Annotated in this window: 52 protein-coding genes and 2 pseudogenes; 33 read left to right on the forward strand and 21 right to left on the reverse strand. The window is 69.6% G+C overall.

Annotated elements, in window-relative coordinates; translation table 11 throughout:
- Positions 1–45: 45 nt before the first annotated feature.
- The 6 genes from STRTUCAR8_RS15425 to STRTUCAR8_RS15450 all read right to left on the reverse strand — a co-directional run bounded on the left by STRTUCAR8_RS15425 (position 46) and on the right by STRTUCAR8_RS15450 (position 5,763).
- The gene (locus STRTUCAR8_RS15425) at positions 46–1,491 is read right to left on the reverse strand and encodes a HAMP domain-containing sensor histidine kinase (protein ID WP_044472261.1); all 1,446 of its coding nucleotides are present in this window, start codon (positions 1,489–1,491) and stop codon (positions 46–48) included.
- Positions 1,488–2,225, reverse strand: coding sequence for a response regulator transcription factor (locus STRTUCAR8_RS15430; protein ID WP_006376754.1), 738 nt, complete (start codon positions 2,223–2,225; stop codon positions 1,488–1,490). Before STRTUCAR8_RS15430 ends, STRTUCAR8_RS15425 begins: the two co-directional genes overlap by 4 nt.
- Positions 2,226–2,336: 111 nt before the next feature.
- Positions 2,337–2,534: a hypothetical protein gene (locus tag STRTUCAR8_RS15435; RefSeq protein ID WP_006376726.1), complete on the reverse strand. Its 198-nt coding sequence runs from the start codon at positions 2,532–2,534 to the stop codon at positions 2,337–2,339.
- 36 nt (positions 2,535–2,570) lie between these two features.
- Complete coding sequence (locus tag STRTUCAR8_RS15440) at positions 2,571–3,710, reverse strand: S1C family serine protease (protein ID WP_006376756.1); 1,140 nt, start codon at positions 3,708–3,710, stop codon at positions 2,571–2,573.
- 107 nt (positions 3,711–3,817) lie between these two features.
- Positions 3,818–4,843, reverse strand: a complete 1,026-nt coding sequence (locus STRTUCAR8_RS15445; protein WP_006376719.1) for a LacI family DNA-binding transcriptional regulator — start codon at positions 4,841–4,843, stop codon at positions 3,818–3,820.
- 116 nt (positions 4,844–4,959) lie between these two features.
- Positions 4,960–5,763: a response regulator transcription factor gene (locus STRTUCAR8_RS15450; RefSeq protein ID WP_006376728.1), complete on the reverse strand. Its 804-nt coding sequence runs from the start codon at positions 5,761–5,763 to the stop codon at positions 4,960–4,962.
- Positions 5,764–6,025: 262 nt separating this feature from the next.
- On the opposite strand from STRTUCAR8_RS15450, the gene STRTUCAR8_RS15455 reads away from it, so the two are divergent.
- The 9 genes from STRTUCAR8_RS15455 (at position 6,026) to STRTUCAR8_RS15490 (ending at position 11,742) form a co-directional block, all read left to right on the forward strand.
- The gene (locus STRTUCAR8_RS15455; protein ID WP_086025759.1) at positions 6,026–6,901 is read left to right on the forward strand and encodes an alpha/beta hydrolase; all 876 of its coding nucleotides are present in this window, start codon (positions 6,026–6,028) and stop codon (positions 6,899–6,901) included.
- Positions 6,902–6,955: 54 nt separating this feature from the next.
- Positions 6,956–7,210 carry a MoaD/ThiS family protein gene (locus STRTUCAR8_RS15460; RefSeq protein WP_044472262.1) on the forward strand — a complete coding sequence of 85 codons (255 nt, stop codon included), beginning with the start codon at positions 6,956–6,958 and terminating at the stop codon, positions 7,208–7,210.
- Between the two features lie 10 nt (positions 7,211–7,220).
- Positions 7,221–8,348 carry a hypothetical protein gene (locus STRTUCAR8_RS15465; RefSeq protein WP_006376741.1) on the forward strand — a complete coding sequence of 376 codons (1,128 nt, stop codon included), beginning with the start codon at positions 7,221–7,223 and terminating at the stop codon, positions 8,346–8,348.
- A gap of 147 nt (positions 8,349–8,495) precedes the next feature.
- Entirely contained in the window at positions 8,496–9,242 is a 747-nt protein-coding gene (locus STRTUCAR8_RS15470) for an LmeA family phospholipid-binding protein (RefSeq protein ID WP_006376725.1), read from the forward strand.
- Positions 9,243–9,497: 255 nt separating this feature from the next.
- A complete protein-coding gene (locus STRTUCAR8_RS55640) occupies positions 9,498–9,578 on the forward strand; it encodes an Ms5788A family Cys-rich leader peptide (RefSeq protein ID WP_351335063.1) in 81 nt (26 codons plus the stop codon).
- Between the two features lie 186 nt (positions 9,579–9,764).
- The gene (locus tag STRTUCAR8_RS15475; RefSeq protein WP_006376757.1) at positions 9,765–10,604 is read left to right on the forward strand and encodes a sulfurtransferase; all 840 of its coding nucleotides are present in this window, start codon (positions 9,765–9,767) and stop codon (positions 10,602–10,604) included.
- Between the two features lie 94 nt (positions 10,605–10,698).
- Positions 10,699–10,986, forward strand: coding sequence for a DUF1416 domain-containing protein (locus STRTUCAR8_RS15480; protein ID WP_006376727.1), 288 nt, complete (start codon positions 10,699–10,701; stop codon positions 10,984–10,986).
- A gap of 88 nt (positions 10,987–11,074) precedes the next feature.
- Positions 11,075–11,338 (forward strand): DUF3099 domain-containing protein, encoded by a 264-nt coding sequence (locus tag STRTUCAR8_RS15485; RefSeq protein WP_006376724.1) that lies wholly within the window; start codon positions 11,075–11,077, stop codon positions 11,336–11,338.
- Between the two features lie 14 nt (positions 11,339–11,352).
- The gene (locus tag STRTUCAR8_RS15490) at positions 11,353–11,742 is read left to right on the forward strand and encodes a VOC family protein (RefSeq protein WP_006376708.1); all 390 of its coding nucleotides are present in this window, start codon (positions 11,353–11,355) and stop codon (positions 11,740–11,742) included.
- A 50-nt stretch (positions 11,743–11,792) separates the two neighbouring features.
- Here the strand turns inward: STRTUCAR8_RS15490 and STRTUCAR8_RS15495 are convergent, their stop codons facing one another.
- A complete protein-coding gene (locus STRTUCAR8_RS15495) occupies positions 11,793–12,032 on the reverse strand; it encodes a hypothetical protein (protein WP_006376736.1) in 240 nt (79 codons plus the stop codon).
- 95 nt (positions 12,033–12,127) lie between these two features.
- A complete protein-coding gene (locus STRTUCAR8_RS15500; RefSeq protein ID WP_006376734.1) occupies positions 12,128–12,523 on the reverse strand; it encodes a hypothetical protein in 396 nt (131 codons plus the stop codon).
- Positions 12,524–12,696: 173 nt separating this feature from the next.
- Between STRTUCAR8_RS15500 and STRTUCAR8_RS15505 the strand changes: the two genes are divergently transcribed.
- On the forward strand, positions 12,697–13,539 hold the full coding sequence (locus STRTUCAR8_RS15505; RefSeq protein WP_006376751.1) for a helix-turn-helix domain-containing protein: 843 nt from the start codon (positions 12,697–12,699) through the stop codon (positions 13,537–13,539).
- On the forward strand, positions 13,521–13,724 hold the full coding sequence (locus tag STRTUCAR8_RS15510; protein WP_006376747.1) for a DUF397 domain-containing protein: 204 nt from the start codon (positions 13,521–13,523) through the stop codon (positions 13,722–13,724). The genes STRTUCAR8_RS15505 and STRTUCAR8_RS15510 overlap by 19 nt, the downstream gene beginning before the upstream one ends.
- On the opposite strand, the gene STRTUCAR8_RS15515 is transcribed toward STRTUCAR8_RS15510, so the two are convergent.
- Positions 13,721–14,083 carry a DsrE family protein gene (locus STRTUCAR8_RS15515; protein ID WP_006376742.1) on the reverse strand — a complete coding sequence of 121 codons (363 nt, stop codon included), beginning with the start codon at positions 14,081–14,083 and terminating at the stop codon, positions 13,721–13,723. The two genes, STRTUCAR8_RS15510 and STRTUCAR8_RS15515, sit on opposite strands and share 4 nt — an antisense overlap.
- 266 nt (positions 14,084–14,349) lie before the next feature.
- Here STRTUCAR8_RS15515 and STRTUCAR8_RS15525 point away from each other — a divergent pair, with 266 nt between their 5' ends.
- The 3 genes from STRTUCAR8_RS15525 to ygfZ are packed head-to-tail and all read left to right on the forward strand — an operon-like array spanning position 14,350 to position 16,385.
- Positions 14,350–14,925 carry a heme-binding beta-barrel domain-containing protein gene (locus STRTUCAR8_RS15525; protein ID WP_006376709.1) on the forward strand — a complete coding sequence of 192 codons (576 nt, stop codon included), beginning with the start codon at positions 14,350–14,352 and terminating at the stop codon, positions 14,923–14,925.
- 16 nt (positions 14,926–14,941) lie between these two features.
- On the forward strand, positions 14,942–15,397 hold the full coding sequence (locus STRTUCAR8_RS15530; RefSeq protein ID WP_044472264.1) for a Fur family transcriptional regulator: 456 nt from the start codon (positions 14,942–14,944) through the stop codon (positions 15,395–15,397).
- Positions 15,398–15,419: 22 nt separating this feature from the next.
- The gene (gene ygfZ, locus STRTUCAR8_RS15535) at positions 15,420–16,385 is read left to right on the forward strand and encodes a CAF17-like 4Fe-4S cluster assembly/insertion protein YgfZ (protein WP_006376760.1); all 966 of its coding nucleotides are present in this window, start codon (positions 15,420–15,422) and stop codon (positions 16,383–16,385) included.
- Positions 16,386–16,402: 17 nt separating this feature from the next.
- Here the strand turns inward: ygfZ and dtd are convergent, their stop codons facing one another.
- Positions 16,403–16,828 (reverse strand): D-aminoacyl-tRNA deacylase, encoded by a 426-nt coding sequence (dtd, locus tag STRTUCAR8_RS15540; RefSeq protein ID WP_006376737.1) that lies wholly within the window; start codon positions 16,826–16,828, stop codon positions 16,403–16,405.
- Positions 16,829–16,972: 144 nt separating this feature from the next.
- On the opposite strand from dtd, the gene STRTUCAR8_RS15545 reads away from it, so the two are divergent.
- Entirely contained in the window at positions 16,973–17,602 is a 630-nt protein-coding gene (locus STRTUCAR8_RS15545; protein ID WP_006376752.1) for an RsiG family protein, read from the forward strand.
- A 161-nt stretch (positions 17,603–17,763) separates the two neighbouring features.
- On the opposite strand, the gene STRTUCAR8_RS15550 is transcribed toward STRTUCAR8_RS15545, so the two are convergent.
- The gene (locus tag STRTUCAR8_RS15550) at positions 17,764–20,826 is read right to left on the reverse strand and encodes an FG-GAP-like repeat-containing protein (protein ID WP_158697405.1); all 3,063 of its coding nucleotides are present in this window, start codon (positions 20,824–20,826) and stop codon (positions 17,764–17,766) included.
- A gap of 224 nt (positions 20,827–21,050) precedes the next feature.
- Between STRTUCAR8_RS15550 and STRTUCAR8_RS15555 the strand changes: the two genes are divergently transcribed.
- Together STRTUCAR8_RS15555 and STRTUCAR8_RS15560 are read left to right on the forward strand one after the other, a co-directional pair.
- Entirely contained in the window at positions 21,051–22,325 is a 1,275-nt protein-coding gene (locus STRTUCAR8_RS15555) for a GNAT family N-acetyltransferase (RefSeq protein WP_006376753.1), read from the forward strand.
- 231 nt (positions 22,326–22,556) lie between these two features.
- On the forward strand, positions 22,557–23,441 hold the full coding sequence (locus STRTUCAR8_RS15560; protein WP_006376730.1) for a winged helix-turn-helix domain-containing protein: 885 nt from the start codon (positions 22,557–22,559) through the stop codon (positions 23,439–23,441).
- A gap of 42 nt (positions 23,442–23,483) precedes the next feature.
- Here the strand turns inward: STRTUCAR8_RS15560 and STRTUCAR8_RS15565 are convergent, their stop codons facing one another.
- On the reverse strand, positions 23,484–23,672 hold the full coding sequence (locus STRTUCAR8_RS15565; RefSeq protein WP_006376758.1) for a hypothetical protein: 189 nt from the start codon (positions 23,670–23,672) through the stop codon (positions 23,484–23,486).
- A gap of 177 nt (positions 23,673–23,849) precedes the next feature.
- Here STRTUCAR8_RS15565 and STRTUCAR8_RS15570 point away from each other — a divergent pair, with 177 nt between their 5' ends.
- Positions 23,850–24,728 (forward strand): GntR family transcriptional regulator, encoded by an 879-nt coding sequence (locus STRTUCAR8_RS15570; protein ID WP_078507209.1) that lies wholly within the window; start codon positions 23,850–23,852, stop codon positions 24,726–24,728.
- The gene (locus STRTUCAR8_RS15575; RefSeq protein WP_078507210.1) at positions 24,677–25,492 is read left to right on the forward strand and encodes an HAD family hydrolase; all 816 of its coding nucleotides are present in this window, start codon (positions 24,677–24,679) and stop codon (positions 25,490–25,492) included. Before STRTUCAR8_RS15570 ends, STRTUCAR8_RS15575 begins: the two co-directional genes overlap by 52 nt.
- Here STRTUCAR8_RS15575 and STRTUCAR8_RS15580 read toward each other — a convergent pair.
- The gene (locus STRTUCAR8_RS15580; protein ID WP_006376707.1) at positions 25,483–25,665 is read right to left on the reverse strand and encodes a hypothetical protein; all 183 of its coding nucleotides are present in this window, start codon (positions 25,663–25,665) and stop codon (positions 25,483–25,485) included. The two genes, STRTUCAR8_RS15575 and STRTUCAR8_RS15580, sit on opposite strands and share 10 nt — an antisense overlap.
- A 175-nt stretch (positions 25,666–25,840) precedes the next feature.
- Here STRTUCAR8_RS15580 and STRTUCAR8_RS15585 point away from each other — a divergent pair, with 175 nt between their 5' ends.
- A complete protein-coding gene (locus STRTUCAR8_RS15585) occupies positions 25,841–26,860 on the forward strand; it encodes a GntR family transcriptional regulator (protein WP_006376755.1) in 1,020 nt (339 codons plus the stop codon).
- Between the two features lie 116 nt (positions 26,861–26,976).
- Here the strand turns inward: STRTUCAR8_RS15585 and STRTUCAR8_RS55360 are convergent.
- Positions 26,977–27,612: pseudogene (locus STRTUCAR8_RS55360) on the reverse strand (HAD family hydrolase); the annotation flags it as partial.
- A 269-nt stretch (positions 27,613–27,881) separates the two neighbouring features.
- On the opposite strand from STRTUCAR8_RS55360, the gene STRTUCAR8_RS15595 reads away from it, so the two are divergent.
- The 5 genes from STRTUCAR8_RS15595 (at position 27,882) to STRTUCAR8_RS15615 (ending at position 34,804) form a co-directional block, all read left to right on the forward strand.
- Positions 27,882–29,015, forward strand: coding sequence for a phosphotransferase (locus tag STRTUCAR8_RS15595; protein WP_006376740.1), 1,134 nt, complete (start codon positions 27,882–27,884; stop codon positions 29,013–29,015).
- A gap of 89 nt (positions 29,016–29,104) precedes the next feature.
- A complete protein-coding gene (locus STRTUCAR8_RS15600) occupies positions 29,105–31,294 on the forward strand; it encodes an aminoglycoside phosphotransferase family protein (protein WP_234372654.1) in 2,190 nt (729 codons plus the stop codon).
- Positions 31,295–31,374: 80 nt separating this feature from the next.
- Entirely contained in the window at positions 31,375–32,025 is a 651-nt protein-coding gene (locus tag STRTUCAR8_RS15605; RefSeq protein ID WP_044472271.1) for a TetR family transcriptional regulator, read from the forward strand.
- Between the two features lie 41 nt (positions 32,026–32,066).
- On the forward strand, positions 32,067–34,157 hold the full coding sequence (locus STRTUCAR8_RS15610; RefSeq protein ID WP_006376712.1) for a HelD family protein: 2,091 nt from the start codon (positions 32,067–32,069) through the stop codon (positions 34,155–34,157).
- Positions 34,158–34,204: 47 nt separating this feature from the next.
- Complete coding sequence (locus STRTUCAR8_RS15615; protein ID WP_006376759.1) at positions 34,205–34,804, forward strand: HAD domain-containing protein; 600 nt, start codon at positions 34,205–34,207, stop codon at positions 34,802–34,804.
- Positions 34,805–34,822: 18 nt separating this feature from the next.
- Here the strand turns inward: STRTUCAR8_RS15615 and STRTUCAR8_RS15620 are convergent, their stop codons facing one another.
- From STRTUCAR8_RS15620 to STRTUCAR8_RS15630, 3 genes are all read right to left on the reverse strand, one after another.
- Positions 34,823–37,243 carry an ATP-binding cassette domain-containing protein gene (locus STRTUCAR8_RS15620; RefSeq protein WP_006376738.1) on the reverse strand — a complete coding sequence of 807 codons (2,421 nt, stop codon included), beginning with the start codon at positions 37,241–37,243 and terminating at the stop codon, positions 34,823–34,825.
- 117 nt (positions 37,244–37,360) lie between these two features.
- Entirely contained in the window at positions 37,361–37,771 is a 411-nt protein-coding gene (locus STRTUCAR8_RS15625; RefSeq protein ID WP_006376710.1) for a VOC family protein, read from the reverse strand.
- Positions 37,772–37,781: 10 nt separating this feature from the next.
- A complete protein-coding gene (locus tag STRTUCAR8_RS15630; protein WP_006376706.1) occupies positions 37,782–38,291 on the reverse strand; it encodes a helix-turn-helix transcriptional regulator in 510 nt (169 codons plus the stop codon).
- Between the two features lie 230 nt (positions 38,292–38,521).
- Here STRTUCAR8_RS15630 and rox point away from each other — a divergent pair, with 230 nt between their 5' ends.
- Positions 38,522–40,012, forward strand: coding sequence for a rifampin monooxygenase (rox, locus tag STRTUCAR8_RS15635; protein ID WP_006376748.1), 1,491 nt, complete (start codon positions 38,522–38,524; stop codon positions 40,010–40,012).
- 171 nt (positions 40,013–40,183) lie between these two features.
- Positions 40,184–40,852 carry an enoyl-CoA hydratase-related protein gene (locus STRTUCAR8_RS15640; protein WP_006376715.1) on the forward strand — a complete coding sequence of 223 codons (669 nt, stop codon included), beginning with the start codon at positions 40,184–40,186 and terminating at the stop codon, positions 40,850–40,852.
- Between the two features lie 17 nt (positions 40,853–40,869).
- Here STRTUCAR8_RS15640 and STRTUCAR8_RS15645 read toward each other — a convergent pair whose 3' ends face one another.
- A complete protein-coding gene (locus STRTUCAR8_RS15645) occupies positions 40,870–41,469 on the reverse strand; it encodes a TetR/AcrR family transcriptional regulator (RefSeq protein ID WP_006376735.1) in 600 nt (199 codons plus the stop codon).
- Positions 41,466–41,918, reverse strand: a complete 453-nt coding sequence (locus STRTUCAR8_RS15650; RefSeq protein WP_086025760.1) for a nuclear transport factor 2 family protein — start codon at positions 41,916–41,918, stop codon at positions 41,466–41,468. Before STRTUCAR8_RS15650 ends, STRTUCAR8_RS15645 begins: the two co-directional genes overlap by 4 nt.
- Positions 41,919–42,107: 189 nt before the next feature.
- Here STRTUCAR8_RS15650 and STRTUCAR8_RS15655 point away from each other — a divergent pair, with 189 nt between their 5' ends.
- Positions 42,108–42,479: a VOC family protein gene (locus tag STRTUCAR8_RS15655; protein WP_006376714.1), complete on the forward strand. Its 372-nt coding sequence runs from the start codon at positions 42,108–42,110 to the stop codon at positions 42,477–42,479.
- 262 nt (positions 42,480–42,741) lie between these two features.
- Here the strand turns inward: STRTUCAR8_RS15655 and STRTUCAR8_RS15660 are convergent, their stop codons facing one another.
- Positions 42,742–43,242, reverse strand: coding sequence for an NUDIX domain-containing protein (locus tag STRTUCAR8_RS15660; RefSeq protein ID WP_006376749.1), 501 nt, complete (start codon positions 43,240–43,242; stop codon positions 42,742–42,744).
- Positions 43,235–43,963: a hypothetical protein gene (locus STRTUCAR8_RS15665; protein ID WP_006376705.1), complete on the reverse strand. Its 729-nt coding sequence runs from the start codon at positions 43,961–43,963 to the stop codon at positions 43,235–43,237. The genes STRTUCAR8_RS15660 and STRTUCAR8_RS15665 overlap by 8 nt, the downstream gene beginning before the upstream one ends.
- A gap of 331 nt (positions 43,964–44,294) precedes the next feature.
- Between STRTUCAR8_RS15665 and STRTUCAR8_RS15670 the strand changes: the two genes are divergently transcribed.
- The 5 genes and pseudogenes from STRTUCAR8_RS15670 to STRTUCAR8_RS15690 all read left to right on the forward strand — a co-directional run.
- Positions 44,295–45,083 (forward strand): VOC family protein, encoded by a 789-nt coding sequence (locus tag STRTUCAR8_RS15670; RefSeq protein WP_006376723.1) that lies wholly within the window; start codon positions 44,295–44,297, stop codon positions 45,081–45,083.
- Positions 45,084–45,373: 290 nt separating this feature from the next.
- Positions 45,374–45,541, forward strand: coding sequence for a hypothetical protein (locus STRTUCAR8_RS15675; RefSeq protein WP_158697406.1), 168 nt, complete (start codon positions 45,374–45,376; stop codon positions 45,539–45,541).
- Positions 45,542–45,766: 225 nt separating this feature from the next.
- Positions 45,767–46,150: a glycine cleavage system protein H gene (locus tag STRTUCAR8_RS15680; RefSeq protein WP_044472270.1), complete on the forward strand. Its 384-nt coding sequence runs from the start codon at positions 45,767–45,769 to the stop codon at positions 46,148–46,150.
- A complete protein-coding gene (locus STRTUCAR8_RS15685; RefSeq protein WP_241784689.1) occupies positions 46,063–46,722 on the forward strand; it encodes a hypothetical protein in 660 nt (219 codons plus the stop codon). The genes STRTUCAR8_RS15680 and STRTUCAR8_RS15685 overlap by 88 nt, the downstream gene beginning before the upstream one ends.
- A 39-nt stretch (positions 46,723–46,761) precedes the next feature.
- Positions 46,762–47,256, forward strand: a pseudogene (locus STRTUCAR8_RS15690) (serine/threonine protein kinase); the annotation flags it as partial.

The following is a 47,256-nucleotide window of genomic DNA, read 5'->3' on the forward strand; positions in this document are numbered from 1 at the left end:
GACCGAGGAAACCCGGTATCACGACCTGGCAAGAGGTCGAGCCTCCTACACCGCCTCCGGCGGCGGAACAGCCGCCCCCGGCAGTCGTACGGTGGCCACCGTGCCGCCGCCCTCCGCGCGGGCCAACGTGACCTCGCCGCCCGCCTGTTGGACCGTACGGGCGACGATCGACAGCCCCAGGCCGGAACCGGGGAGGGCTCGCGCTGACGGTGAGCGCCAGAAGCGGTCGAAGACGTGGGGGATCTCGTCGGCGGGGATGCCGGGGCCGTGGTCGCGGACGGTCAGAGTGCCGTTGGTCAGCTGGACCTCGATCGTGCCGTTCTCGGGGCTGAACTTCACCGCGTTGTCGAGGATGTTGACCACCGCCCGTTCCAGGGCCGAGGGTTCCGCCCGGACGAACCAGGGCTGGATGTCCGCCGTGATCGTCAGCTCGGGGCCGCGTAGACGGGCTCGGCGCAGAGCCGACTCGACCGTGTCCTCCAGGGCGACCACCTGGACGCGTTCGCCGTGCTGGCCCTCCGAGCGGGACAACTCCTGCAAGTCGCCGATCAGGGCGGCCAGTTCGGTCATCTGAGCCTTCACCGAGGCAAGGAGCGCCTTGCGGTCCGCCTCGGGGATGGGCCGGCCCGTCTCCTCACTGCGGGTGAGGAGTTCGATGTTCGTCCGGAGGGAGGTGAGGGGGGTGCGGAGTTCGTGACCGGCGTCGGCGATCAACTGCTTCTGCAGCTCGCGGGAGTTGGCGAGGGACGAGGTCATCGAGTTGAAGGAGTGGGAGAGGCGAGCGATCTCGTCGTCGCTGTCGTCCTCCACCGGGATACGGATGCTCAAGTCCTCGGTCCGCGCCACATGTTCGACGGCCTCGGTGAGCTTGTCGACGGGGCGGAGGCCTGCGCGGGCGACAGCGAGACCGGCGGCTCCGGCTCCGAGCACACCGACTCCGGAGACGAGAAGAAGAATCAGGGCGAGGTCGTTGAGGGTGTCCTGGGTGCCCTTCAGGGGTACGGCGACGACCAGCCCGACACGGGGTCCGGGGTCCCCGGCGGCCGTCTCGGTGGCACCCAACGGCCGGACCATCACGCGCACTTCGGTGCCGTCGGTGTCGGTGCCGTTGCGGAAGTGGACGGTGCTGGTGTCCGCGCTCTTGATCGCGTTCTTGTCGGACTGGGTCACCTCGACAGTGCCCGTGGAGTTGTCGAAGGCGCAGACCTTTCCACTCTCCGTGACCAGTTGGGAGTAGTTGTTCTGGAACAGACCGTTGCCCTGCGGGGTCTTGGAACAGGCGAAGAGGGCGGCATTGGCCTGCTGGATCTGTCCGGGCCCCCTCATTCCCCTCTGCAGGTCGGTGTTGAGCTGGTCGTACAGCTTCCCCTGCACGATGAACCAGCACGTCACCGAAACCGCCGCCACCGCGAACGCCACAGCGGCAGCGACCAGCAGCGCCAGCCTGGACCGGATCGGAAGCGACCGGTACCGGCGTACCACCCGCCTCACTCCGCGCCACCCTGTCGCAGCACATACCCCACGCCCCGGACCGTGTGGACGAGGCGCGGCTCGCCGCCGGCCTCTGTCTTGCGGCGGAGGTACATGACGTACACGTCGAGGGAGTTGGAGGAGGGCTCGAAGTCGAAGCCCCAGACCGCCTTCAGGATCTGCTCCCGCGTGAGGACCTGGCGCGGGTGGGCCAGGAACATCTCCAGGAGGGTGAACTCCGTGCGGGTCAGTTCCACGGCCCGGCCGCCGCGCGTCACCTCGCGGGTCGCGAGGTCCATGCGCAGGTCGGCGAAGGTGAGGGCCTCGTCCTCCGGAAGGCTGCCCGCGACGGCCGCCGCGGCGAAGGAGCTGCGGCGCAGCAGGGCCCGTACGCGAGCGAAGAGCTCGTCCAGTTCGAAGGGCTTGACCAGGTAGTCGTCCGCGCCCGCGTCGAGGCCGGTGACGCGGTCGCCGACCGTGTCCCGGGCCGTCAGCATCAGGATGGGCGTGGTCGTGCCCGCGCCGCGCATCCGCCGGGCCGCCGTGAGGCCGTCCATCCTCGGCATCTGGATGTCCAGGACGACCAGGTCGGGCTGGTACGCGGTGGCCTTCTCCAGGGCGTCCGCGCCGTCGACCGCGACCTCCGTGTCGTACCCCTCGAAGGCGAGGCTGCGCTGGAGTGCTTCGCGCACCGCCGGCTCGTCGTCGACGATCAGGATGCGCTGGGTGTCACGGTCGCCTTCGGCGGGGCTCATGGTGGCGGGTTCCTCGGGTGGGGTGGGACGTGTCGGACGCCATCAGCGTCGCACGTTTCCGGTCTGCTGCGGAGAAGAAGGATCAGCGGGGGGCCAGGGATCAGCAGCTGATCAGCTGAGTGCGGGGCGGCGCATGCGCGTCGTCGCCCTGCGGCCGGCGGCCGTACGCGTGACCGTCGCGACCTCCGTGGCCCGGGGCGTCGCCGTCGGCGGGTGCAGGGCGAAGGCCACGCCGAGGGCGAGGTCCAGGGAGGCCGGGCCGGTGGCCGCCGTACCGGCGGTCAGCTTGTGCGAAACCTGCTTGATCATGACGTACCCCTGTCTCTGTTCTCTGTCTCTCGTGCGTCAGCTGGTGGAGCCGGAGCGCAGTGTCGCCAGGTCGGACTTGACGGTGTTGATCGGGATGGCGAAGCCCAGTCCCGCGCTGCCCGCGTCCGACGAGGACGAAGTCGCCGAGTACATCGCGGAGTTGATGCCGATGATGTTGCCGTTCATGTCGATGAGCGCGCCGCCGGAGTTGCCCGGGTTGAGGGACGCGTCCGTCTGCAGGGCCTTGTACGTCGTCGTGGACGTACCGGTGTCGCCGTTGAACTCCTGGCCGCCGAACTCGAACGGCCAGCCGCCACCGTTTCCGCCGCCCTGCTGTTGCTGCTGCTGACCCTGGCTCTCCTCCGTGGCGACGGTGACGTCACGGTTGAGGGCGGACACGATGCCGCTGGTGACCGTGCCGGTCAGGCCCTCGGGGGAGCCGATCGCCACGACCTCGTCGCCGACCCGGACACCGGCGGAGTCGCCGAGGGTCGCCGTCTTCAGGCCGGAGGCGTTCTCCAGCTTGATGAGGGCCAGGTCCTTCTTGCTGTCGGTGCCGACGACCTTCGCGGTGTACGTCTTGCCGTCGCTCGTCGACACCTTGATGGCAGAGGCGCCGGCGATGACGTGGTTGTTGGTGATGATCTCGCCGTCTGACGTGATGATCACGCCGGAGCCGGTCGAGGAACCCGCGTTCGAGGTCGCGTTGATCTCGACGATGCTCGGGCTGACCGCCGCGGCGACCCCGGAGACCGTGCCCTTCGCGCTCGACGCCACCACGTTGGTGCTGGTGCTGCTGGAGGTGACAGCGGTACCCGAGTTGGTCAGTTCCTGGATGCCGTACGCCGTGCCGCCGCCTATCGCAGCGGCGACGATGGCCACGGCGGCGAGGAGGGCGAAGGGGCCCTTCGCGCGCTTCTTGTGCTGGTGGGCGGGGGACTCCGCGAGGAGGGTGCCCGTGGCCGCAGTCTGGGCGTGCGGGGCGTGCGGGGCCTGCGGGGTCTGGGCCGGTTCCTGGTACGCGGGCTGCTGGACCGTCGGCGGCTCGTACGCCGGCGGGGGCGGCCACTCCGGGTTCACGGGGGAAGAGGCGACGTGCTGCTGGGGGTACGCGGACTGCGGCTCGTTGCCCTGGGGGGTCTCGTACTCGCCGCTGCGGCGGAAGCTCTCGGTCATGGAACAGAGCTTGTCGCCCCAGCATGAGAGCTGGCTGAGTGCTCCCTGAGAAGCCCGACAGAACCTCGTATGCCCGAAATAAAGGCCCGACCGAGCTGCTCTACGTGCTACTCGCAGCCGCAGGAACGCCGGGTCACCAAGCGCGACGGGAACAGCTTCAGGCGCTCGCGCCGCGAGCCCGCCACCCGTACGCCGTCGTCCAGGACCAGGTCGACGGCCGCGCGGGCCATGCCCGGGCGGTCGGAGGCGACGGTGGTGAGGGGCGGGTCCGCCAGGGACGCTTCCTTGATGTCGTCGAAGCCGGCCACCGCCAGCTCGCCGGGGACGTCGATGCGCAGCTCGCGGGCCGCGCGCAGCAGGCCGATCGCCTGGTCGTCGGTGGAGCAGAAGATGGCCGGGGGACGCGTGGCCGGGTCGGCGAGGATCTCCAGGGCGGCCTTGTAGGCGTCGTACCGGTTGTAGAGGACCTCGAAGAGGCGGCCCTCCGTGGAGACACCGGCCTCGTCCATCGCGCGCCGCCAGCCCTGGACGTGGTCCGAGACGGGGTCGCCGACCGCGGGGGTCTCGGCGACACCGCCGATACAGGCGACGTACTCGTAGCCGTGCTCCAGCAGGTGCCGGACGGCGAGGTGGGCGCCGCCGAGGTCGTCCGTGACGACGGCGGCGTCGTCGATGGCCTCGGGGCGTTCGTGCAGGAGGACGACCCGGGCGTCCCAGGCCTCGATCTCCGCCGCCGCGTTGTCGTTCAGGGCGTGGCTGACCAGGATCAGCCCGGAGACCCGCATTCCGAGGAAGGCCCGCAGATAGTGGACCTCGCGCTCGGCGATGTAGTCGGAGTTGCCGACCAGCACCATCTTCCCGCGCTCGGACGCGGCCTGTTCGACCGCGTGCGCCATCTCCCCGAAGAAGGGCTGGCGCGCGTCCGGCACGATCAGGCCTATGAGGTCCGTGCGCCGCGACGCCATCGCCTGGGCGACCCGGTCGGGCCGGTAGCTCAGTTCCTTGATCGCGGCGAGGACACGCTCGCGCGTGGCCGGGGCAACCGGCCGGGGTCCGTTGTTGATGACATAACTGACGACGGCGGTGGAGGTACCCGCCAGCCGAGCCACATCATCCCTAGTCACCTTGGCCACTCGCGGAGTCTACGCGGATGGACACGCTCTGGGCAGGGCGTAAGGACTTCGTTACCACCCGCCCGGAGCGAGGACCATGCCGTGCGCTGTCACCCGGGTGCGTCACGTACCGCGGCTCACGCCTCGGCGCTGACCTCGGACGACTCCGTGACGGCGTCCAGGGCCGCCGTATCGCCCGTGGCGCCCGCATCGTCCGACTTCGCGAGAGCGGCCGCCTTGGCCTTCGCCTCGTCGCTCGTGCGGTCGCCCTTCTCCGGCGTAACGAATCGATAACCGACGTTCCGGACGGTCCCGATCAGCGACTCGTGCTCGGGGCCGAGCTTCGCGCGCAGCCGCCGTACGTGCACGTCGACCGTACGGGTGCCACCGAAGTAGTCGTAGCCCCAGACCTCCTGGAGGAGCTGGGCGCGGGTGAAGACGCGGCCGGGGTGCTGAGCGAGGTACTTCAGGAGCTCGAACTCCTTGAAGGTGAGGTCGAGGACCCGGCCCTTCAGCTTCGCGCTGTACGTCGCCTCGTCGACCGAGAGGTCGCCGTTGCGGATCTCCATGGGGGAGTCGTCGTTGACGATCTGCTGGCGTCCCATGGCGAGCCGCAGTCGCGCCTCGACCTCGGCGGGCCCGGCGGTGTCCAGCAGGACGTCGTCGATACCCCAGTCGGCGGTGACGGCCGCGAGGCCGCCCTCGGTGACGACGAGGATGAGAGGACAGCCGGGGCCGGTGGACCGCAGCAGCTGGCACAGGCTGCGCACCTGCGGGAGGTCCCGTCGGCCGTCGATCAGGATGACGTCGGCGCCCGGGGTGTCGACGAGTGCGGGGCCCTCGGCAGGAGCCACGCGCACGTTGTGCAGCAGGAGGCCGAGAGCGGGAAGCACCTCCGTCGACGGCTGGAGGGCATTGGTCAGGAGGAGAAGTGAGCTCATCGCGTCTCACCTACCCGGATCGTCGTCGCCATACGGTCGTTCTCGGTCTGCTCGCCCATAACGTCTGGTTCCTCCTCGGTCCCTGCGAGGACGTTTGCGGCACTGCTGTACTGCTCGGTACTGCTGCGCGATTCACGTGGCGTACACCTGCGGTTTTCTGGAGCGTTCCGCTCGCGTCCCGCTTCGTATACAGCGCCGTCGAAAGCACAAAAGGACCCGGGGGCTGCGCTGCCCGAGTCCTCTGCCCAGCACAATAGCCCACATGAGCACTGGTCCGGCAGGTCATGTGACGCGATCTTTCGCCGTCCCGAACTCTGAGACGGCCGATCGCACCCCTCTGCGCAGGTTTCTGACCACCGACGACGGGGTGACGATCGACGCCGTATACGAGCCGGGAGGCGTTGTATACGACGCCTCGGCGCCACCTTCCGGTCATCTTTCCGATCATGTCGTGTTCGTCGTCGCGCACGGCTTCACGGGGGATGTCGACCGGCCGCACGTCCGACGGGTGGCGGAGGTGTTCGCGCGGTACGGGGCTGTGCTGACCTTCTCCTTCCGGGGGCACGGGGCGTCCGGCGGGCGCTCGACGGTCGGCGACCGCGAGGTCCTCGATCTGGCCGCCGCGGTCCGCTGGGCACGTGAGCTCGGGCACACCCGCGTGGCCACGGTCGGCTTCTCGATGGGCGGCTCGGTGGTCCTGCGGCACGCCGCGCTGTACGAGCCGAAGCGCGGGGGGCGCACGGAGGCGGCCTCGGACGTGGTGGTTTCGGTGAGTGCGCCGGCCCGTTGGTACTACCGGGGTACGGCCCCCATGCGGCGCGTGCACTGGCTGATCACCCGTCCCGAGGGCCGCCTGGTGGGCCGCTACGGCCTCCGTACGCGCATCCACCACCGGGACTGGAACCCCGTACCCCTCTCCCCGGTGGAGGCGGCGGCCCGGATAGCGCCGAGACCCCTGCTGATCGTGCACGGCGACCGGGACGGCTACTTCCCGGTGGACCACCCCCGGATGCTCGCGGCAGCGGCCGGTGACGCGGGCGAACTGTGGCTGGAGCCGGGGATGGGGCACGCGGAACACGCGGCGGGCGAGGAGCTGTTGCGCCGCATCGGGGACTGGGCTGTGGCGAAGGCGGGCTAGCCTGAACGTAGTCACAGCCGATTGATCGAGGAAGCAGAGAGCAGAGACAGGCAGATGCCAAAGGTCACGGTGCGCTACTGGGCCGCCGCGAAGGCCGCGGCCGGGGTCGCCGAGGAGCCGTACGACGCGGCCACCCTCGCGGAGGCGCTCGACGGGGTCCGCGAGCGACACCCCGGCGAACTCGTCCAGGTCCTGCGCCGATGCTCGTTCCTCATCGACGGTGACCCCGTGGGCACCCGCGAACATGAGACGGTACGGCTGGCCGAGGGCGGCACGGTCGAGGTGCTCCCGCCGTTCGCAGGAGGGTGAGCACAGAGACATGAGCGACCAGCAGCCACAGCAGCCATATGGGCAGTACAACGGGCAGTACGGGGACGCGTACCAGGGGTACGACCCGTATCAGCAACAGCAGCCACAGCACCAGCAACAGCAACAGCAGCCGTACGGGGAACAGCAGCCTCAGGCCTGGCCGGGGCAGCCGCAGGCGTATGACGACGCGCAGGCGCAGCAGTACACGCAGCAGTGGCAGGGACAGACCTGGGAGACGCAGATGCACACCCCGGTGACGGCCGCCCCGGTCGCCCAGGCCGCGACGGCGGAGGTGCCGGAGACTCCGGCGCCCTACCTGCCGCCCCAGGGAGCCCCCGCGGATGCCGGGTACGGTCCCGCCACGGTCGCGGGCAACGCGCGTATCACCGACGCGCAGCGGGCCCGCCTCGAAGGACGTTCGCCGATCATCGAGCCGGGGATACAGCCCGCCGGCCTCACGGCACTGCTGGCGCTGCTGCTGTCCGGTACGGCGGCCATCGGGTCGTACGCGCTGGTCGTACCGCTCGTCATCCTCCAGGCGGTCACGGCGGCGGGCTGGTTCCGGCTGAACGGGATGTGGCCCGCCCGGCAGGGCATCGCCCTCGCCTTCCTGGGCGCGGTGACGGCCGACGTGGCGCTGCTGGCGGCGGGGCGCGAGAACGCGCCGACGGCGATCGTCGGCACGCTCGGTGTCTGGGTCGTGCTGACGCTGTTCCTCCAGCTCCGGTCCCACGCGGACCCGGACACCCGGATGTCCGGCCTGATGGCGACGGTCGCCTCGGCGGCACTGGCGATCATCGCGACCGGTCACCTCGCGGCGGAGCCCGACGCGGTGAGCGTCGGGGCGGCGGCGGTCGCGGCGGCTGTGCTCTCTCGGGCGTTGCCGTTGCCGACGGCGGCGTCCGTGGTGGTCGCCCTGCTGGCGGCAGCGGGGGCCGGTATCGCGGTCGGGGGCATGACGGACCTGGGTACGGGGGGTGCGTTGCTCGGGGTCGCGGCGGGAGTCTGTGCGCTCGTCGGACACCGGGTGGCCAGCTACGACTACCCGTCGAGGTTCGTCCACTTCACGGCGGGCGTCGCGTTGCCGTTGGCGACGGCGGCACCGGCGGTGTGGCTGGTGGGACGGGCGCTGGCGTAGGTTTCCGACCCAATCGCCCACCCACCCACCCGCCCGTTCACCGCATCCTTCCAGCGCAGGCCCCGGGGGCAGGGGCCCTGTCACAACTGATCGACAACCACCCCCACCCCGCCCGCCGGCAACCCCACCCCCGGTACCGTCACGAACATGCGTGCACTCCGAATACTCCTCATCGTCGCCGTCATCCTCGGCGGCCTCTTCGTGATCGCCGACCGCGTCGCCGTCGGTTTCGCGGAGGACGAGGTCGCGGACCGCCTCAGGGCCAACGAGGGCCTGGCCACCACCCCGGACGTGTCCATCAAGGGCTTCCCCTTCCTCACCCAGGTCGCCGGCGGCGAACTGGACGACGTCGAGGTCGGCATCAAGGACTACGACGCCGCCACCGGCACCTCCGGCCAGAACATCCGCATCGACGACCTGAACGCCCGTATGCGCGGCGTCGAGTTCAGCGGCGACTACAGCTCCGTCACCGCGGCCACCGCGACCGGCAGCGCCGACATCACGTACGCCGAGCTGCTGAAGGCGACCAAGGCGACCACCGGATCGGAGCCCACGGAAGTGGTCCCCGGTGTGACCGCCACGGTCGTGGGCCTCTCGGACGGCGGCAACGGCAAGATCAAGGTCGCCGTCGAGGCGACGGTGCTCGGCAAGGAACTGCCGCAGCCGGTGTCGGTCCTCAGCACGGTCACGGTCGCGGGCGACACGGTGAAGGTGAAGGCGGACTCCCTGCCCAACCTGGGCATCGACCTCGCCGACGGCAGGATGCGCGCGGTGACGGACTTCCAGCAGAAGATCGAGGGCCTGCCCGGCGGTATCAAGCTGGACTCGGTCGAGGCGGCGAAGACCGGCGTGGACATCACGGTGAAGGGTTCGAACGTCAACCTGGCTGGGTAGCAGCTGCGGGGTAGCGGCGGGGCCGTCGGCAGCTCAGGGAACGTCAGGCAGTCAGGCCCCACCGGGAGGGCGTCCAACTGGCGAGACGGCGCCGTCCGTACCGCAGATGCGGCGAAGGGCGTACCCCTCACCTCCGCGTCCGCACCCCCGCGATCACGGGCCTCTCCCCATTCTTATCTCACATCGCGGACGATCGCGTCTCATCATGCGACACGCCGGTGACATCCCCGGCAATCCGTCCCTACGATCGACGCTATGCAGCGACAGGCGGATCTCACGAAGCGGCGGGCAGTAGACCTGTGCCGCGTCGCCGCCATGCTCTGTCGCCCTTTCTGAGCGGGAGCGCGCGGCGTCAGCGACGCACCACCTCCCGCATCCCCGGCGCCCTTCACCCAAGGGCCCTCGTGCGCGAGTCGCAACAGGCCTGACCGCACACAAGCGGGTACGACCGGACACGACCGCCTACGTACCCCCTCTGCTTACTGCACCACCCCGCCGCAACTGCCCCGGAGGAGAAACAGCATGAGCCGCAGCGACGTTCTGGTCGACGCCGACTGGGTCGAGGCCAACCTCGACAACGCCGACATCGCCATCGTCGAGGTGGACGAGGACACGTCCGCCTACGAGAAGAACCACATCCGCAACGCCATCCGGATCGACTGGACCAAGGATCTCCAGGACCCGGTACGCCGTGACTTCATCGACGAGGAGGGCTTCGAGAAGCTCCTCTCGGCGAAGGGCATCGGCAACGACACCCTCGTGGTGCTCTACGGCGGCAACAACAACTGGTTCGCCTCGTACGCCTACTGGTACTTCAAGCTGTACGGCCACGACAGCGTCAAGCTGCTCGACGGCGGCCGCAAGAAGTGGGAGCTCGACGCCCGCGAGCTGGTCGAGGAGGTCCCGGAGCGGGCCGCCACCGAGTACAAGGCCAAGCCGCAGAACAAGTCCATCCGCGCCTTCCGCGACGACGTCGTGGCGGCCATCGGCTCGCAGAACCTGGTCGACGTGCGCTCGCCCGACGAGTTCAGCGGCAAGCTGCTCGCCCCGGCCCACCTCCCGCAGGAGCAGTCGCAGCGTCCGGGCCACGTCCCGTCCGCGCGCAACATCCCGTGGTCGAAGAACGCCAACGACGACGGCACCTTCAAGTCGGACGACGAGCTCAAGGAGCTCTACGCCGACGAGCAGGTCGACCTCGCCAAGGACACCATCGCGTACTGCCGTATCGGTGAGCGTTCCGCGCTCACCTGGTTCGTCCTGCACGAGCTGCTGGGCGTGGAGAACGTCAAGAACTACGACGGCTCCTGGACCGAGTACGGCTCCCTGGTCGGCGTGCCGATCGAGCTCGGCGCCAACAAGTAGGACCAGCGGGACCAGCAGTAGACCAGTAGCAAGCGAGCACCCCGTACACCCCGACCGGCCTTCCCTCCGGTCAGACCTCTGATGGAGAAAAGACATGTGTGGAGCGAAGGCCGGCGGCCCGGACGCCTCGACGATCAAGCCCGGTGAGACCACGATCCAGGGCCAGGTGACCCGCGACGGCGAGCCGGTCGTCGGATACGTCCGCCTCCTGGACTCGACCGGCGAGTTCACCGCCGAGGTCCCCACCTCGGCGACCGGACAGTTCCGCTTCTACGCGGCCGAGGGCACCTGGACCGTCCGCGCGCTCGTCCCGGGCGGCACGGCGGACCGCACGGTCGTCGCCGAGACGGGCGGCCTCTCGGAGGTCGCGATCGCCGTCTGACGACAGGCACAGCTCGACGAAGGGCCGTACTCCTCGGGGGTACGGCCCTTCGCCGCGCACGGGCGGCCTGCGGACCTACCCTGGATGTATGTACGCACGTCGTCGGCACGTGTATTTCGCCATGATGGGCACCTGCGTCACGCTCTTCGTCCTGGCGTGGGGAGTCGTGCGCCTCTGGTCGATGCCGGTGGCGGTGGGTATGTGCGTGGTGGCGATGGTGATCCCGCCCCTGGCGGCGATCGTCGCCAACCGCCGGGGCCCGGACGACCGCTGGTGGGACGACCCGTCCGGCGACACGAAGTCCGACGAGTGGTGGGACGAGCTGGACGGCAAGAAACGGCGACCGCAGTAGCGGAAGGGGTCCGTGTGGGACGTACGAGAGTGTCCACCGTCGTACTGGACACGCACGACGCGCACGAACTGGCCCGCTTCTACGTCCGCCTCCTCGATTACGAGATCCGCAGCGAGGAACCCGACTGGGTCCTCATCGGCCCCCCGCCCGGCACCGAGGGCGTCTCCCTGGCCCTCCAGACGGAACCCGCGTACGTCCCGCCGGTCTGGCCGACCCGGGCCCCCGGCGACCAGCAGATGATGCTCCACCTGGACATCGAGGTCGACGACCTGGCGGGCGAGACGGCGAGGGCGGTGTCGGAGGGCGCCACACTCCACGAGTACCAGCCCCAGGACGACGTACGAGTCCTCCTGGACCCGGCGGGCCACCCCTTCTGCCTGTGGACGGAGACAGAGGCTGAGTAGGAACCGGCCGGGTCGAGCGCGAGGTGGGCAGGGAGGCAAGCGGTGCCGCGTTACCGTCCCGAGTGGTCGATGACGTTGCCGTTGGAGCAGTTGTCGACGTGGTCACTCGCCCAGCCGCCGAGGACGGGCGCGACGGCGACCTCCTGAAGGCATACGGCAGCGGCGGTGAAGTTCCAGTTGCTGGCGGCGTTGACGCCGCCACCGAAGTTGGAGTCGTTGTCGGCGTGGGCAGGGGCGGCGAGGGCGACGCCGGCGAGAGCCAGCGCGGCGACAGTGATGATCTTCTTCATGCCCTGCCAACGACCCGCCGACGTCGGCGATACGGCCAGTCACTCTCCTGCTGGCCTTCCGCCGCCCGGCCCGTGGGGGGCGCAAAGATCACGGGTCACGAGCCGTGCTCCGCCCGCTGGTGCCTGCGCATCAGGACGTCCGCGTCGGTCTCCGCGCTGGCGTCCGACTCCGCCTGCGCGGCCCTCCGTAGCCCAGCCACTTCGGCGCACGTCTCGCAGCCGGCCACCGGCTGGGGCGGCCGACCCACGTCCAGATAGCCCCAAGTTGCCCTACCCGCACGGTTGTTGGCGGCCCGTACGCCCGCACTCAGCCGCTGCTCGGGCGTGGCCACGCGGAGCGACGAGGGGACCGCCTGCCACTCCCGGCCCCCGCCGACGGGCCGCAGCATCGCGTACGGGCCTGCGGTGGCCCGGTACTCACCCACTCTGTCCGTGTCCGGGTCGTGGACCAGCGTGCCGGGCTCGAAGGATGTCGTCGGCTCGGTAGTCATGGGTCCGTTCCTTTCATCCAACTTCTATACGGAATGCGGTGTTTGTACTACTCTGCGTATTCGGGTTCAGGGTGAGCATGGCCCATCCGTGCCGCCAAAACGCCGTTGACCAGCGGTCGTTCGGCGCGGGGAGCCGCAAATTCCATAAATTCCACGGGCAGGAGTGCGGTGCGATGCCGTCGAGAAGGGTGATCACCGGGCGAAGCCAGGAGCCCAGGCGACGGTTCGCGGAGGAGCTGCGCTTACTCCGGGCCGAGCGTGGGGAGAGCCTGCGGCAGCTTGCGGAAGTGTTGGGGTGGGACGCGTCCCTGTTCGGCAAGCTGGAGAGCGGGGCGACTCTGGGGAGCCCGGAGGTGGCCCAGGCCTTGGATCAGCACTATGGGACGGGTGGGTTGGTGCTCACCTTGTGGGAGCTGGCGGTTGGGGATCCGACGCAGTTCAAGGAGCAGTATCGGCGGTACATGATGCTGGAGAGCGAGGCGGTGAGCCTGTGGCACTACGCCGTGAGCAGGCCGCCGGGCTTTCTCCAGACGGACGCATACGCGCGTGAGGCGCTTGCGGCTGGCGGCATCAAGGGGGAGGAGCTGGACCAGCAGGTCGAAGCGCGCGCAGGGCGACGGAAGTTGCTGGAAGGGGACGACCCTCCGCCGTTCCGCGTTGTTCTCTCCGAGGCGGTGCTGCGCACTTCGTTGCGCGACTCGCGTGAATGGAGGGAGCAGCTGGAGTTCCTGGCGGCGGCTGCGGACTACCCGAACATCGCGCTTCATGTGCTGCCGTTCAGTGCCGGGCCGCACGGCTTGGTGAGTACGGACGTGATGTTCCTGCGGCTGCTGGACGGCCACACCGTGGCTTACGCCGAGAACGACGTCCGAGGCGAACTGATCGAGGAAACAAGCAGGGTTGAGCGTCTGCAACGGACATATGATGCGGTACGTGACCTGGCGCTGTCCCTGGCCGAGTCGCGGATGTTCGTCCTGCGGATGTTGGAGGAAGTGCCGTGCGAGCCATCGACCTGAGCAGTGTGACGTGGCGCAAGAGCAGCTACAGCAACTCGGACGGCGGCCAGTGCATCGAGGTCTCCGACAACCTCCCCGCCATCGTCCCCGTCCGTGACAGCAAGGCCCCCGACCGAGGCGCCCTCCTCATCGAGGCCGGCGCCTGGTCGGCGTTCGTCGGCGCTGTGAAGGGCGCCGGGATTTAGTAGACGAGGGCCTGCGCCCCCTCCGCCATCGCCTCCTGGACGAACACCTGGGCGCCTGCGATCCGTACGCCCTCGATGACGTCCTTCTCGGTGATGTCCCGCCGGGCCGCGCACTGTGTGCACAGGGTGAGCCGGCCCGCCGCGAGGACCGAGTCGATCAGTTCGGGCAGTGGCGCCGCGTGCGGCAGCTCGAACTCGGCGGCCCGGCCCGGCAGGGCGAACCACGCCGACTCCCCGGTCAGCCACAGGGACACTTCGACTCCGCTGGCCACGGCCACCGCCGCCACCGTGAACGCCTGCGAGCAGCGCTCGGGGGCGTCGGCCCCGGCGGTCACCTTGATCACGAGCTTCTTCGCCATGGCCGCATCGTAGGCGGGGCGGGCGCCGGGCGCAGACCTGGCCGAGAGAGCCGGGCCCCGGCCGCGTAAGCTGGGGCCCGGCTCGTGTGCACACAACCGATCGTCCGAGGAGCACCCCGTGCTTGAGGCATTCTTCGAAGCCCTGCTTGTTCTGGTCGCCGTCGGCGTTCTCGCCTTCGCCGGTCTGACGGTCAAGAAGCTGTACCAGGGCCAGCGCTGACCACCGTCTCCAGGAATCGCACCAGGAATCACAGGAACCGTCGCTCATGATCGAGATCCCGTCCGACCTGCACAAGGACCTTGTGCCTCTCGTCTTCCTGCTCGGCGAGTGGGCCGGCGCGGGGGTTTACGACTTCCCCGGCGACGAGAAGTGCAACTTCGGGCAGGAGGTCACCTTCACGCACGACGGACGTGACTTCCTGGAGTACCACTCCCACTCGTGGGTGCTGGACACCGACGGCAACAAGGTCAGGCCCCTGGAGTCCGAGTCCGGCTACTGGCGCATCGACGCCGACCGCAAGGTCGAGGTCGTCATGGTCCGCCAGGACGGTGTCGTCGAGGTCTGGTACGGCGAGCTGGCCGCCAAGAAGCCGCAGATCGACATCGTGACCGACGCCGTGGCACGGACGGCGGCCTCGGGGCCGTACACCGGCGGCAAGCGGCTCTACGGGTACGTGCACAGCGACCTCATGTGGGTCGGCGAGAAGCAGACCCCGGACGTCGAGCTGCGCCCGTACATGTCGGCGCACCTGAAGAAGGTCGTCACCCCGGACGACGTCGAACGCTGGGCGAAGGCCCTGCCGGACGACATGCCGGACGACGGGATCGCCTTCTTCAAGTAGACCTAGACTGGGCGGTGTGGTGAGCACCGACTGGAAAAGTGATCTGCGGCAGCGCGGTTACCGGCTGACCCCGCAGCGCCAGCTTGTCCTCGAAGCCGTGGACACCCTCGAGCACGCGACACCCGACGACATCCTCGTGGAAGTACGGAAGACGGCGTCGGGCGTCAACATCTCCACGGTCTACCGGACGCTGGAGCTGCTGGAGGAGCTGAGCCTCGTCAGCCACGCCCACCTCGGGCACGGCGCGCCCACCTACCATCTCGCCGACCGGCACCACCACATCCATCTCGTCTGCCGCGACTGCGACAACGTGATCGAGACGGATGTCGCCGTCGCCGCCGACTTCACCGCCAAGCTGCGCGAGGACTTCGGCTTCGAGACCGACATGAAGCACTTCGCGATCTTCGGCCGCTGCAAGGACTGCTCGGCCAAGGGCAGCAAGTCACTCAAGGCTTCAACTACCGAGTCGTAAGCCTCGTCGTAGGCTTGTGCCCATGAAGAGCCCTCTGCTGTCCCTGCCCGGCGCCGTTTCCGCCGAGGGGGTGGACGAAGGTGTCGCCGGCCACTACGGCGAACTGTTCCGCGAGCAGCGTGCGCTCGCCGAGGGCGTCGGCTTCGTCGACCTCTCCCACCGCGGCGTACTCACCGTCACCGGCGACGACCGGCTGAGCTGGCTGCACCTGCTGCTCACCCAGCACGTCAGCGACCTGCCCGTCGGCCAGGCCACCGAGGCGCTGATCCTGTCCGCGCACGGCCACATCGAGCACGCGCTGTATCTGGTCGACGACGGTACGACCACCTGGGCCCATGTGGAGCCGGGAACGCAGGAGGCGCTGATCGCCTACCTGGAGTCGATGAAGTTCTTCTACCGGGTCGAGGTCGCCGACCGGACGGACGAGTTCGCGGTCGTTCATCTGCCCGCGGGCGCGATCGCGGAGGTACCGGCCGGGGTCGCCGTACGGGAGACGGCGTACGGGCGTGATCTGTTCCTTCCCCGGGGCGACCTGGAGGCGTACGCCGAGAAGGCCGGGCCGGCGGCGGGGCTGCTGGCGTACGAGGCGCTGCGGGTCGAGCAGCACCGGCCGCGGCTCGGCTTCGAGACCGACCACCGGACCATCCCGCACGAGCTGGGCTGGATCGGCACGGCGGTGCACTTGCAGAAGGGCTGCTACCGGGGCCAGGAGACGGTCGCCCGGGTCCAGAACCTGGGGAAGCCGCCGCGCCGGCTCGTCTTCCTGCACCTGGACGGCAGCGAGGTCCATCTTCCGCCGGCCGGCACGGAACTGCGGCTCGCGGACGACGGGCCCGACGGGCGCAAGATCGGGTTCATCACGACGTCCGTACGGCACCACGAGCTGGGGCCGGTCGCGCTCGCCCTGGTGAAGCGGAACGTGGCGGTGGACGCGCGGCTGGTCGCCGACACGACCGCCGCCGCACAGGAGGTCGTGGTCGAGCCGTAGTTGGCCCGGATTCCCGTTCACATCTCCAGGAGCACGGTGAACGGGCCGTCGTTCGTCAGGGTCACCCTCATCTGGGCGCCGAAGCGGCCCGTCGCCACCGTCGCGCCCAGGGCCCGGAGTTGGGCGACCACCTCGTCGACGAGGGGTTCGGCGACGTCGCCCGGGGCTGCCGCGTTCCAGGTGGGGCGGCGGCCCTTGCGGGCGTCGCCGTACAGGGTGAACTGGCTGATGACGAGCAGCGGGGCGTCGATGTCGGAGCACGACCTCTCGTCCGCCAGCATGCGAACCGACCAGAGTTTGCGGGCCAGTTGGGCCGCCTTCTCCTTGGTGTCCTCGTGTGTGACCCCGACGAGGACGCACAGGCCCTCGCCCGTGATCTCGCCGGTCACTTCACCGTCCACGACGACGCTCGCGCCGTCCACTCTCTGCACCACTGCACGCATACGCCCATCATGCCGTGCCGTTGGAGGGATTCTTTTTGATCCTTAAGCCCCTATCTGGGGCCGTTCGGGGGCACTCGGTCACATAGCGGCCACTTGGGGTGGCACGATGCTCCCATTCGCCTGTCGAGGGGACGGTAGAGGCACATGAGCACACCGAGTACCGGGCGGCCTCATACGGCCGCCCGGCCGCCCGCGCAGCGCAACGCAGGTCCGGCCGTCGCGGTCACACCAGCCGCTCCGGTCACGTCGATCAGTTCGCTGCTGGCCCCCGCTCCGCCCGGCCACGACCTCACCGTGCTGCGGCTGTCCGAGCTGCGCGCCCTGCGCCGGGACGCCCAGCGCGACGAGGCCGACCTCAGTTACGTACGGCGGCTGCTGCAGGGGCGCATCGACATCCTGCGGGCGGAACTGGCGCGGCGCGGGCCCACGTCGGTGATCGCGGTGGGGGAGGGGTCGGTCGTCGAGCGGCTGTCGGAGATCCTGACGGACGCCCCGGCCCGGCACCGGTCGTCGGCGCGGCACGTGACGCTGGGGACGCCGCACAGCGAGGAGTACGGGCAGCTCGCGGCGGAGATGCTCGCCGAGGTGGAGCTGTCGGACCTGGACGCGCGGACGGACCCGGAGCTGACGGCGGCGATGGGCAGGCTCGTCGGGTACGAGCAGCAGGTCTCCCAGCGGCGCCAGGGGCTGCAGCGGACGGCGGACGACTGCAGCGGGGAGATCGCCCGGCGGTACCGCGAGGGCGAGGCCCAGGTGGAGGACCTGCTGATCTGAGGGCCCGGACCTGGTCTGCGGCCCGTCCGGCGCGGACTGTTCGGCTCAGCCGCCCCGCCGCCCCGCCGCCCCGGACCTTGAACCGACCGCATGATCAGGCCCGGCCGCGGGGAGTCGCGGCCGGGCCCGATGACGCTGTGCGGGGAGGGAGGCCGGCCGGCTCAGTACAGGTTCTTGTAGCCGGTCCAGCCGGTGGCGACGCGGGTCTTCGTGCCGAAGGTCGCGGTCGCCGTGCCGTTCCAGCGCCACAGGGCGCCCGCGCTGTCCAGGCCGACGAGGTCGGGGCGGCCGTCGCCGGTCAGGTCGCCGGGTACGGCCAGCGCCTTCACGCTGATCCCGCCGGCGATACGGGCCCGGGGACCGAAGCCGCCCTTGCCGTCGCCGAGCCAGCGCCACAGGGCGCCCGCGCTGTCCAGGCCGACCATGTCGCCGATGCCGTCACGGTTCAGGTCGCCCGCGCCGATCAGGCGGGTGTAGCCGCCCAGACCCCCGACCAGCTCGACCCGCTCGGTCAGGCCGCCGTCGCCGTCGGAGGAGTACCGCCACAGCACGCCGGCCTTGTCGCGGGCGACCAGGTCGGCGAGGCCGTCACCGGTGAGGTCGCCGGGTGAGGTCAGCACGTCGTACTGGTTGAAACCGGTGCCGACGGCGTGGTGCGGGCCGTTCAGGGTGAACGCCTTGCCGCAGGTGCCGTCGTAGCGGTCCAGCTGACCGGCGAGGTCCCGGACGAGGACGCCGTTGCACGCGTCGCCGCTCGGATCACCGAAGGGCACGAAGGCCGACCAGCGGTACCAGCTGTCGTCCACCACCTTGTTCGCGCTGTCGAAGGTGCCGCTCCCGGTGCCGGGCTGGATCGTCAGATGGTCCCCGCCGTCGAAGGCGAGCAGGTCGCCGATGCCGTCCCGGCCGAAGTCGTGGCGGTCCACCGGCCGTACCGTCAACGGCTTGTCGTAGATCACCGCGTTCCTGGGCGTGCCGTTCGCGGTCCGGGCGGTCAGGGTCACCCTGTAGGTACCGGCGCGGACCTGCGTGCCGTTCTCGGCGCGCCTGTCCCAGGTCACGGCGATCTTTCCGTGTGCGCGACCGCCGGTGAAGGTCCGTACGACGGCGCCGGCGGTTGTGGTGACGGTCAGCTTCCAGGTCGCGACCGGCTGGCTCAGGTGCCAGACGCCGTCGAACGTGCCACCCTGGCGCAGGTCGATGGAGGTCGGGACGGTGGCGGCGGTCGCCGCGAGCGGGGAGGCGGTCACCTTGGGCCATTTCACCGTCACGTCACCGGACGCGGTGAGGTAGGCGACGGGACCGCCGAACCGGTCCACGTTCCAGAACCGGCCGCGCCGGTCGGCCGGGGCGTACAGCGGGGACGGCAGCGGGGCGAGCTCCTTCGTGCCGACCCTGGCGGCCGGGACAGCGCCCTTCAGGTAGGTGATCAGCAGCTTGCCGGCCTTGTCGTCCTGGGAGACCAGGTAGCCGTCGGCAAGTCGCGCGTAGCCCTTCGGTACGTTCTGCGTCGTCCGCTTGACCTGGTCGTAGACGACCGCCTGCTTGTCCGGACCGCAGGACCAGTAGACGTACCGGCCCACCACCTGCAGATCGGACGGGAGGCAGGAGCCGGTCGACGGCAGGCTGCCCAGCTTCCGCATGGACGGCAGGGAGAACCTGTCGAACACGGGCTTGCCCCGCGAGTCCTTCGCGGCCGTCCACAGGGTGTCACCCCACAGGGTGGCGGCCGGCCAGGTACCGCTGGCCAGCACTTCCTTCCCCTTGCTCACGTACTTGTCGTTGACCGACTCCTGGGTCACCGTGTACGGGCCGGAAGCCGCCACGATCCCCGAGAGCCACTCTTCCGGGTGGGGGACAGTGCCCTCGCCCGTGCCGGTGAACCGCAGGCATTCGTCGTAGCAGTTGACGTGGTACGTGGGGCTGGACTCGTCGTACCCGAGGTCGCCCAGGTTCTGCGGCGGGGCGGCGGTCAGCGTTCCGCCGGCCGACAGGGTGAGCGCGGTGGCGGTGAGATCGGTGCTGAGATAGGGCTGGAACCCGTCCTTGCGCTCGGTGCCCAGCAGTACCCGTCCCTGGTCGACCGCGACGCCGCCGGCCTCGTACACCGAGACCGGGGGCAGCGGTGACATCGGTTTGACGACGGGGGCCCCGTCGCTGCCCAGGGTGAGGTGCTGGACCGCCCAGTGCTCAGCGTCCGTACCGCCCGCGACGAGGAAACTGCCGTCCCCGGCGTCGACGAAGCCGCCGTACGAAGCGGCCAGCAGGGTCCGCGCCGGGCCACCGGTGATCGGCACGGCGAGGATCCCGTCCTTGGCTCCTCCGTGGTACACCACCCAGTCGCCTATCGTGCGGGCGTCCCCGGCCTGGTCCTGCTGAACATCGAGCAGGCGTCCGGGGACCTCGGGATGCTCACGGTCGACGACGTAGAGGCGGAAAGTCCGGGCGACTTCGTCGTAGGCGTAGAAGTTCACCTTGTCGCCCGCCAGGCGGGGGACCTGCGAGAAGTAGGAGCCGGCTCTCGGCACATATGTCAACGAGGCGGTGGCGAAGTCGAGCAGCACGGTGTACCGCGTGTATTTGCCGTCGTCCGTCGTGTACTCGAACATGCCTCCCCGCTCGTCCGACGTCGCTCCGGAGGACAGCGGGGACGGCGGGTTGAAGTCGTCCGCGACGCCGGTCACCGTCCGGTCGACCGGCTGTCCGCCGCTCGCCGGCACCTCCAGCAGGTGGAGTGTCCACTTCCCGGCGACCTTGCGGGAGACCAGCAGACGGTTCTCGGCGAAGACCCCGGTGCTCCGGTCGCCGGCCGCCAGGGTGAAGCGCGTCACCTTGCCGGTGGCGTAGCGCCGGATCTCGTACACGTTCCTCGTCGGCGGGGTCTGCGGGATCTTCTCCAGCCCCAGGCCGCCGTTGTAGACCCTCTCGGAGTCATAGTTCGTCACCCTGGCCGAGCCGTCGCGACCGATCCACCTCACCGAGTTCCCGTTCGGCACGGACAGATACCCGGAGTCGTCGGCGGCGACCATGTACGCCCGGCGCGGTGCCTCCCGGTGTGCGCCGGGCAGCGTGACGGACGGCATGTCCCCGGCGCCCGCCGCGACGGCCGGTGCCGAGGTGAACTGCAGGAGCCCGGCCACCACGGCCAGGGCCGCCGCGGCCGAGACGGCCCCGGTCTTCGGCCGCCCGCGTCTTGGCGCCGCCTCCGGAATCGTGCGTCTCAAGCGTCCCGCCTCCATACGTTCTTCCCCTCGGAGTGGTTCGGCAGTGTGCCGCGGCTGTCGTCAGGAACGGCCGTCCACTCACGTCGCGTTGTCAGACTCACGCCGACGCGAAACGTTGTACGGAAGATCTGGAGCACCGCTTCCGGCGCCTTCGGGGTCAGGCCGGGTGCCGGGCGACGGATATTCGCGCGACACCTCGTCCGCCCTCCCCCTAGCCTGACTCCATGACCCCCCGTGCCGACATCGACATACGTGCCGTCAACGAGGACGGACTCCGGGAGTGGACCAGGGCCCTGCAGACCGGGTTCCTCCGGTCGCCCGAGGTCACCGACGTGGGGCTGGAGGCGAACCGCGGGGCGTTCCGGCCGGGGCGGTCCCTCGGCGCCTATGACGGCGAACGATGCGTGGCGACGTTCCGTTCGTTCCCGCAGGAACTGAGCGTCGGCGGCGGTGCGACCGTCCCCGCCGACGCCATCTCGAACGTGACCGTGTCGCCCACCCACCGCCGCCGGGGCATCCTCACCCGCATGATGGCGCGCGACCTCGCCGCCGCGAAGGAGCGCGGGGACGTCGTCGCCACGCTGATCGCCGCCGAGTACCCGATCTACGGACGGTACGGCTTCGGGCCCGCCACCTCGACCTCCGAGTGGACGATCGACGTCCCGCGCACCGGCCTCGACCCCCGCTGGGCGGGCCCGGCGGACGGCGGCCGTATCGACCTCGTCGACGCGGCGGACGTACGGAAGCTGGGGCCCGAACTGCACGCGCGGCTCGCCCGGCAGCAGCCGGGTGCGGTCAGCCGGGACGAGCGCTGGTGGCAGGTCAACACCGGGGTCGTGCGGTACGGGGCGTCCTGGGACGAGCCCTTCTACGCCGTCTACCGTTCGGCGGACGGGGAGGTCGACGGGCTTGTCTCGTACGAGTCCGACGACAAGTGGGAAGCCAAGCAGCCGCACGACACCGCCGACGTCAACTGGCTGATCGCCACGACGCCGGACGCCGAGCGCGCCCTGTGGCAGTACCTCTGCTCGATCGACTGGATCACGAAGGTCAAGACCGGCTGGCGTGCCCCGGACGACCTGCTCCCGTTCTTCCTGCCGGACCCGCGGGCGGCCAGGCTCACCACGCACGCGGACTGGCTGTGGGTGCGGCTCCTGGATGTCGTACGGGCCCTGGAGGCGCGTCCGTACGACGGTCACGAGGGGGGTACGGGCGGCCGAGGCCTCGTGCTTGAGGTCGTCGACGAGGCCGGCTTCGCCGGGGGGCGGTACCGGCTTGAGGTGTCGTCGGAGGGCGTCGGCTCGTGCACGCCCGGTGTTCGCGATGCCGCTGAACTCATCCTGGATGTACGGGAGTTGGCGGCGCTGTGGCTCGGTGACGAGTCGGCCGTGCGGCTGGCGGCGCTGGGCAGGGTGCGGGAGGAACGAGCGGGCGCCGCCCGTGTGGCCGACGCCCTGCTGCGTACGTCCAGGCGGCCGTGGTGCCCGGACATCTTCTGATCCGACCTCTGATTCCGGTCCGACCTCTGATCCGACCTCATTTCGGGTCGTGTCGGCTGCCGAGCTCCAGGCTCCCCTCCGGAAGAGAGTTCGGTCGCCAACCTGTGGAAGGTTTCACCATGTTGTAGAAGTTGGTCACCAACTTCACTGTACTTATCTCCACTTGGGGGCGTCTCATAACCACCTTCACTTGAACTGCACAAAGATGGCAAGAAGTTGTAGTGTTTGGTTGTGGAGCCTCAGACGTCACACCGTGACGTGGCCAACGCCCTGCGCACCCGGATCAGGTCCGGTGAGCTGCGGCCGGGTCAGCGCATGCCCACCCAGGCCAGGCTCGCCCAGGAGTTCGGCGTCGAGCGCGGTGCCGTACGGGAGGCGCTGCGCATCCTGCACACGGAGCGGTTGCTGACCAACGTCAGCAAGGGGAGTCCGGCGACGGTCGCGACCACTCCCGGACCGGCGCCGACCGGCCCCGCCGCCCTGCCGCTGCCTACCACCGTCGCCCTCGCGCCCCGGATCGCCGAGGCCTTCGCGGTACCGCACGTGAAGATCGACGCCCTCTGTCTGACGTCCGTCTCGCTCACCCTCGCCATCGGGGAACCGCTGCGCCAGATCCACGCCGGACGGCTGAATCCGGCCAGGATCGACGTCCGGGTGCTGCTGCCGAGCCGGGACATCGACCTCGCGTTCCCGGCGCCGGTGGAGCTGGCGGACGGTTCCCCGGCCGGGGCATCGGCCACCGGTCGGCTGCAGCGCCGCTGGCTGACCCACCGCAACGCCCAGGGGCAGGTGCTCCGGCACAACCTGCTGGCCCTGCGCGGCACGCACGGTGTCGACGTGCGCGTCTCCTTCCGGGCCCTGCCGTTCACGCCACCGGTGAAGCTGTACCTGCTCAACGGGGCGGAGGCGCTCTTCGCGTACTACACGCTGAAGCGGCGCGAGGCGGAGATCGACCACGAGCAGGTGGAGATGTACGACGCCGAGGGCGTCCGGTCGATGCTGTTCGCGTTCGAGCGTGGCGCCGGCCTGCGCGACACGACGTTCGTGGAGCAGTCACACCTGTGGTTCGACGCACTGTGGGAGACGATCAGTTCGGAGCTGGTGCTCACGGACTGAGGTCTCCCACGACCGCTGACTCTGAATCCGGCTCTGGCACTGTCACAGGGCGGGCCCCGTGACCAGCAGGGCGAGCACGACGGCTCCGATGGAGCTGATGGTCGGGTTTCTGGCCTTGATGCCGATGGTGAGCAGCGTCAGACCGACGACGCCGGAGGTCCCGTACTGCCAGCTGACGAACTGCTGGAAGCCGGTGATGAAGACGGCGGCGAGGAGAGCGATGGCGGGCATGGTGGTTCCTCCTTCAGGGCGTGTCCGGAGCGGTGTCGCAGAGATGGCAGACAGGAGGCGGAACTTCTGCCAACTTCACCAAGTTGGTAACCAACTCTGATTAAGTTGTCCCCACTTGGGCACTACTCATAAACAACTTTCGAACAACTCCCCAAAGATGGGTTGGAGTTGTAGCGTTTGGTCGTGACTCAGGAGAACGGGACAGTGAACGGCAGCAGAAGACAGTCGCCCCAGGAGATCGCAACCGCCCTGCGTGACCGCATCCGCACCGGCGATCTGCGCCCCGGCGACCGCCTGCCCACCCAGGCGGACCTGGCCGAGGAGTTCGGCGTCGAGCGCGGTGCCGTACGCGAGGCGCTGCGCATCCTGCACGCCGAGCAACTGCTCACCAACGGCGGCAAGGGCAGCCCGCCGCGCGTCGCCGAGGCGCTCCCGCCCCGGGAGGGCCCCCAGCCGACGATGGTCGGGCTGGCGCCGCGACTGACGGAGGCGTTCTCGGCCCCGCACGTCCGGGTCGACGCCGCCTGCCTGACCGCGGAGAGCCTGATGCTGGCCGTCGGGGAATCGGTCCGGCTGATCCACGAGGGCCGCATCCGCCCGAAGTCGATCGACGTACGCGTCCTGCTGCCGTCCCGGGACATCGCGCTGGCCTTCCCGGTGCCTGTCGAGGGCCGCACCGAGGACGACTCCGTCCACCAGCGCTGGCTGGCCCAGCGCAACGCCCAGGGCCATGTGCTCCGGCACAACCTGCTGGCCCTGCGCTCGTCGCACGGCATCGACGTACACGTGACGTTCCGGGCACTGCCGTTCACCCCGCCGGTGAAGCTGTACCTGCTCAACGGGACGGAGGCGCTGATCGCGTACTACATGATCGCCCGCCGCGAGGAGCCGATGGAGAGCGGGACGCTGGACATGTACGACGCCCTGGGCGCCGAGTCCCTGCTCTTCCCGTTCGGCAAGGGCGCGGGCGAACGGGACACGGCGTTCGTCGAGCAATCCCAGAAGTGGTTCGACGCCCTCTGGGAAACCATCACGACGGACCTGACACTCTCCTAGTGACCTCTGATGCGACACAGACCCATGCGACACAGCCCCGACAGGCGACCGCCAAGGACGATTCCGTGACCGAGAACCTGCGGGAAGTGATCGCTCGTGCACGCTTCGTGCTCTGGGACTTCGACGGACCCGTCTGCCGTCTGTTCGCGGGCCATTCGGCGGAAGTGGTGGCGGTCGAACTCGTCGAGTGGCTCGAAGGGCGGGGCCTGCACGGTCTGCTGACGGAGACGGAGCGCGAGTCCCTGGATCCGCACGTCGTGCTCCGCGCCGTCGACCGCAGGCACCCCGGGAGCGACCTGGTGGACGAGTTGGAGAAACGTCTCACCCAGGAGGAACTCCGGGCCGCGTCCCTGGCGATGCCCACTCCGTACGCGGACCCGTTGATCCGTACCTGGACGGCGGTGGGCTCCCGGCTCGCGGTCGCCACGAACAACTCCCCGCTCGTCGTCCGCGAATATCTGGCCGGCCGCGGACTCACCTCGTGCTTCGCCCCGCACGTCTACGGCCGCACACAGGAACTCCGCTACCTGAAGCCCCACCCGCACTGTCTCAACCGCGCGCTGAACGCGATGGGGGCGGCGCCGTCGTCCGCCCTCATGATCGGCGACACTCCCTCGGACTACCTCGCCGCGAAGGAGGCGGGTGTTCCGTTCCTCGGCTACGCGCGTAACGGGCACAAGGAGAAGCTGCTGCGGGACGCGGGTGCCGGGACGGTGGTGGGCTCGCTGGAACCCCTGCTGAGGGTCCTCCGAGGTCAGGCCTGAGTCATCAGCAGGGTGAACACCACGGCCGCGCCGACGGCCAGGCCGTTGTGGCGCGCCCTGATTCCGACGAATATCGCGCTCAGCAGGATCAGGCCGGTGAGCCCGAGCCGTAGTTGTGCCAGCGTGCTCAGCAAGAACTGGCATAACGCCCAGAGCACTTGAAGAAGAAGCATGTCCCCCACCCGCACCTTCCGCAGCGGTCAATCACGCAACTTGCCGTCCAATTGGACTGGTTGCCTTCGGGATTGGTCTTCCCGGGTGTGGAGATCCCTTAACTTCCCTGGTCAACAGCTTGGTTGGTTGACGCAAATTGGTGTGGCGGCGGTCTGGAAGAGGTACGGTCGATGTGTGGGTGAGCAACAGGACAGTCAGCGTGCCACCGAGGGCGGCGGCAGGGAGTTCGAGCGGATCCTCGCCGAACTCCTCGGCCGTATGTCCGTCATCGACGGGGAACCCGCGGTCTACGCACTGGGATCCCTGCTGCCTCCGCAGCGTGAACTCGCCCAGGAGTTCGGGGTGTCGCGCGACACCGTCCAGCGGGTGCTGCGCGAGCTCACCAGGGAGGGGCTGATCGATTCCCGGCAGGGCAGTGGCTCCCGGGTGATCGCCGTGCCGGAGCCCGGGCGGGCGGGCGGTGCGCAACCGGGCGGCGCGCAACCGGTGGGCGCGGTACGGATGGCGCGGCCCGGTCGTACGACGCTGGCCCCGCACATACGCGAGGCGTTCACGAAGCCCCAAGTCACCCTGGACGTCTTCACGTTGACGTCCGAGTCCCTCCAGGGCCACATCTGGCTCCAGGCGGAACGGATCAGGACCAGGGAGATCGCCGCCCCGCGGAGCATCACCCTGCGCATGCTGCTGCCCACCGACGATCTGCCGCTGCCGTATCCCCGGGCCGTGGGCGACACGGCCGACACCCGCCCCGTGGACCGGCTCCGGGCCATCACCAACCGGCACGCGACCTCGCTGCGGCACGTGCTGGGCATGCTGCGGGCGGAAGGGCTGGTGGAGAACGTCGAGGTGGAGATCCGGCGGGTACCGATCGCCCCGGTGTTCAAGCTCTATCTGCTCAACGGCACTGACGCGCTGCACGGAATGTACGAGGTGACCGAGCGTCCCATCGTGCTGGAGGACGAGACGAAACCCCTTGCGGCGATCGACGTCATCGGTATCGGAGCCACCCTCATGCACTACGTGCGTGGCGAGGCGGGTCCGGATTCCGGCAATCCGGATTCCGGAAACCCGGAATCCGGCGGCCCTGATTCCGGCCGTACCGATTCCGGTGGTCCCGAATCCCCGGGATCGGTGTTCGTGGAAAGTATGCAGTCATGGTTCGACTCGGTCTGGAAATACCTCGCGACGGACTGATCGCCCGCGAGCTGTTCCATCGCGCTGATGACCGGCGTGTGTGAGGCGACCACGAAATCGGCTCCCCGGCGCAGCATTTCACGGGCCCGGTCGTCGTGCGGTGTGAATCCGAGAAAGCGTATTCCCGCTTTTTCGGCGGCGGCCAGATCCGTCAACTGATCGCCGATCAGCAGGGTTTGCGCGGGCTTCGGATCACCGAGCAGTCGTAACGCCCGCAGGATCGAATCCGGATGGGGTTTCATCAGCCGGGGATCGTGTGGATCGCGGCCGCAGACCGCTGTGAAATGCCTCAGCAGGCCGACGCGTTCCAGGTGTTCCCTTACGGGGCCTTCCGCATTGTTGCTCACGATCGCCAGGGGCTTTTCGAAGGCGTGCAGCGTTCTGACGAGAAGGCCGGCGGCGGCTGTCTCCGCGGCTGAACGCACCGCGGTGTACTCGTACTTCTCGACGATCTCGTCCGCCCAGTCGAGCGGACCGTCGAGCGCGGGTGCGTGCCGGTCCGCCATCGCGGCGAGCCGCAGGAGGACGCCGTGCGAGTCGTCGCAGTCCCGGACGTCAGCGTCCAGTCCGGTTCGCGGCCACACCCGGGCCGCCCGCGCCTTGACCTCGGCGGCGATGTGCGCGGTGGAGGCTCCGCCGAACAGGTCACAGACCGGGCCGTCGAAGTCGATCAGTACCGCGTGCGTGTCGCGCAGCAGGGCACGCAGCCGGTGCGGGTCCTGGGCGCGGGGGTCACCGGGGGCGCCACTCATGAGTCTCCTCGTTCGTCGGAAGGTACGGCGGGCGCGCACCTGGCGCTCAATCGCCCGGTGCGGTCGGGAGAATCGCTTCTGGCAACATGCTGAATCACGGAGGAGTACCGTGCATCACTCCTCCACCACGGCTGTGGGCGCTGCGGGTTCAGTGGTGCACAACCGTGGGTGTGGGGCACGAGGGGCGCCATGAACGGGCCCCAGGGGTTCCGGTGGGGCGAACCGGGTCATCCCAGGTCCTCACGGGTCCTCAGGCAAGAGAGCGGGCGATGTCAGCCGAACGAGTGTCTCCGGCTCCGGAGCGAGCCGCCGTCGCGGGCCGCACGGGTGCCACCGAACCGGCCGACGGTGATGTGCGTGTGGTCGAGGAGACGCTCCAGGGCTACCACCATGTGACGCACGTGATCCCGCTTCCCGGGGTGGCCGCGGACGGCCGCCGACTGCGCGGCAAGGTGCGCGAGCCGCGCAGCAACCTGCTCTGGTTCGACCGGCGTTGCTTCGTCTCGGAGGAACAGCTGCTGGCGGACCTCCAGGGGCGCGTCCGCCAGATTCCCGAGCTCATCACGGCCGGGGACATGCGGCTCCAGCGGTTCATCGAGGGCCGCACGCTGGGCGCGCGCCATCGCTCGGGCCAGAAGGTTCCGGACGAGCTGGTGGACCAGATCCTCGTACTCTTCGGGCAGTTGCTCGCCATCACGGCGGAGACGCTCGGCACGAAACGCCGGTGCGAGCCCGAGGACCGGGCCGTGGACCCCGACAGTTCGGAATTCCTGGAACGGCTCGTCGCCTTCGCCGAGGAGCGTGTCTACCGGGACAACCTGAAGGATTTCGCGTCCCTCTTCCATGCGCTCGGTGTCGACGCGGACTCCTTCAAAAAGCTCAGAAAGAACGTTTCTGACCTGACCGAACGCCCGTTCTGCCTGCTCCATGCCGACCTCCACAGGGAAAACCTCGTCCTGGACCCCGACGGCCGGCTCTGGACCATCGACTGGGAGCTGGCGATGTTCGGCGACCCGCTCTACGACCTGGCGACCCATCTGTACCTGATGCGGTATCCGGAGGCGCAGCAGAACTCCCTGGCCGAGCGCTGGAGTTCACTCGCCGAGGACATCAGGCCGGGCAGCGCGAAAAACTGGGAACGGGACCTCCCGAAAATCATGGACTTCAAACGGGCGCAATCCGTGTTCACGGATTCCATCCGGGCCACCCAGATTCTGGTATCCGGTAAGAGGTTCAACTGGGCGCAGCTCTATCGCGAGGCCTCGAAAGTGAACAAGGCTCTGCTCGGTGCGGCGGAACCCCTGGGGCTCGCGGACGTACCGACTATTCGGGATGTCATGAAAGCGCTTGTGCGCTGGCACTGGGAACGTGGTGGGCGGAAAAGGGAAATCCCCTTCTCCTGAGCTCGTTCGAGTGACTTCGGCATCATGGTGCTCACGAGTGGTCTATCGTCAGTGGCCCCTCGTTCGAAGCGCTGAGCACAGGACTTCCATTGGGCGCACATTCAGCCCGGCAGCCCACCGTGTACCGCCAGTTCGTGGAACTGGCCCGTAACACCGGGACGCTGTACAACGGGCAACACAATGCGAACTTCGTTCTCCCTCTCAACCCGGAAATGGCCCGGCTCGTCCCCCTCGCGGAGGGGACGGAGGTCATGGTCCGGATACCCAGGCTCGACGTGCCGAGCGTGACGGTCAAGACCTGGCCGTGCGAGGAGGCCGCGATCCTCGTCGCCATCAGAGACTTCGTGCGGGGTGCGCCGACATGCCTGATGGAGGACTGGGGGCAGTCCGAGCTGTACACCTTCGTGCCGGGCGAGCCGCTGTCCGCGTTCTCCCATGACGGCTCCGCCGTCGACGCGGAGTGGATCGCGGCGATGGCCGGCGTACTGGCGCGGCTGGCGCTGGTCCCCCGCGACGCCCTGCCCCGCCTGCCCGCCAACTGGCCGCAGGACGGCGACAGTCGGGCCTTCCTGAAGCACCTCGCCGGTCTCACCGACCGGGACGTCCGGCAGCACAACATGCCGGAGTACGGCCTCCTGTTCCGGGCGCTGGGTGTCCCCGAGGACGGTCTGACGACGCTGGCCGCCCGGCTGCCCGACATGACCTCCCGGCCGTACAGCCTGCTGCACGCCGATCTGCACCGCGGCAACGTGGTCATCCCGTTCGCCGGCGACCCCCTGGTGCTCGTCGTCGACTGGGAACTCGCCACGTACGGCGATCCGTTGCACGATCTCGCCGTCCACCTGATCCGCTCGCGCTACCCCGAGTGGCAGGAGAAGGAGGTGATCGACACCTGGGAGGAGATGATGCTGCGGACGAGCCCCGAGTCGGTACGTGGGTTGCACGAGGACCTGCCCCACTACCTCGCCTTCGAGCGGGCCCAGTCCGTGTACCCCGACGTGATCCGCGCGGCGCGCGACCTGCGGCAGTCGCCCGACCGGCAGCACCTCACGGACGCCGTGCGGCAGGTGCACCGGGCCCTGACGGTCGCCGCCGGGCCGCTCGCCATGAGGGACGTTCCGGACCCGGAGGAAATCGCCGCCGTACTGCTCCGGTGGACGCTCTTCGCGCCCGGTGAGGAGATCGGTGGCGGCCGCGCGACGGAGTCCGTCGACTGGCGGCCGGGTCGGGGCCACCCCTACCGGGACGACTTCAGCGACGCCCAGGTCGGTGACGCGCTCCTCGCCGAGCGTTCGGTGCCGGCGCGCGCCGTGCGCAGGGGCACCGCGTACGTCAACTCCGTGGTGCGGGTGCCGGGCCGGCTCACCCCGGTCGTCGTGCGCCGGCGGATCGAGGACCGGCAGATCGAGGGCCGCTGTCCCCGGCGTGAACAGGGCGTGCTGCCCGAGCACCTGGTGCTCCGGCAGATCGAGCGCGCGACGACCGGTGTGGCGGTGCCGCGGCTGCTGGCCCTGGGCGAGGACGGTGACCGGGGGACTGCCTTCGCGGTGCACACGTACGTCGGTCAGGGCGACGGCGGTGCACCGCCCGAGCACCCGGTGGACGGCCTCAGGCCGAACGAGGCCGACGACCTGGTCGACCAGCTGTGCGCACTCACCAGCGTCGACTACCTCGGCCTCGACCCGATGGCCACCGCCTGGGGCTTCTACGAGCGGATGACGGATCGACTCGTACGCATGGTCGAGTCGCTGCCGGAGAGGTCGCGCCACCTCGCCGAGGAGTACGGCCTGCCCGGCCCCGGACGCCTTCGCCGCATCCTGTCCCGCTACCAGGTCACCCCGCGCACCCCGACCCTCCTGCACGGCGATCTGCATCCCTGGAACCTCGTACGCCTGAACGAGGAAAGGTTCGCTCTGGCCCTGGTCGACTGGGAGCTGGCGATGGTGGGGGATCCGCTGTACGACCTGATCCGCCACCACCACCTCACCCGGTCCCGGCCGGTCGTGCGGCACCGCATGCTGACCCGCTGGGAGCGGAGCCTGCCGGTGCACTACACCCGGGACTGGCGGCGCGACCGGCTCACCTACGAACGCCTGGAGGCCGTCCGCTCGGCGTACGTCGACCTGGACCGCCTGGTCACCCGCACCGACCTGGAGGCGCCCAACGTCGACCGGGCGGTGGCGTCGATCAGACAGACCCTGGACGCCGCGCTGACCGGGCTCAACCTGGGGACCGGGCCGATGGCGAACCCTTATCTGCGGCGCGCGTTGCCCGGCTAGGCCACGGCTGGGCCAGGCCCTGGTGGCGCCCGCGCCCGCACGTTTCCGGTGCGGGCGCGGTGGTGCGTACCCTCGCTCCCATGGCAGGAACCGGGCTGCGCGAGCTCAAGAAGCAGCAGACATACCAGAACGTGTCCGACGTCGCGATCGGGCTCTTCCTCGCGAAGGGCTTCGACGCGGTCTCCGTCGCGGAGGTCGCCGCGGCGGCCGGGATCTCCAAGCCGACGCTGTTCCGGTACTTCCCGGCCAAGGAGGACCTCGTCCTGCACCGCTTCGCGGACCACGAGGACGAGGCGGCCCGGGTGGTGCGGGCGGCCGAGCCCGGTGCGTCGCCGGTCGACGCACTCCGTAGGCACTTTCTCGACGGGCTGAGCCGCGAGGACCCGGTCACCGGTCTCAACGGCGCCCCGGCGGTGCTTGCCTTCCACCGGCTGCTCTACGGCACCCCGTCGCTGGTCGCACGGGCGTACGAGTACCAGCAGAGGTCCGAGGCCGTACTCGCCGCCACCCTCGGCGACACCCTGGCGGCCCGGCTCGCCGCCGGCCAGATCGTCGCCGTACAGCGGATTCTCGCGCAGGAGAACTGGCGGCGGATCGCGGCGGGGGAGGCGGTGGAGGCGGTGCGGGGTGACGCGGTCGCCGCGGCGGAGGAGGCCTTCGGGCAGCTGGAGGCGGTGCTGCCGTGGCTCCGCTCGGCAGCGGTGTCGGATGTGAGCAACGCGACCGGGTAAAATATGTAACCCGGTTACGTTATTTCGGTAGGCTGGCTGGAATGACGCCACCCGACTCGCCGCTCCACGACTCCCTGCGCCGCGAACGTGCCCATCACGACATCTGCCGTGCCGCCCTCGCCGCGATGATCGACGGTGCCCGGGAACACGTCGTCACCGGCGCGGACGTCTCCGCCTCCGGGGCGGACGCGGAGGTGCTCGGGTACCAGCTGCGCAGCAAGGCGAAGGAACTGGGCGAACTGCCCGAAGGGCCCCTGTTCTTCGGCCGGTTGGACTTCGCCGGTGGCGACCGGGGCGGCGATCACAGCGGCGCGAACTACCATGTCGGGCGCCTGCGCATCAGCGAGCACCCGACGCGCCCGCCGCTCGTCGTGGACTGGCGTGCCCCCGTCTCCCGGGCCTTCTACCAGGCGAGCGCCCGCGACCCGCAGGGCGTGGCCGTACGCCGCCGGTTCGGCTGGGCACCCGGCAGTACGGGCGACTCCGCCGACCTCACCGGCCTGGAGGACGAGCATCTGGACGAGGGTGCGGTGGAAGCGGGCGCGGCGGAAGTCGGCCCAGGCGAAGTGGAGTTGGCGGGCGGCGCGGACGGTCTGGTCGCGCGGGAGATCGCGCGCCCCCGGGTCGGACCCATGCGGGACATCGCCGCGACGATCCAGCCCGAACAGGACGACCTCGTACGGGCGGGCCTCGGCGTCTCCGTGTGCGTACAGGGCGCCCCCGGCACCGGCAAGACCGCCGTCGGGCTGCACCGGGCCGCCTACCTCCTCTACACCTACCCCGGGCGCGTCCAGCGCGGCGGCCTGTTGATCCTCGGACCCAACCGCACGTTCCTCTCGTACATCTCGGAGGTGTTGCCCGCTCTCGGTGAGACGGGCGTCCGGCAGTCGACGGTCACGGACGAGATCGCGGGCCATCCGGTGCGCGCCGAGGACGACGAACAGGCCGCCGTCGTGAAACACGACGCGCGGATGGCGGAGGTGCTGCGCCGGGCACTGTACGCACGCGTGGCGACCGAGGAGGTCATGGGCCGCGCCAACTCCCTTGAGGTGAAGGATGATTCGTACCGCTGGCGGATCCCGGCGGCCGAACTGGCGCGGATCGTGGCGGGCGTACGGGCCGAGGAACCGCCGTACGCCGTGGGGCGCGAGCGCGTACGGACCCGGATCGTGAACCGCGTCCAGCGGGAGGCGGAACGGCGGGCGGGGCCGCAGACGGGTGCCTGGGTGCGGCGCGTCGAGCGGGCGCGGCCGATCGGGGCGTACGTGGAGGCGGTGTGGCCGAGGGTGCGTCCGGCGGAGGTGGTGGCCGAACTCCTGGCGGACGAGGGGGCGTTGGCGCGTGCCGCCGAGGGGCTCCTGGGTGAGGAGGAACAGCGGGCGGTGCACTGGGCGCGCCCGCCGAGGTCGTGGAAGTCGGCACGCTGGTCGGCCGCCGACCTGGTCCTCCTCGACGAGGTCGCCGGCCTCATCGAGCACCCCGAGGGATACGGTCATGTCGTGATCGACGAGGCGCAGGACCTCTCCCCGATGGAGTGCAGGGCGATCGCACGCCGGGTGCCGTACGGCTCGCTGACGGTCCTGGGCGATCTGGCACAGGGCACCACACCGTGGGCGGCACGGGCATGGGAACCCCTCCTCGCCCACCTGGGCAAACCCGACGCCACGGTGATCCCGCTGACCGTCGGATTCCGGGTCCCGCGCACGGTGGTCGCCTTCGCCAACCGGCTCCTGGCCCACCTGGACGTACCGGTACCACCCGCCCGATCTCTGCGCGGCGACGGGGAGTTGAGGGTGGTGGAGACGGCCGACATCGCCGGGGAGGTGCTGGCCGCGGTACGCCGGGCGCTGGCCGGGGAAGGCTCGGTGGGGGTCGTGGCGGCGGAGGGCGAGGTGGCCGGGGTACGGGAGGCGCTGGGTGCGGCGGGAGTGACGCTGAGCGGGGGAAGGGTCGCGGTGTTGCCGGCGAAGGCGGTGAAGGGCCTGGAGTGGGACCACGTGGTCGTGATCGAACCGGCGGCGATCGTGGAAGCCGAGGGCACGACAGGCCGGGGACTGCACCGGCTGTACGTGGTGCTGACCCGGGCGGTGTCACGGCTGGAGGTCGTGCATGAGCGGGCGTTGCCGTTTTGAAGGGGGGAGTGGTGGGCTGTGGACCGGCCGAAGAGGCGTTAGGGGCGGTGACTCACGGACCGTCGGAGCCGGGGACCGCAGGGCGCCCGCTTCTCTTCCTGGACGTCGACGGGCCGCTCATCCCGTTCGGCGGCACACGGGAGCAGTATCCGGCCGGCTATCCGACGTACCGGCCGGTCGGGCGCCTGCGACTCCCGGCGACCGAGACCAACCCCTTGCTGCCCCGGATCGATCCCACCCTCGGGCCCCGACTGGCCGCGCTGGCCTGCGAGTTGGTGTGGGCCACGACCTGGACGGGCGAGGCGAACGAGTGCGTCTCCCCGTGGCTGGGCCTGCCCGCTCTCCCGGTGGTGAACTGGCCGGAGCCGGACGCCGACGACACGCCTGGCCCGCCTGGCCCGCCCGGCGTGCACTGGAAGACCCGCCCGCTCGTCGAGTGGGCGGCCGGGCGGGCCTTCGTCTGGCTCGATGACGAGGTCAGCGATGCCGACCGGCGCTGGGTGGCCGAACATCACCCGGGCCGCGCCCTGTTGCACCGGGTCGACCCCCGACATGCCCTCCGGGAGGCGGACTTCGGGATCGTCGAGGAGTGGCTCCAGCTCCAGCCGAGTAGGACGGTAACTGCCGTGATCTACAAGGACAGTTAGACGTCCTGGGCCCCCGGATCAGGCCCCCACGTACCCCGCCAGATGCTCCCCCGTGAGCGTGTTCCGGGCCGCCACCAGGTCCGCCGGAGTCCCCTCGAAGACGATGCGGCCCCCGTCGTGGCCCGCGCCGGGGCCCAGATCGATGATCCAGTCGGCGTGGGCCATGACCGCCTGGTGGTGCTCGACGACGATGACCGACTTGCCCGAGTCGACGAGCCGGTCGAGCAGGCTGAGCAGGTGTTCGACGTCGGCGAGGTGGAGGCCGGTGGTCGGTTCGTCGAGGACGTAGACGCCGCCCTTGTCGCCCATGTGCGTGGCCAGCTTGAGGCGTTGGCGTTCGCCGCCCGACAGGGTGGTGAGGGGCTGGCCGAGGCTGAGGTAGCCGAGGCCGACGTCCGCGAGCCGGTCGAGGACGCGGTGCGCGGCCGGCGTACGGGCGTCGCCCGCGCCGAAGAACTCCTCCGCCTCCGTCACCGACATGGCCAGCACCTCGCTGATGTCCCGCCCGCCGAGACGGTATTCGAGGACCGCCGCCTGGAACCGCTTGCCTTCGCAGTCCTCGCAGGTCGTCGCCACCCCCGCCATCATCGCCAGGTCGGTGTAGATGACCCCGGCGCCGTTGCAGGTGGGGCAGGCGCCCTCGGAGTTGGCGCTGAACAGCGCCGGCTTAACCCCGTTGGCCTTGGCGAACGCCGTACGGATCGGGTCGAGCAGCCCGGTGTACGTCGCCGGGTTGCTCCGCCGGGAGCCGCGGATCGGCGTCTGGTCGACCGCGACCACACCCCCGTCGACGGCACCCCGCGTCTCGACCAGCGACCCGTGGATGAGCGAGCTCTTGCCGGACCCGGCGACCCCGGTCACGACACACAGCACCCCGAGCGGGATGTCCACGTCGACGCCCTGGAGGTTGTGCTTCGTCGCGCCGCGGATCGGCAGGGTGCCGGTGGGCTTGCGTACCGTCTCGGGCGCCTTGAGGGTGGCCCGGTCGTCGAAGTGGCGGCCGGTGACCGTGCCGCCGGTTCGCAGCCCCTCCACCGTGCCCTCGAAACAGACGGTGCCGCCCGCCGTACCGGCACCGGGACCCAGGTCGACGACGTGGTCGGCGATCGCGATCACCTCGGGCTTGTGCTCCACGACCAGCACCGTGTTGCCCTTGTCGCGCAGCCGCAGCAGCAGGTTGTTCATGCGCTGGATGTCATGCGGGTGCAGGCCGATCGTCGGCTCGTCGAACACGTACGTGATGTCGGTGAGGGCCGAACCGAGGTGGCGGATCATCTTGACGCGCTGCGCCTCGCCGCCCGACAGGGTGCCCGAGGCGCGGTCGAGCGCGAGATAGCCGAGCCCGATCTCCACGAACGAGTCGAGGGTGTGCTGGAGCGCGGTGAGCAGCGGCGCCACCGAGGAGTCCGTCAGCCCGCGGACCCACTCGGCCAGGTCCCGGATCTCCATCGCGCAGGCGTCACCGATGCTGATCTTGCCGATCTTCGACGACCGGGCGCCCTCACTCAGCCGGGTGCCCTCGCAGTCGGGGCAGGTGGCGAAGGCGACCGCCCGCTCCACGAACGCCCGGATGTGCGGCTGCAGTGCCTCCTTGTCCTTGGAGAGGAACGACTTCTGGATCTTGGGGATCAGGCCCTCGTAGGTGAGGTTGACGCCGTTGACCTTGATCTTCGTCGGCTCGCCGTAGAGGAAGTCCCGCATCTCCTTCTTGGTGAAGTCGCGGATCGGCTTGTTCGGGTCGAGGAAGCCCGACTGGGCGTAGAGCTGCACGGTCCACTGGCTGTCCGACTTCCAGCCGGGGATGGTGAACGCGCCCTCGGCGATCGACCTGGAGTCGTCGTAGAGCTGGGTGAGGTCGATGTCGGAGACGGCGCCCCGGCCCTCGCAGCGCGTGCACATACCGCCGGTGCGGTTGAAGGTCGCCTTGACGGTCTTCGTCTTCTCGGCGCCGCGTTCGACGGTGATCCCGCCGCTCGCCCGGACCGAGGCCGTGTTGAAGGAGTACGCGCTCGGCGGCCCGATGTGCGGCTTCCCCAGCCGGCTGAACAGGATGCGCAGCATCGCGTTCGCGTCGGTGGCGGTGCCGACCGTGGAGCGCGGGTCGGCACCGAGCCGCTGCTGGTCGACGATGATCGCCGTCGTCAGCCCCTCGAGTACGTCGACCTCCGGCCGCGCCAGCGTCGGCATGAACCCCTGGACGAACGCGCTGTACGTCTCGTTGATCAGCCGCTGCGACTCCGCCGCGATCGTGTCGAACACCAGCGAACTCTTGCCCGAACCGGAGACGCCGGTGAACACCGTCAGCCGACGCTTCGGCAGCTCGATGCTGACGTCCTTGAGATTGTTCTCGCGCGCGCCGTGCACACGGATCAGATCGTGGGTGTCGGCACCGTGGGGCTCGGCGGGCGGCTGCGAGTCCGACCTCGGGGTCCTGCTCATCGGGTCTCCGTCTCCATCTGTTCCGGCTGTACGGTCCGTACCGCTGTTCCGTACCGCTGTTCCGTCTGTTGGGGCGGGTCTTCCAGGGGCTGACGCGGGCTGCTCCCGAAGGCCTGGTCAGCCCTTCGGCTTCTGCGAGATCCGTACCAGGTTGCCCGAGGGGTCGCGGAACGCGCAGTCGCGCGGGCCCCACGGCTGGTCCATCGGCTCCTGGAGAACCTCGGCGCCCGAGGCCCGTACCTTCTCGAACATGCCATCGAGATCGTCGGTGCGGAAGACGAACATCGGCATGACGCCCTTGGTGAGCAGTTCCTGAAGGGCGTCGCCGTCGGCCGCGGAACGGCCCGCGTGCGGTTCGGAGAGGACGATTTCGAGGTCCGGCTGCGCGGGGCTGCCGAGGGTGACCCAGCGGTGTTCGCCGGATGCGACGTCGTTGCGGACCTCGAAGCCGAGTGCGTCGCGGTAGAAGGCGAGCGCCTCGTCGGGGTCGTTGACGGTGATGTGGCAGTAGTGCAGTGCGATGTCCATGCCGACAACGCTAGGCGGCGGCCGTGCGGCCCGCTTCTCGAATCCTGCTCGGTACGTTCCCGGTGTCCCCGGCCGGTGTGCCGGTGGTCGCGGCGCCGGTGCTCGACGCCTCCGTACCCGGCCCGTTCCGGCTCGGCCGGGTCTGCACCTTCGCCACGCAGGCGGGCATCGCCGTGACGGCCTCGTGCTCGCGCCCGCGGTACGCGCTCGGCGTCTGACCGACGATCTCGGTGAACCGTGAGCTGAACGAACCCAGCGAGGTACAGCCGACGGTCATGCACGCGTCGGTCACGCTCATACCGGCGCGGAGCAGCGTCATCGCGCGTTCGATCCGGCGGGTCATGAGGTAGCTGTACGGCGTCTCGCCGTAGGCCGCGCGGAACCGCCGTGAGAAGTGTGCCGGTGACATCAGCGCGTGCCTGGCCATCGTCGGGACGTCGAGCGGACGCGCGTACTCCCGGTCGATGAGATCCCGGGCCCGACGCAGATGCGCGAGGTTGGCGAGCTCCTGCGGGTCCATTCCGCGACCGTACCACCGGGGTACGGAGCCGGTCCCGAAGAGGAAAAGCCGAACGAAAAGGCAAGGAGGTCGTCCAGCACTCCTTGCCACTATCAAGCTATAGCGCAGTGGGGGGCTTGCGGCAAGACCCCCGTCGTGCCGCAGAATCGTCGGCCGAGGCGGCCCGGACCTGCGGAAATGGCGGGGATCGCGGGCATCGCGGTGATCGAGGGCTGCCGAAATGGGGGTTCATGATGGACACGGATTCCAAGGTGGACATGGGTTTCCAGGGTTTCCAGGCGGACGTGATCGTGGCCGGCGCCGGACCCACCGGCCTGATGCTGGCCGCCGAGCTGCGGCTGCACGGCGTACGCGTGGTCGTGCTGGAGAGGGACGCCGAGCCGACGCCGGTCGTCCGCTCGCTCGGTATGCACGTACGCAGCATCGAGGTGATGGACCAGCGGGGCCTGCTGGAGCGGTTCCTCGCCCACGGCAAGCAGTATCCGGTCGGCGGTGGATTCTTCGCCGCGATCGAGAAGCCCGCGCCCGACCGGCTGGACACCGCGCATCCCTACGTACTCGGTATCCCGCAGACCGTCACCGACCGGCTGCTGTACGAGCACGCCGTCGAGGTCGGCGTCGAGATCCGGCGTTCCCGCGAGCTGGTCGGGCTCAGCCAGGACGAGGACGGGGTGACCGCCGAGCTGGCCGACGGCACCCGGCTGCGCTCGCGCTTCCTGGTCGGCTGCGACGGCGGCCGCAGCACCGTACGCAAGCTCCTCGGCGTCGGTTTCCCGGGCGAACCCACCCGCCAGGAGGCGCTGTTGGGGGAGATGAAGGTGGGCGTACCGCAGGAGACGGTGGCCGCCGTGGTGGCCGAGGTCCGCAGGACGGAGAAGTGGTTCGGCCTCGGGCCCATGGGCGGCGAGGGGATGTACCGCGTGGTCGTGCCCGCCGACGGGGTGACCGAGGACCGCTCGGTCCCGCCGACCCTCGACGAGGTCAAGCGGCAGCTGCGGGCGTACGCCGGTACCGACTTCGGTGTGCACTCCGCGCACTGGATCTCCCGCTTCGGCGACGGCACCCGGCTGGCCGAGCGCTACCGCACCGGCCGCGTACTGCTGGCCGGCGACGCGGCGCACATCCATCCGCCGGTCGGCGGACAGGGGCTGAACCTCGGCATCCAGGACGCGTTCAACCTCGGCTGGAAACTGGCCGCCGAGATCAACGGCTGGGCACCGGAGGGGCTGCTGGACAGCTACCACACCGAACGGCACGAGGTGGCCGCCGACGTATTGGACAGCACCCGCGCGCAGACGCTGCTGATGGCCTCCGAGCCGGGTCCGCGGTCCGTACGTCGACTGCTGTCGGAGTTGATGGACTTCGAGGACGTGAAGCGGCACCTGATCGAGAAGCTCGTCGGGATCGGCATCCGCTACGACTTCGGCGAGGGCCACGACCTCCTCGGCCGGCGCATGCGGGACGTGACGCTGAAACAGGGACGCCTCTACGAGCGGACGCGCGCCGGCCGGGGCCTGCTCCTCGACCCTGCGGGCCGCCTCTCGGTGACCGGCTGGGCGGACCGGGTCGACCATGTCGTCGACACCGGCGAGGAACTGGTCGAACTCGACGTGCCCGCCGCACTGCTGCGGCCTGACGGGTACGTGGCGTGGGTCGGGGAGGACCAGCGGGAGCTGCAGGGCCAGCTGTCCAGGTGGTTCGGCGCCGCCGCCGGGGGATGAGCGGGCAATGAGCGGGCACGGCCCTGCTGTCGACTCTGCCGTCGGCCACGCCGTCGGCCCTTGCCGTTCCGTGGCGCACCCCATAAGTTACCGACAAGTAGGAAAGTAGCGAGTGGCAAGTAACAAGTAGTCAGATGGCTCAGCCGGACCACGCCCCCTGAGGAAGCCGCCATGCCCATGCTCGACCGCCAGGACAACGTCTTCGTTCTCGACCTCGGAGACGGGGAGAACCGTTTCCACCCCGACTGGCTCGCCTCCGTCGGTGCGGCGCTGGACGAGGTGGAGAAGGCCGAAGGGCCGCGCGCCCTGGTGACGGCGGCGACAGGAAAGTTCTACTCCAACGGCCTTGACCTGGAATGGCTGTTCGCGAACGCCGACCAGTACCAGGACTACGTCGTCTCCGTCCACGCCCTGTTCGCGCGGATGCTGTCCCTGCCCGTGATCACCGTGGCCGCCCTGCAGGGGCACACCTTCGCGGCGGGCGCGATGTTCTCCCTCGCCCATGACTTCCGCGTCATGCGCGCCGACCGGGGCTACTGGTGCCTGCCCGAGGCGGACATCGACATCCCCTTCACCCCCGGCATGGCGGCCCTCATCCAGGCCCGGCTGGCCCCGCAGACCGCGCACAGGGCCATGGTCACCGCCCACCGCTACGGCGGCACCGACGCCGCAGCCGTGGGCATCGTCGACCAGGCGGTCGCCGAGGACGCGGTCCGCAGTACGGCCGTGGAACTCGCCCAGGCCCAGGTCAACAAGGCCGGCGCGACCCTCGGCACCATCAAGGCCCGCATGTACGCGCCGGCGCTGACCACCTTGCGCGACGCCACCAACCTCGGCTGACAGCGCCGTACGGGACTTCAGTCACTGCTGTCGCTGTCGCTGTGGCTGTCTCTGTCGCGGTCTCGGCCTCTGACGTCGGGTGGGGCGGCGAGCCTGAGGAGCCAGGCGCCCCATTCCGCGTCGGCGCGGTGGTCGGGCAGTTCGAGCAGCGTGGACACGGTGAACACCAGCCCGGTGGCGAAGAACGTACGCACCTGCATCGCGTCCGCCCCCGTCAGGCGGGTGATGGCTTCCTGGAGTCGCAGCTGTCGCTCTCTGACCGCGTCCCGCACCGGCTCGTCGGCTGCCGCCGCGTAACCCTGAAGCATCACGAGGCCGATGGTGGGCTCGCGCTGCAGCAGGCGCCGGTAGGCGTCGCCGAGCCCGGTCAGCGTGGGCTCGGCATCGGTGAAGGCGACCTCGATCCGGTCGAAGGCGGCGTGGGTGACGTCGAGGAACAGGCTGCGCTTGGAGCCGAACATCTGCACGATGCGCGGGTGGGAGACACCGACCCGCGCGGCGATGGCCTCCAGACGGGTCCCGGCCAGGCCGTTCGCGGCGAACTCGGCGTCAGCGGCCCGCAAGATCTCCGCCCGCCGTTCACTCGCCGGCTTGCGCACGGCGACGGGCCTGCTCATGCCGGGGTCGCGGCCGGGGCGGGGGCGGCCTGGATCTGGTCGAGCACGCCCTTGAAGTCGTAGAGACACCGGTAGGCATGGATGAGGCCGTCCTCGCCGAGCTCCACCCGGTCGTCACCGTGGAACTCGACCCGGTGCCCTGTCCCCGCGAGGGTGCCGCCGAAGCGCCAGGCAACGAGCACGGCGCGGCGAGTGACCTCGCCGTACAGCCCCATCCGCGTGAAGGAGTAGTCCGGGAACATCTCCGCCATGTGGTTCACGAACTGACGGATGGAGTCGGGCCCGTACGCCGTCCCGCCGAGAGCGGGTTCGTCGTAGACGAGGTCGTCGGCACAGAGCGCCGCCACCGCGTCCCCGTCGTGATCGTTCCAGGCCTTCTCCCACCGAGCACAGAAGCCCTCGACGCCGGCGATGTCCGTGGCGGCCGTATCGGCCATGGTCGTAGTCATGCTTCTAACTTACAAGTTAGTAAGAACTTGATGCAACATGCAGGCATACATGACTTCGGATGCCGCTTCCCGGTCGTCCCGCCCCGGTAGGTCTGGGCAGGACGGGGATCTGACCGTAGGCAGCCGCCTCTAGGGTGTTCATCTCTAGGGTGTTCATCGCGGAAGTCCACCGATCGGCCCGGAGGCGCCATGTCCCTGCAGATGACGTTGGTTGCGATAACACTCGATTGCCCCGATCCGCTCGCTCTGGCCGCGTTCTATCAGCAGGCCACCAGCCTTGAACCGCATCCGAAGTCGGATGCCGACTTCGCGGGTCTCAACGGTGAGCACGGACTCCTCATCGGGTTTCAGCGCGTAGACGACTACCGGGCGCCGAGCTGGCCCGACCAGATCGTTCCTCAGCAGCTGCACATCTGCTTCAAGGTCGATGAGGAGTTGGAGGCGGCTGAGGTCCGGCTGCTGGAGCTGGGTGCGGGCAAGCCGGATCACCAGCCGCACGGGGACAAGGCGCGAGTCCTGACTGATCCGGCTGGGCATCCCTTCTGCATCGTCCCGCGCTGATCCGCGCATACGGACGCTGTGGCAGTCCGCCTTCGCATCTCACCCCAGTTCTGGGCAAGTACGCCAACAGCTCGATGCGCGAAGCAGTCCTGACCATCTTGATGAGAGCCCACACTGCCTGGCAGTGGTGCGAGGGCTCCTTTTCTGGGGGCGGACGCCGACGGAACTCGTCCCCGAACGGCCTCGCATGCTCCTGCCCGGCCATAGCGGGGCTGCGCCAGTACCCATCAACCAGGCGCCCATGTCCGCGAGGCGGGCGAGGTCAGGACCGCGCGCTCCGGAACGCGAGATACCGGCTGAAGGCTTCGTGGCTGTCGGGGGTGAAGCGCCACTCCGACAGGGCCGAGCCGAGTTCCGGCTCTGTCAGCCAGCCATGCCAGGCGACCTCATCGGGACTGGGGACCACGGCGTCCGGCACCACGGCTTCGTGCACACCGAGCCAATGAGGGCTCAAACCGCTGCGGTTGATGAACGTGAACAGCAAGCTGGGCAGCACGCGGATGCCCAGCTCTTCGGCCAGCTCCCGCGCGGCGGCGTTTTCATAGGACTCGCCGACGGCCACGGCGCCACCGACCACGACCTCATGGAGCCCAGGGAAGCGCGGCAACTCGTCCGATCGCCGGTGGACGAGGATCCGGCCACGCTCATCACGGCACACCGTCACGGCGACCCGGTGCAGCCAGCCCTCCCCGATGGCCTGGCGACGGCTGACCACCCCCAGCACGTGATCCTGACCGTCGACACGCTCCACCAGTTCATCCACGACGCACACCTTGGCGGAGCCCACTGCCAACGCTGGTGCTGTTGCCCAGCGGGTAGCCGATCTCAGCGATGTCCTTCGCCAGGGCGTCCATCGTGACCTGGGGATTCAAGGCCGTAACCACCTCGGTCGTCAGAGGGCGTAGTGCAAGCACGTGCTGAACGGCTGCGAGGGGCACCGGGATTTCGTAGTAGTCCTCGGCGAAGTGCTGGAACGCTTCCGGAGACCGGTCGGTCAGAAGTCCGAACAGGTCCTCGGAGCCGTCCGGATCGCGGGCACCGTCGTCAGGGAAATCGATTGTCCCCGCATTCCAAGCTCCATCGCCCACCTCCCGCCATGCGCAGGCGGTCACGATGGGCATCCCGTCCTCGTCGCTGAACGCGGGCTCCTCGACGCAGGAGCGGAAGACGTCCGGGACGTCGTCCAGCACGCCTGGCCACGGTCCGTCGTCGGCATAGGGACTCATGTGTGATTCGTGTGCGAAGCCACGGATGTAGGCACCGACGGCCGAGAAGACGACCGAGAACTCGTCGCCCGATCCGTCGCGCATCGAGGCCACCTCCTCCCCGGCGGACCAGTGCGCGTCGAAGGAGTAGTGCCGATCCACCCATTCCGGGCTGAGTATCGCTTCCAGCATCGCCATCGATCGGCAGTGATCGCGAAGCGCGGAAATCTCGGGCAGTTGCCGAGCAACATCGTGAATGGTCACGTCCGCATCCAACATCAGGGGTCTGACATCGATACTCGAAGCCGGGTTCCAGCGGTCGTGGCTCAGGGCCTGACTGACGTCCTGCGGTAGCGCAGGCTGCTCACCTGCTGGGCTGTCAGGTCGTGTCCTTTGCCAACGAACTCAGCTCGCCGGAGGCCGTCGACCTGCGGCGACTGAGTTGGATGGCAAGGATGACCGTCGGGCTGGGTTCGTGCTCTCGATTCCCCAGTCGGAACCGCGGACGACCTGGCGGGCAGTCAGGCTCCCTCCTTCGTGGTGGCGTGTCGGACGGTCGGCGCCGGTCGAAGACGAGAGGTTTGGGAGAGCCCTGATCGGAAGGACCGAGATGCCCGAAGTCACAGCCTCGCACTACCCACCCGGCACGCCCTGCTGGGTCGACCTGATGGCCCCTGACCAGCAGGCGGCCCTCGACTTCTACCGTGACCTGTTCGGCTGGAAGGGTGAGGTTGGCCCGCCCGAGTTCGGCGGGTACGCGGTGTGCACCCTGAACGGCAAGCCGGTGGCCGGGATCATGAAGGCCCAGCCGACGGTGGAGGGTGAACCGGTGCCGCCCTCGGCGTGGACCACCTACCTGGCCAGCACCGACGCGGACGCCACCGCCGCCGCGATCGCGGCGGCCGGAGGCACCGTGGTGTTCCCGGTGATGGACGTGGGCACCGTCGGCCGGATGCTGATGGCGGCCGACCCGACCGGCGCCGTCTTCGGCGTCTGGCAGCCCGTCGACTTCTGGGGCGCCGCCGTGGTCAACGAGCCCGGCGCGCTCACCTGGAACGAGCTGCACACCCCGGACCTGGCTACCGCCGGGACCTTTTACGAGGCGGTTGTGGGTCTCAGCTCCGCCCCGATGGAGGGCATGGATGACTACCACTCGATGAACGTCGGCGACCGCTCGGTCGGCGGCATGACCACGATGGGCAAGATGGCATCCCCCGGGATGCCGCCGCACTGGCTCACCTACTTCTCGGTGGACGACACCGACAGCACCGTGGACGCGCTGGTGCGGGCAGGCGGCACCGTACTGCAGCCACCGTTCGACATGGTCGCGGGCCGGATGTCGGTCGTGACCGACCCGCAGGGCGCCGTCTTCGCCCTGATCAAGGCCGTCCCGATGTAGGCGTCCAGACGGCAAGACCCCGCCCTCCCGGACTCCGGGCAGGCGGGGTCTCTTTTTGACGGACGGCGCATCCGGGGCGGGCGCGGCACGGCGCCGGCCGGTCGGCCACCGGTATCCGGCCGGATAGACCACGTGTCTGCCGCGCGGTCGTCCGAGCCCCGTACTGCGGCGCGTGACACCCGGACCGCATCAGAGGCGCCGCAGGGAAGCCCCTGCGTGTCAGCGGGTCCTGTTCAGCCGGGCGGAGGATGGTGCGGCACCCGGCGGTGAAGTTGTCGAACGTCCGCTCCATGTCGCTCTGGTCATTGGAGGACGTACTGCAACTGGCTCCGGAGCAGTTCGTCGCGGTCACGGCCGCCAGCGACTTCTGCGGCCCGGTCGCGTATCCGTCCGGACAGAAGCTCGATGGCCTTCGCGGCGAGCTCGGCAGTGTGGGCGATGCCGTAGGGGCCCTCTGACCTCTGACAGGCGACCTTGACGGTTTGACACTCGATCTTGACTGATGCCGGGTTGCTGCCACCTGACCGTGACCGGCGCGAAGGGTGTGCTGGACCGGGCCGGTTGACGGCTGTCCGGCGTGGCGGCCCCAGCGGCGCGTGCCAGGAGCCGCAGTTGCAGGAGACTGCCTCAGTGATCGAACGTCACGATGAGTCAACTCTGTGTAATGAGGAGTGGGAGAGCGCATGTCGGACATCCGCGAGGGCCTGAAGTACACGGCCGAGCACCTGTGGGTGCGCACGCTGGGCGACGGGTTGATGGAGGTCGGCATCACCGATCACGCCCAGAGGATGCTGGGCGACATCAACGACCTGGACCTGCCCCAGGCCGGTGCGCAGGTGAAGAAGGGGGAGAGCGCCGGATCGGTGGAGGCCAACAAGGGGGCCTGCGACTTCTACGCCCCGGTGAGCGGTGAGGTCGTCGCCGTCAACGCCCATGCCGCGCAGTCCCCGGGCGAGGTGCACGCAGACCCGTACGGGACGTGGCTGTTCAGGATCAAGCCGGTCGACAGTGCGGACACCGGGGACCTCCTGGACGCCGCCACCTACGAGAACGAGATGATCGGCTGACGCCGGGCCAGAAGCGCGAACGCGACGCGCCCGCTGCGCCGAACACAGAGGCGACTCCAGAGCGCGGCGCACACCCCGACCCGCAGGGTCAGGAGAAGGCCGCCGTCCGGGCCAAGGAGGCGCAGGAGACCCTCCAGACCAAGGTCGGCGAGTTCATCAACACGCTGGACGGCGACTTCAAGAAGCTCGGCTCCACCATCGACGCCGACCTGAAGAAGCTCGGCGAGAGCGCCCAGGACCTCGCCCTGCGCGGTGTCGGCGTCGCCGCCGAGTACGCCGTGAAGGCGCGGGAGACGTACGAGAAGGTCGCCGAGCACGGCGAGCAGGCCGTACGCACCTGGCGCGGCGAGGCCGCCGAGGAGATCGAGGAACTGGCGATCGCCGTCGAGCCGAACGCCGAGCCGGTCGAGGTCAAGGTGGCGACCGACGAGAAGATGCCCGCCCCGGCAGCGGCACCCACCCCGGCTCCCGTCGAGGCCAAGGCCGCGCCGGCCCCGGCCAGGAAGCCCGCCGCCAAGAAGGCTCCGGCCCGCAAGCCCGCCGCGAAGAAGACGACTCCGCCCACCAAGTAGGCAGAGCCGAACGGGTGAAACAGTAGGACAGGGACGGGGGAACTCGACGGGCTCGTCATGCGTTCCCTCGCCAAGGAGCCGGACGACCGTTTCCAGACCGCCGAGGAGATGCGCGGTCTCATCCAGTACGGCCTGCAGATGCTGTACGACCAGGGCAGCCACACCGGCACCTGGAACACCGGGCCCGTGGACATGCACGAGGGCCGGCACACCCCCTCGGGGGGCTTCGCCGGGACCGCGGTGATGAACCACCCCGGTGAGCAGGCCGGCACCACCCAGATCCCCCAGCAGATCCTGCCCGCCGGGTACGGCGGCGGGGACGACGGCGGTTTCGAGGGACACGGCAACCGGGGCGGCGGCCGGGGCAAGCTGTGGATACTGGCCTTCTTCGCCGTGATCGCCATCGCGGCGGGCGTCGCCCTCGCCGTCCAGAACGGCAAGGGCACGGGCGGCAGCACCGGCACCTCGGAGTCGCCGACCACCTCGCAGTCCCAGCAGACCGACGACTCCACGGCCAGCCCGACCGACGAGGCC

This window comes from Streptomyces turgidiscabies Car8 (assembly GCF_000331005.1).
Classification (GTDB): domain Bacteria; phylum Actinomycetota; class Actinomycetes; order Streptomycetales; family Streptomycetaceae; genus Streptomyces; species Streptomyces turgidiscabies.

Bases quoted from the DNA above. Each gene is read 5' to 3' on its own strand.
- STRTUCAR8_RS15505 (WP_006376751.1), top strand. From the start codon at position 12,697: ATGCCGTCGAGAAGGGTGATCACCGGGCGAAGCCAGGAGCCCAGGCGA.
- STRTUCAR8_RS15630 (WP_006376706.1), bottom strand. From the start codon at position 38,291: ATGGACCCGCAGGAGCTCGCCAACCTCGCGCATCTGCGTCGGGCCCGG.
- STRTUCAR8_RS55640 (WP_351335063.1), top strand. From the start codon at position 9,498: ATGCAGCGACAGGCGGATCTCACGAAGCGGCGGGCAGTAGACCTGTGC.
- STRTUCAR8_RS15470 (WP_006376725.1), top strand. From the start codon at position 8,496: ATGCGTGCACTCCGAATACTCCTCATCGTCGCCGTCATCCTCGGCGGC.
- STRTUCAR8_RS15500 (WP_006376734.1), bottom strand. From the start codon at position 12,523: ATGACTACCGAGCCGACGACATCCTTCGAGCCCGGCACGCTGGTCCAC.
- STRTUCAR8_RS15680 (WP_044472270.1), top strand. From the start codon at position 45,767: ATGTCGGACATCCGCGAGGGCCTGAAGTACACGGCCGAGCACCTGTGG.
- STRTUCAR8_RS15665 (WP_006376705.1), bottom strand. From the start codon at position 43,963: ATGTTGGATGCGGACGTGACCATTCACGATGTTGCTCGGCAACTGCCC.
- STRTUCAR8_RS15625 (WP_006376710.1), bottom strand. From the start codon at position 37,771: ATGGACATCGCACTGCACTACTGCCACATCACCGTCAACGACCCCGAC.
- STRTUCAR8_RS15595 (WP_006376740.1), top strand. From the start codon at position 27,882: ATGTCAGCCGAACGAGTGTCTCCGGCTCCGGAGCGAGCCGCCGTCGCG.
- ygfZ (WP_006376760.1), top strand. From the start codon at position 15,420: ATGAAGAGCCCTCTGCTGTCCCTGCCCGGCGCCGTTTCCGCCGAGGGG.
- STRTUCAR8_RS15450 (WP_006376728.1), bottom strand. From the start codon at position 5,763: ATGAGCTCACTTCTCCTCCTGACCAATGCCCTCCAGCCGTCGACGGAG.
- STRTUCAR8_RS15545 (WP_006376752.1), top strand. From the start codon at position 16,973: ATGAGCACACCGAGTACCGGGCGGCCTCATACGGCCGCCCGGCCGCCC.
- STRTUCAR8_RS15525 (WP_006376709.1), top strand. From the start codon at position 14,350: ATGATCGAGATCCCGTCCGACCTGCACAAGGACCTTGTGCCTCTCGTC.
- STRTUCAR8_RS15430 (WP_006376754.1), bottom strand. From the start codon at position 2,225: ATGAGCCCCGCCGAAGGCGACCGTGACACCCAGCGCATCCTGATCGTC.
- STRTUCAR8_RS15655 (WP_006376714.1), top strand. From the start codon at position 42,108: ATGTCCCTGCAGATGACGTTGGTTGCGATAACACTCGATTGCCCCGAT.
- STRTUCAR8_RS15435 (WP_006376726.1), bottom strand. From the start codon at position 2,534: ATGATCAAGCAGGTTTCGCACAAGCTGACCGCCGGTACGGCGGCCACC.
- STRTUCAR8_RS15465 (WP_006376741.1), top strand. From the start codon at position 7,221: ATGAGCGACCAGCAGCCACAGCAGCCATATGGGCAGTACAACGGGCAG.
- STRTUCAR8_RS15650 (WP_086025760.1), bottom strand. From the start codon at position 41,918: ATGACTACGACCATGGCCGATACGGCCGCCACGGACATCGCCGGCGTC.
- STRTUCAR8_RS15480 (WP_006376727.1), top strand. From the start codon at position 10,699: ATGTGTGGAGCGAAGGCCGGCGGCCCGGACGCCTCGACGATCAAGCCC.
- STRTUCAR8_RS15440 (WP_006376756.1), bottom strand. From the start codon at position 3,710: ATGACCGAGAGCTTCCGCCGCAGCGGCGAGTACGAGACCCCCCAGGGC.
- STRTUCAR8_RS15455 (WP_086025759.1), top strand. From the start codon at position 6,026: ATGAGCACTGGTCCGGCAGGTCATGTGACGCGATCTTTCGCCGTCCCG.
- STRTUCAR8_RS15645 (WP_006376735.1), bottom strand. From the start codon at position 41,469: ATGAGCAGGCCCGTCGCCGTGCGCAAGCCGGCGAGTGAACGGCGGGCG.
- STRTUCAR8_RS15515 (WP_006376742.1), bottom strand. From the start codon at position 14,083: ATGGCGAAGAAGCTCGTGATCAAGGTGACCGCCGGGGCCGACGCCCCC.
- STRTUCAR8_RS15610 (WP_006376712.1), top strand. From the start codon at position 32,067: ATGACGCCACCCGACTCGCCGCTCCACGACTCCCTGCGCCGCGAACGT.
- STRTUCAR8_RS15670 (WP_006376723.1), top strand. From the start codon at position 44,295: ATGCCCGAAGTCACAGCCTCGCACTACCCACCCGGCACGCCCTGCTGG.
- STRTUCAR8_RS15555 (WP_006376753.1), top strand. From the start codon at position 21,051: ATGACCCCCCGTGCCGACATCGACATACGTGCCGTCAACGAGGACGGA.
- STRTUCAR8_RS15485 (WP_006376724.1), top strand. From the start codon at position 11,075: ATGTACGCACGTCGTCGGCACGTGTATTTCGCCATGATGGGCACCTGC.
- STRTUCAR8_RS15495 (WP_006376736.1), bottom strand. From the start codon at position 12,032: ATGAAGAAGATCATCACTGTCGCCGCGCTGGCTCTCGCCGGCGTCGCC.
- rox (WP_006376748.1), top strand. From the start codon at position 38,522: ATGATGGACACGGATTCCAAGGTGGACATGGGTTTCCAGGGTTTCCAG.
- STRTUCAR8_RS15605 (WP_044472271.1), top strand. From the start codon at position 31,375: ATGGCAGGAACCGGGCTGCGCGAGCTCAAGAAGCAGCAGACATACCAG.
- STRTUCAR8_RS15475 (WP_006376757.1), top strand. From the start codon at position 9,765: ATGAGCCGCAGCGACGTTCTGGTCGACGCCGACTGGGTCGAGGCCAAC.
- STRTUCAR8_RS15640 (WP_006376715.1), top strand. From the start codon at position 40,184: ATGCCCATGCTCGACCGCCAGGACAACGTCTTCGTTCTCGACCTCGGA.
- STRTUCAR8_RS15565 (WP_006376758.1), bottom strand. From the start codon at position 23,672: ATGCCCGCCATCGCTCTCCTCGCCGCCGTCTTCATCACCGGCTTCCAG.
- STRTUCAR8_RS15460 (WP_044472262.1), top strand. From the start codon at position 6,956: ATGCCAAAGGTCACGGTGCGCTACTGGGCCGCCGCGAAGGCCGCGGCC.
- STRTUCAR8_RS15620 (WP_006376738.1), bottom strand. From the start codon at position 37,243: ATGAGCAGGACCCCGAGGTCGGACTCGCAGCCGCCCGCCGAGCCCCAC.
- STRTUCAR8_RS15580 (WP_006376707.1), bottom strand. From the start codon at position 25,665: ATGCTTCTTCTTCAAGTGCTCTGGGCGTTATGCCAGTTCTTGCTGAGC.
- dtd (WP_006376737.1), bottom strand. From the start codon at position 16,828: ATGCGTGCAGTGGTGCAGAGAGTGGACGGCGCGAGCGTCGTCGTGGAC.
- STRTUCAR8_RS15675 (WP_158697406.1), top strand. From the start codon at position 45,374: ATGTCGCTCTGGTCATTGGAGGACGTACTGCAACTGGCTCCGGAGCAG.